The sequence below is a fragment of the Achromobacter dolens genome (genome assembly GCF_902859745.1).
GTDB lineage: Bacteria > Pseudomonadota > Gammaproteobacteria > Burkholderiales > Burkholderiaceae_B > Achromobacter > Achromobacter dolens.
In genome coordinates this window covers 1-48,305 of the sequence record NZ_CADIJW010000046.1, presented here as the reverse complement: position 1 = coordinate 48,305, position 48,305 = coordinate 1, and the positions used below count along the sequence as shown (strand labels likewise).

The 48,305-nt window shown below is 70.6% G+C and carries 40 protein-coding genes; 26 read left to right on the top strand and 14 right to left on the bottom strand.

From position 1 onward, the window contains the following. The 4 genes from HV783_RS23690 to HV783_RS23675 all read left to right on the top strand — a co-directional run. Window positions 1-1,152 (top strand): hypothetical protein (locus tag HV783_RS23690; RefSeq protein ID WP_175189987.1); only part of this gene is annotated, 1,152 nt, incomplete at its 5' end. A gap of 119 nt (window positions 1,153-1,271) precedes the next feature. Beyond that, the gene (tssM, locus tag HV783_RS23685; protein ID WP_054502409.1) at window positions 1,272-4,976 is read left to right on the top strand and encodes a type VI secretion system membrane subunit TssM; all 3,705 of its coding nucleotides are present in this window, start codon (window positions 1,272-1,274) and stop codon (window positions 4,974-4,976) included. Continuing rightward, window positions 4,973-5,956 carry a type VI secretion system-associated protein TagF gene (gene tagF / locus HV783_RS23680; RefSeq protein WP_144657689.1) on the top strand — a complete coding sequence of 328 codons (984 nt, stop codon included), beginning with the start codon at window positions 4,973-4,975 and terminating at the stop codon, window positions 5,954-5,956. Before tssM ends, tagF begins: the two co-directional genes overlap by 4 nt. Before the next feature lie 2 nt (window positions 5,957-5,958). Continuing rightward, a complete protein-coding gene (locus HV783_RS23675; protein WP_064522811.1) occupies window positions 5,959-6,753 on the top strand; it encodes an OmpA family protein in 795 nt (264 codons plus the stop codon). Window positions 6,754-6,788: 35 nt separating this feature from the next. Here HV783_RS23675 and tssA read toward each other — a convergent pair whose 3' ends face one another. Further along, complete coding sequence (tssA, locus tag HV783_RS23670; protein WP_175189986.1) at window positions 6,789-7,901, bottom strand: type VI secretion system protein TssA; 1,113 nt, start codon at window positions 7,899-7,901, stop codon at window positions 6,789-6,791. Window positions 7,902-8,047: 146 nt separating this feature from the next. Here tssA and HV783_RS23665 point away from each other — a divergent pair, with 146 nt between their 5' ends. From HV783_RS23665 to HV783_RS23640, 6 genes are all read left to right on the top strand, one after another. Continuing rightward, on the top strand, window positions 8,048-8,329 hold the full coding sequence (locus tag HV783_RS23665; protein WP_231132841.1) for a hypothetical protein: 282 nt from the start codon (window positions 8,048-8,050) through the stop codon (window positions 8,327-8,329). Window positions 8,330-8,365: 36 nt separating this feature from the next. Next, the gene (locus tag HV783_RS29530; protein WP_244976835.1) at window positions 8,366-9,526 is read left to right on the top strand and encodes a PAAR domain-containing protein; all 1,161 of its coding nucleotides are present in this window, start codon (window positions 8,366-8,368) and stop codon (window positions 9,524-9,526) included. A gap of 89 nt (window positions 9,527-9,615) precedes the next feature. Beyond that, window positions 9,616-9,861, top strand: a complete 246-nt coding sequence (locus tag HV783_RS23655; protein ID WP_054415514.1) for a ParD-like family protein — start codon at window positions 9,616-9,618, stop codon at window positions 9,859-9,861. Then, entirely contained in the window at window positions 9,862-10,653 is a 792-nt protein-coding gene (gene map, locus HV783_RS23650; RefSeq protein WP_054502405.1) for a type I methionyl aminopeptidase, read from the top strand. It abuts the gene before it with no gap. A gap of 101 nt (window positions 10,654-10,754) precedes the next feature. Continuing rightward, window positions 10,755-11,975, top strand: a complete 1,221-nt coding sequence (locus HV783_RS23645) for an MFS transporter (protein WP_175189985.1) — start codon at window positions 10,755-10,757, stop codon at window positions 11,973-11,975. Between the two features lie 149 nt (window positions 11,976-12,124). Next, complete coding sequence (locus HV783_RS23640; RefSeq protein ID WP_054502403.1) at window positions 12,125-12,766, top strand: glutathione S-transferase family protein; 642 nt, start codon at window positions 12,125-12,127, stop codon at window positions 12,764-12,766. A gap of 16 nt (window positions 12,767-12,782) precedes the next feature. Here the strand turns inward: HV783_RS23640 and sodC are convergent, their stop codons facing one another. From sodC to HV783_RS23625, 3 genes are all read right to left on the bottom strand, one after another. Further along, entirely contained in the window at window positions 12,783-13,310 is a 528-nt protein-coding gene (gene sodC / locus HV783_RS23635; RefSeq protein WP_054502402.1) for a superoxide dismutase family protein, read from the bottom strand. 206 nt (window positions 13,311-13,516) lie between these two features. Then, window positions 13,517-14,761, bottom strand: coding sequence for a DUF445 domain-containing protein (locus HV783_RS23630; protein WP_144658017.1), 1,245 nt, complete (start codon window positions 14,759-14,761; stop codon window positions 13,517-13,519). A 157-nt stretch (window positions 14,762-14,918) separates the two neighbouring features. After that, window positions 14,919-15,788, bottom strand: a complete 870-nt coding sequence (locus HV783_RS23625) for a LysR substrate-binding domain-containing protein (RefSeq protein WP_054502400.1) — start codon at window positions 15,786-15,788, stop codon at window positions 14,919-14,921. A 206-nt stretch (window positions 15,789-15,994) separates the two neighbouring features. Here HV783_RS23625 and eno point away from each other — a divergent pair, with 206 nt between their 5' ends. Then, complete coding sequence (gene eno / locus HV783_RS23620) at window positions 15,995-17,275, top strand: phosphopyruvate hydratase (protein ID WP_175189984.1); 1,281 nt, start codon at window positions 15,995-15,997, stop codon at window positions 17,273-17,275. Between the two features lie 149 nt (window positions 17,276-17,424). Continuing rightward, the gene (locus HV783_RS23615) at window positions 17,425-17,880 is read left to right on the top strand and encodes a DUF2000 domain-containing protein (RefSeq protein WP_253184340.1); all 456 of its coding nucleotides are present in this window, start codon (window positions 17,425-17,427) and stop codon (window positions 17,878-17,880) included. Between the two features lie 24 nt (window positions 17,881-17,904). Here the strand turns inward: HV783_RS23615 and HV783_RS23610 are convergent, their stop codons facing one another. The 4 genes from HV783_RS23610 to HV783_RS23595 all read right to left on the bottom strand — a co-directional run bounded on the left by HV783_RS23610 (window position 17,905) and on the right by HV783_RS23595 (window position 21,784). Further along, window positions 17,905-18,636: a hypothetical protein gene (locus HV783_RS23610; protein WP_063570146.1), complete on the bottom strand. Its 732-nt coding sequence runs from the start codon at window positions 18,634-18,636 to the stop codon at window positions 17,905-17,907. A gap of 94 nt (window positions 18,637-18,730) precedes the next feature. Continuing rightward, window positions 18,731-19,330, bottom strand: coding sequence for a hypothetical protein (locus HV783_RS23605; RefSeq protein WP_059271021.1), 600 nt, complete (start codon window positions 19,328-19,330; stop codon window positions 18,731-18,733). Then, a complete protein-coding gene (locus HV783_RS23600; RefSeq protein ID WP_175189983.1) occupies window positions 19,312-20,610 on the bottom strand; it encodes a hypothetical protein in 1,299 nt (432 codons plus the stop codon). The genes HV783_RS23605 and HV783_RS23600 overlap by 19 nt, the downstream gene beginning before the upstream one ends. Before the next feature lie 247 nt (window positions 20,611-20,857). Continuing rightward, window positions 20,858-21,784, bottom strand: a complete 927-nt coding sequence (locus HV783_RS23595) for a LysR family transcriptional regulator (RefSeq protein WP_116792390.1) — start codon at window positions 21,782-21,784, stop codon at window positions 20,858-20,860. Between the two features lie 283 nt (window positions 21,785-22,067). On the opposite strand from HV783_RS23595, the gene HV783_RS23590 reads away from it, so the two are divergent. From HV783_RS23590 to HV783_RS23565, 6 genes are read left to right on the top strand one after another with little or no spacing between them, the layout of a single operon-like run. Further along, window positions 22,068-24,188 (top strand): 3-hydroxyacyl-CoA dehydrogenase NAD-binding domain-containing protein, encoded by a 2,121-nt coding sequence (locus HV783_RS23590; protein WP_175189982.1) that lies wholly within the window; start codon window positions 22,068-22,070, stop codon window positions 24,186-24,188. Window positions 24,189-24,213: 25 nt separating this feature from the next. Next, on the top strand, window positions 24,214-25,395 hold the full coding sequence (locus tag HV783_RS23585) for an acetyl-CoA C-acyltransferase (RefSeq protein ID WP_175189981.1): 1,182 nt from the start codon (window positions 24,214-24,216) through the stop codon (window positions 25,393-25,395). Between the two features lie 11 nt (window positions 25,396-25,406). Next, window positions 25,407-26,603: an acyl-CoA dehydrogenase family protein gene (locus HV783_RS23580; protein ID WP_175189980.1), complete on the top strand. Its 1,197-nt coding sequence runs from the start codon at window positions 25,407-25,409 to the stop codon at window positions 26,601-26,603. Between the two features lie 9 nt (window positions 26,604-26,612). After that, a complete protein-coding gene (locus HV783_RS23575; protein ID WP_175189979.1) occupies window positions 26,613-27,746 on the top strand; it encodes an acyl-CoA dehydrogenase family protein in 1,134 nt (377 codons plus the stop codon). Window positions 27,747-27,763: 17 nt separating this feature from the next. Then, on the top strand, window positions 27,764-29,707 hold the full coding sequence (locus HV783_RS23570; RefSeq protein WP_175189978.1) for an acyl-CoA synthetase: 1,944 nt from the start codon (window positions 27,764-27,766) through the stop codon (window positions 29,705-29,707). 60 nt (window positions 29,708-29,767) lie between these two features. Beyond that, window positions 29,768-30,754: a tripartite tricarboxylate transporter substrate binding protein gene (locus HV783_RS23565; RefSeq protein ID WP_054415546.1), complete on the top strand. Its 987-nt coding sequence runs from the start codon at window positions 29,768-29,770 to the stop codon at window positions 30,752-30,754. Between the two features lie 60 nt (window positions 30,755-30,814). Here HV783_RS23565 and HV783_RS23560 read toward each other — a convergent pair whose 3' ends face one another. Together HV783_RS23560 and HV783_RS23555 are read right to left on the bottom strand one after the other, a co-directional pair. After that, window positions 30,815-31,858 (bottom strand): D-cysteine desulfhydrase family protein, encoded by a 1,044-nt coding sequence (locus tag HV783_RS23560; RefSeq protein WP_175142710.1) that lies wholly within the window; start codon window positions 31,856-31,858, stop codon window positions 30,815-30,817. Between the two features lie 212 nt (window positions 31,859-32,070). Further along, window positions 32,071-32,985: a LysR family transcriptional regulator gene (locus HV783_RS23555; protein WP_175189977.1), complete on the bottom strand. Its 915-nt coding sequence runs from the start codon at window positions 32,983-32,985 to the stop codon at window positions 32,071-32,073. A 133-nt stretch (window positions 32,986-33,118) separates the two neighbouring features. Between HV783_RS23555 and HV783_RS23550 the strand changes: the two genes are divergently transcribed. The 4 genes from HV783_RS23550 (at window position 33,119) to HV783_RS23535 (ending at window position 36,901) form a co-directional block, all read left to right on the top strand. Next, window positions 33,119-34,090 carry a tripartite tricarboxylate transporter substrate binding protein gene (locus HV783_RS23550; protein ID WP_175189976.1) on the top strand — a complete coding sequence of 324 codons (972 nt, stop codon included), beginning with the start codon at window positions 33,119-33,121 and terminating at the stop codon, window positions 34,088-34,090. A gap of 32 nt (window positions 34,091-34,122) precedes the next feature. Next, the gene (locus HV783_RS23545; protein WP_175189975.1) at window positions 34,123-35,526 is read left to right on the top strand and encodes a dipeptidase; all 1,404 of its coding nucleotides are present in this window, start codon (window positions 34,123-34,125) and stop codon (window positions 35,524-35,526) included. A 108-nt stretch (window positions 35,527-35,634) separates the two neighbouring features. After that, window positions 35,635-36,321 carry a GntR family transcriptional regulator gene (locus tag HV783_RS23540; RefSeq protein ID WP_054502386.1) on the top strand — a complete coding sequence of 229 codons (687 nt, stop codon included), beginning with the start codon at window positions 35,635-35,637 and terminating at the stop codon, window positions 36,319-36,321. 133 nt (window positions 36,322-36,454) lie between these two features. Then, window positions 36,455-36,901 (top strand): universal stress protein, encoded by a 447-nt coding sequence (locus HV783_RS23535; protein WP_175189974.1) that lies wholly within the window; start codon window positions 36,455-36,457, stop codon window positions 36,899-36,901. Between the two features lie 77 nt (window positions 36,902-36,978). On the opposite strand, the gene HV783_RS23530 is transcribed toward HV783_RS23535, so the two are convergent. Continuing rightward, window positions 36,979-37,854, bottom strand: coding sequence for a LysR family transcriptional regulator (locus HV783_RS23530; protein WP_144657715.1), 876 nt, complete (start codon window positions 37,852-37,854; stop codon window positions 36,979-36,981). Window positions 37,855-38,009: 155 nt separating this feature from the next. On the opposite strand from HV783_RS23530, the gene HV783_RS23525 reads away from it, so the two are divergent. Further along, on the top strand, window positions 38,010-39,554 hold the full coding sequence (locus tag HV783_RS23525) for an MFS transporter (protein ID WP_054502384.1): 1,545 nt from the start codon (window positions 38,010-38,012) through the stop codon (window positions 39,552-39,554). Window positions 39,555-39,656: 102 nt separating this feature from the next. Here the strand turns inward: HV783_RS23525 and HV783_RS23520 are convergent, their stop codons facing one another. After that, window positions 39,657-40,277, bottom strand: a complete 621-nt coding sequence (locus HV783_RS23520; protein ID WP_054415957.1) for a TetR/AcrR family transcriptional regulator — start codon at window positions 40,275-40,277, stop codon at window positions 39,657-39,659. 126 nt (window positions 40,278-40,403) lie between these two features. On the opposite strand from HV783_RS23520, the gene HV783_RS23515 reads away from it, so the two are divergent. The 3 genes from HV783_RS23515 to HV783_RS23505 all read left to right on the top strand — a co-directional run bounded on the left by HV783_RS23515 (window position 40,404) and on the right by HV783_RS23505 (window position 44,403). Continuing rightward, window positions 40,404-42,650, top strand: coding sequence for a TonB-dependent receptor (locus HV783_RS23515; RefSeq protein WP_175189973.1), 2,247 nt, complete (start codon window positions 40,404-40,406; stop codon window positions 42,648-42,650). Window position 42,651: 1 nt separating this feature from the next. After that, window positions 42,652-43,842, top strand: a complete 1,191-nt coding sequence (locus HV783_RS23510; RefSeq protein ID WP_175189972.1) for an MFS transporter — start codon at window positions 42,652-42,654, stop codon at window positions 43,840-43,842. Between the two features lie 93 nt (window positions 43,843-43,935). Continuing rightward, complete coding sequence (locus HV783_RS23505) at window positions 43,936-44,403, top strand: MarR family winged helix-turn-helix transcriptional regulator (RefSeq protein ID WP_026384857.1); 468 nt, start codon at window positions 43,936-43,938, stop codon at window positions 44,401-44,403. A 96-nt stretch (window positions 44,404-44,499) separates the two neighbouring features. Here the strand turns inward: HV783_RS23505 and HV783_RS23500 are convergent, their stop codons facing one another. Together HV783_RS23500 and HV783_RS23495 are read right to left on the bottom strand one after the other, a co-directional pair. Next, complete coding sequence (locus tag HV783_RS23500; protein ID WP_006385090.1) at window positions 44,500-45,816, bottom strand: MFS transporter; 1,317 nt, start codon at window positions 45,814-45,816, stop codon at window positions 44,500-44,502. Between the two features lie 209 nt (window positions 45,817-46,025). After that, the coding region (locus tag HV783_RS23495) for a c-type cytochrome (RefSeq protein ID WP_175189971.1) at window positions 46,026-48,305 on the bottom strand (2,280 nt) is incomplete at its 5' end.

The window sequence follows — 48,305 nt, the reverse complement described above, 5'->3', positions numbered from 1 at the left end:
CAGGCGCCCCAGGCGGCGCCGGCCGCCACGCGGCTGGCGGTGTTGGCAAGCGCCGCGCGCGCCGCGCCCGGCAGCGATGCGGCCGCGATCCACGAGGCATTGGCGAAACAGCAGCGGCCCGACCTGGACGACACGCTCAAGAACGCCCGCGGCTTTCCCATCTTCAGCGCGCGCGCCGCGCACCTGGACAACCACATGCTGCGCGAGGCCGCGGAAACCCAAGCCGCGCCCGCCGCCGCGCAGGCCGAGAACTGCCTGCGCGCCACCGCCCTGCTGTGCGAAGTGGTCGAGAGCCTGGCGCGCGAGGCCCGCGCCCACGTGCTGGATCACGGCACGCCGGAGCGCGACGACGATTGGCCGCTGCTGCAGGTCGAACTGCTGCTGCCAGCCCAATGGCCGCCGGCGGCGCGCGAGCACGCGCTGGCCCAGGCCCGCCTCATCGCGGCCTGGCCCGCCGCCCGCCTGACGCTGCGGCCACACGAGGCGCGCGACGCCCTGGCCAGCGACGGCCTGCTGCGGCAACTGGCGCTGGAGCCCGTCACGCCAGCGCGCGCGCCGCTGCGCATCGTGGCCTCGGCCGATTCCTATATCGACGCCGCGGTGGTGCAGGACTGGGACGCGGACGGCATGCTGGTCGACAGCGCCAATCCGCAGGGACGCGTGCCCGGCGAAGCGGCCGCCGGCCTGCTGCTCGACCTGAACCAGGCCGGGGCCGGTGACAACGCCGGCGCCGCGCCGCCGGACGGCGCCTTCGAGCTGGCCCTGTCGCCCATGGCGCACCGCGCCACCGGCGCCGACGCCCGTGGCGCCGCCAGCGAACCGATGCTGGCCGAGTTGGCCAGCCACTTCCTGCAGCAGCAGGACCGGCGCGCGGACGACATCCGAGCGCTGGTCAGCGACGCCGACCATCGTGGCAGCCGTCCGCTCGAAACCGCGGGACTGGCCAGCACGCTGTTCACCACACTCGATCCGAATGAGGATTGCCTGGCCGTGGGCGGCGCCTGCGGCTACACCGGCGCGGCCGCGCACCTGCTGACGCTGGCGGTCGCCGGCGAGGCCTGCGCGCAGGCCGAAGCCCCCGTCATCGCCGTCATGACCCAGGACCCCGCTTTGCGCACACTCGCCCTGCTGTCTCCGTCCCTCTCCGCCTGACCCACATAAAAATAGCCAGAATCATGCGTAGCCCTTCAGGTTTCTTCTCCGGTATCTCCAGCGCCCTGAGCGAAGGCCGACATTGGACATCGCGCGCCCTCGGCAACCCGCGCCTGTTCATGGCGATCGGCCTGATCGCCCTGGTCGTGTTCCTGTTCCTGTTCGCCGACACGGTCGAGATCGGCCTGGTCTGGGCCGCCATCGCGCTGGGGATCTTCCTGTTCATCTGGCTGTGCGCCTACCTGTGGCGCCGGCGCCGCGCGCGGCGCGCCAACAAGAACCTGGGCGACATGCTCGAGCAGCAGGTGCAGGCCGGCGCGGCCGCCGCCAACCGCGGCGACGTGGACGCGCTGCGCACCCGGCTGGTGCAGGCCGTGCGCACCATCAAGACCTCCAAGATCGGCCAGGTCTCGGGCAACGAAGCCCTGTACGAACTGCCCTGGTACATCGTGATCGGCAACCCGGCCGCGGGCAAGAGCAGCGCGGTAATCAACTCGGGCCTGCAGTTTCCCTTCGCCGACAAGAACGGGGCGGCGGTGCGCGGCGTGGGCGGCACCCGCAACTGCGACTGGTTCTTCACCACCGAGGGCATCCTGCTGGACACGGCCGGCCGCTACTCGGTGCACGAGGAAGACCGCAACGAATGGATGGGCTTTCTCGACCTGCTCAAGCGCCATCGCCCCAAGGCGCCGATCAACGGCATCATCGTGGCCGCCAGTATCGACGAGCTGACCGGCGCCGGCCCCGAGTTCGCCATCAACCTGGCCAAGAACCTGCGCCAGCGGGTGCAGGAACTGACCGACCGGCTGGAAGTGTTCGCGCCGGTCTACATCATCTTCACGAAGGCCGACCTGATTTCCGGCTTCAACGAGTTCTTCTCCGACAGCGACCAGCGCGAACGCGACCGCGTCTGGGGCGCCACCCTGCCCTACGGCGCGGAAGAGAACCGCGACGTGCTGGCCCTGTTCGATGAACGCTTCGACGAACTGTACGAAGGCCTCAAGGAAATGGGCACGGCGCAGATCTCGCTGCGCAACAACCGCGACCTGCCGCCGGGACTGCTGACGTTCCCGCTGGAATTCGCCGGCATCAAGCCCGCCCTGCGCACCTTCCTGTCGACGCTGTTCGAGACCAACCCGTTCCAGTACAAGCCCGTGTTCCGCGGCTTTTACTTCACCAGCGCGCTGCAGGAAGGCGTGTCGCAAAGCACCTCGACCGAACGGCTGGCCGAGCGCTTCGACCTGCGCCCGGCCCCGCGCGGCCAGGCGCGCAGCGTGTCCTCGCACAACGGCTTCTTCCTGCGCGACCTGTTCTCCAGCGTGATCTTCGCCGACAAGAAGCTGGTGCGCCAGCACGCCAGCCCGGCCAAGACCCGCGTGCGCTACCTGACCTTCTTCGGCCTGGTGCTGGCGCTGGGCCTGGTGCTGGGCGGCTGGAGCTGGTCGTACCTGGGCAACCGCCAACTGGCGCAGAACGTGCAGGCCGACCTGGACAAGGTGGTGCGCCTGCAAAGCGAGCGCACCGACCTGCAGAGCCGCCTGGAGGCCATGGAGATCCTGCAGGACCGCATCGAACAACTGGACCGCTATTCGTCCAGCCGCCCGTGGTCGCTGGGCCTGGGGCTGTACCAGGGCGACGTGCTCAAGGAACGCCTGCTGGCCGAGTACTACAACGGCGCACGCCAGTTCATGCTGAGCCCGGTCAAGGTGAGCCTGGAGGACTTCCTGGCCAAGGTCGACATGTCCGGCAACGCGGCGGCCGCCGGCGGCGCGCCGAAGCCTGCGCCGCAGGCGCTGCGCGGCGCGAATGCCGCGGGCGGCGACACGCTGTTCCAGGACGCCTCGCCGACCAATGCCGACGACGCCTACAACGCGCTCAAGACGTACCTGATGATGGCCAATCGCCAGCACGTCGACCCGACCCACCTGTCCGACCAGATCACGCGTTTCTGGCGCGGCTGGCTGGAGACCAACCGCGGCGCCATGCCGCGCGACCAGTTGATCCGCAGCGCCGAGCGCCTGATCTCGTTCTACGTCAGCCGCGCCCCCGACGCCGGCTGGCCGCAGATCGACACCAACCTGGCGCTGGTGGAAAAGACCCGCGCCAGCCTGCGCGCCGTGATGCAGGGCATGCCGGCGCGCGAACGCGCCTACGCCACGCTCAAGGCGCGCGCCGCCACGCGCTTCCAGACCATGACGGTGGCGCGCATCGTCGGCGAGAACGACGCCGGCGTGGTGGCCGGCAGCTACGCCATCCCCGGCACCTTCACCCGCGAGGCCTGGGAACAATACATCCAGCCCGCCATCAACGAGGCCGCCAAGAAGGAAGTGCAGACCAGCGACTGGGTGCTGGGCGTGAACGCGCGCGACGACCTGACGCTGGACGGCAGCCCCGAGCAGATCCAGAAGAGCCTGGCGACGATGTACAAGACGGAGTACGCCCAGGAATGGCAGAAGTTCCTGCGCGGCGTGACCATCAAGCCCTTCACCAGCTTCGAGCAGTCGGTGGGCGCGATGAACCGCCTGGGCGACCCGCAGACCTCGCCCATCGCCAAGCTGATCAACACCGCCTATGAGCAGACCTCGTGGGACAACCCGTCGCTGGTCAACGCCGGCCTGCAGCAGGCGCAAAGCGGCGTGGTCGGCTGGTTCAAGCGCGTGATCCTGCGGCAGACGCCGCCGGCGCCCGCCACTGCCGCCAACGGCGAGGCCATCCCGATGGGTCCGGTGGGCCGCGAGTTCTCGGACGTGGCGCGCCTGGTGGTGACGCGTGAGAACCAGTCGCTGCTGGGCAACTACATGGGCGCGCTGTCCAAGATCCGCACGCGCTTCAACCTGCTCAACAACCAGGGCGACCCCGGCCCCGGCTCGCTGGTGCTGCTGCGCCAGACGCTGGAAGGCAAGGACTCGGAGCTGGCCGACGCGCTCAAGCTGGTCGACGAGCAGATGCTGGCCGGCCTGTCGGCGACGCAGCGCGAGACGCTGCGCCCGCTGCTGGTGCGGCCGCTGATCCAGGCCTACGCCGTGGCCATGCAACCGGCCGAGCGCGAACTGAACAAGGTCTGGAACGCGCAGGTCTATCAGCCGTTCAACCAGACCCTGGCCGAGAAGTATCCGTTCGCCTCGCGCGCCAGCGTCGAGGCCAGCAGCGACGAGATCGGCCAGGTGTTCGGCCCGCAGGGCAGCATCGCCAAATACGTCAACGACACCCTCGGCCCGCTGACCGTGCGCCGCGGCGACATCCTGACGGCGCGCACCTGGGGCGACATGGGCATCAGCCTGCAGCCGACCTTCACCGCCAACTTCGCGCAGTGGGTGGCGCCGCTGTCCGGCGGCGCGGGCGCCGGTTCGGCCAGCCAGCCGCAGACGCTGTTCCAGATCCAGCCCAAGCCCGCCGCCGGGGTGACCGAATACACCATCGAGATCGACGGCCAGCAACTTCGCTACCGCAACACGCCGCCGCAATGGGTCAACTTCGTCTGGCCCAATGCGCAGGGCGCGCCCGGCGCGCGCATCACCGCCACCACCTTCGACGGCAGCGTGGTCGAGATCGTCAACGAACCCGGCCGCTTCGGCCTGGAACGCCTGATCGCGACCGCCCAGCGCACCTCCAACGCCGACGGCAGCTTCAACATGAGCTGGGGCAAGTCGAACGTGACGGTGCCGGTCAAGCTTCGCATCATCAGCAACGCCCAGGCGCCCGGCGCCGGCGGCAGCGAGCCCGGCGGCAGCCAGGGCCTGCGCAACCTGCGCCTGCCCTCCTCCGTGGTGGGCGCCACTTCCGAATCCTCCTCCGCCCAGACGCGACCCGGAGCGCCGCAATGAGCAACCTGCAGTCCCCCCTGTTCCGCACGGCCTACTTTGGCAAGATCCCGGCCCGCGGCGACTTCGTCAAGAACACCTCGCATCCACAACTGATGAGCACGCTGGACGGCTGGGTCGCCAACACCATGGAGCTGCTGGCCCAGGACCCGCACTGGAAGACGCTGTACGACGAGGCCGAGCCGATGCCGTTCGCCATCCTCGGCTCGCGCGGCAAGCTGGCCATCGCCGGGCACCTCCAGCCCAGCCGCGACCAGTCGGGCCGTCGCTTTCCGTTCCTGTCGGCGACTTCGGTCGAGGTGCAGCGGCCGCTGGCCTTCATCGCCCGCAGCCCGATGGCCTTCAGCCGGCTGTGGAACCGCATGAGCGGCGCCGCCGCGCTGCTGATGACCGACGCCGACCCCGGCCCGGCGCTGCAGAGCCTGAACGAACTCGAGGGCGAAATCCGCACCGAGGCCGACGACGGCTTCGATGCCTTCGTCGACCTGCAGACCGTCGAGCGCCTGCAGGCCATGCTGCGCGGCAACGGCCACGCGGCCAACGTGCACGACATCGTCCTGGCGCTGGGCATCCTGCTCGAACCGGTCATGTCCAGCGGTTCCTCGCAGCTCGACCGCGGGCTGGCGCTGCCGCTGCCGGACGATCCGCTCTACATCAATCTGGTGGCCTCGTACTGGATGACGCTGATCGCGCCGTTCCTGGCGCGCGCGGATTTCGAGATCGCGGTGTTCATCGGCCGCATCGGCGGCAAGCACCGGCTGGTGGCGGGTTTTCGCGGCGCTTCGCCGCAGACGCTGGCCAGCCTGCTGTCCACGCCGCAGGCCTTCGCCGAGCATTACATCGTGCTGGAAGACGCGCCCTGGGTGCGCAACCACGTGTCGGCCAGCCACGGCCTGGCCAAGCTCTCCAGCTATCTGGACCAACCCAGGCTGTCGCTGCGCATGGCGCTCGACACCTATCTCGAAGTCTTCACCGGAGCCTGACCATGCGCGTCTCTCTCCTGATCCTGGCGGCGCTGTTCTCGTGCGCCGCGGCGGCGCAGGACGCCGCCACCGTCGTCCCCGCCAACGTGATTCCGCAGCCCGGCCAGGTGGTGGCCAGCGGCGCCGTGCCCGACGAGGCCACCAAGGCCGACGTGCTGGCTCGGCTGCAACAGGTCTATGGCGTGGGCAACGTCATCGACCAGATCGAGGTCGGCGGCGTGGTCGCGCCCCCCAACTGGTCGGAGCACGTCGGCAAGCTGATCGGCCAGCCGCTCAAGCAAATCAACCGCGGCCAACTGGAAGTGGACGGCACCCAGATCCGCCTGCAGGGCGAAGTGCAGAACGAGGCCTCGCGCCAGCAGATCGCCAGCGCCTTCGCCACCTCGCTCAACCCGACCTACAAGATCGTCAACGGCCTTCGCGTGGCGGCCGGCAAGGACGAACAGGGATTGCTGGACAAGGTGCTCACCAACCGCGTGGTGGAATTCGAGACTGGCAGCGCCACGCTGACGGCGCGCGGGCGCGAACTGCTCGACCAGGTGGCCGACGTGATCCCGAAGCTGCACAGCGACAAGGTGCAGATCATTGGCCACACCGACAGCTCCGGCAGCCGCAGCACCAACCTGGCCTTGAGCCAGGCCCGCGCCGACGCGGTCAGGGCCTATCTGGTCGACAAGGGGCTGCCGCCCGGCCGCTTCGAGACGCTGGGCGCGGGGCCGGACCAGCCGGTGGCGACCAATGCCACCGCCGAGGGCCGCGCCAAGAACCGCCGCATCGAATTCCGCGCCAGCCGCTGAGCGGCGGCCACGCGGCCAGCGCCACGGGCGGGATTTCAGCCGTTGTTCTCGGGCGGCTTGGGCACGCCCAGCAGCTCTTCCAGGCCCGAGAGCGCCTCGCCGTTCTTGACCACGGTGCGCAGCCACAGGTGCAGCGACATCTCGCCCCAGCTTGCGGCCTTGTCGGCCAGATAGGCCACGGGACTGTGCGGCTCGGTGCGGCGGAAGAACTCGGCCACTTCGCGCAGTTGCGCCAGGGCCTGGTCGCGCGTTTGCAGCGGGCCGCGCGTGGCCGTGGAGGCCGTGGGCGGAAGGTCGGCAGCGGTCAAGGTGGGCTCCATGCGGGTAATGGGCGCGCCGGTGGACGGCGCGGCCTGAGCGGACGGCGCCGGCGCCAGGTCGGCGCGCACCAGCAGGCCGGCCTCGCGGGCGAAACGATGCACCAGCTCGGTCACGTCCTTCAGCGCGGTGCGCACCGGCGTGAAGGCCGGGCCTTCGTCGCCCAGACGCTCGGTCAACGTCGATTCCAGCACGTCGACCGCGCCGAAGCAGCTCTGCAATTGGCTTTCCAGCTCGGCGTAGAACGCCGGCGGCGTGTCGCGGCGCGCGGCGTCGAACTGCTCCAGGGTGACTTTGCCACGCGACATGTCGGCGGCGTTCTGCGGCGAACGCTTGATGGCGTTGGCCAGTTGCGAGGCGCTGTCCCACAGCACCGCGCCGAAGCGCCCTCCCTCGGACTGCGTCAAGGGAAGTTCGCGCACCAGTTGCTGCGAACGCGACAACAACCACGCCAGGTTGCCCACGCGCTGCTGCACGTCGCCCTCGTCCGGCACCGGATGCAGGCCATCCCAATAGCGCCGGCACAGCCCGTCCACCAGCAGGAAGCCGTCGCGCAGGCCGGCGAAGCCGCGCGTCTTGGCCCAGGCCTCGGCCAGCCAGGCGGCCACCCGCACATCCTTGCTGCGCTGGGTCAGCACCTCGGTGCAGATGCGGATCACCTGCGGCCAGTCGGCTTCTTTGATGTCGATGACCCAGTCGCCCTGGTCCAGGTGCGGGTCATCCTGGCGGCGGGCCTCGCGGATGGCGTCGAATTCGGCGGAAAAGACCATGTCGGCGCCACAAGGCGCCTCGCCCGGAATGGGCTGCAGCAGTGCGTCGATATCGCTCATAGTGTCTTGTGTCGTTGCGGGTGGCGAGCCATGCGCAAGCGGCGCATGGCCCGGCGGCGAAAGCAGCGATGATCCCATATCTGTAACCGCGTTACGTTGGAACATGACACGCCCTATTACAAAACGCATCAGGGACCATCGCTATCATGCAAGCTCTCCAAACCCAGGAAGTCGCGATGAACAAGTCATTCCACATGATGCCCAACGGCCGCTTCATCAACGGCACGCCGCGACGCTGCCCCGATGGCACTTACGTCGGCGACGGTGGGCCCATCACCCGCGCGCCGGACGGCACGTACGTCGCGGGCACGCCCCAGCGCGCGCCCGATGGCCGCTACCTTGGCGGCGGCGGCCCGGTGCGCATGGCGCCCGACGGCACCTTCGTCGTGGGCACCCCGCGCATGGCGCCGGACGGCACCTATCTGTAAGCAGACTTAACCTTCTTTCGGGAGCAACGGGCGGCCATGGCGCAGCGATCCGTAATACGCAAGGGTGACCGCACCTCGCACGGCGGCGTGGTGGTGACGGGGGATGAATCCGTACAGATCTTCGGCCGGCCCATGGCCCGCGTCGGCGACCGCGTCACCTGCCCCAAGTGCCCCGGCCAGCACACCATCGTCGAGGGCGTGCAGAGCGTCAGTTCCGACCGCCGCACCGCGCTGGAGGGCATGAAGACCTCCTGCGGCGCCACCCTGATCGCCAGCCAGCAGTTCTACCAGCTCGAACATGGCGGCGGTGATGGCGGCGGCGCGGGCGTGAACGACGCGCCCCAGGCTCTGCAGGCCGGCGCGCCGGCGGCGCTGGCCGCGATCGAACCCATCGCGGCGCAGGACGCGCCGGTGAAATGCGCCCAGGTGCAGGACACGCTCAAGCTCACCGAGGCCATGTTCGACGCCAAACGGGTTCCGGTGAAGCTGACCGGGCCGTCGGCCTACCAGCCACCCGCCAACCTGGCGCGCGCGGGGGACGACAAGTGCGTCATGTACGAAGCCTGGCCCGCCGGACAGCGCGTGCCGGTGGTGCTGGAACCGCGCGATCCCCTCTGGACCGGCGACCTGATGCAGCGCCGGCCGCAGGAATTCACCGAGCGCCTGACCGAGGAACCGCAGCCGCAACCGGAACAGGTCGCCAAGAGCCTGGGCATCGCCCCCAAGGCGATGCTGCAAGGGCGCGATCTGCAGATCCGCCTGGCCAAGGGGATGGCGCTGGAAGACCGCATCACGCGCCTCAACGCGCAAGTGGTGAAGGGCCCGCCCTGGGCCGACCCGACACGCGAGACGCACACGGTGGGCGAGACCATGTTTTCGCGCATCACGCTCTACAGCATGTCGGGCGAACAGGCCATGATCGATCACGCCGTGCTGCACGAACTGGCCCACAGCTACGCCAACAACGCCCGCGTCGACATGAAGGCCTGGGGCGCCGCCGCCCGATCCGACGGCAATTTCCCGTCGGACTACGCCAAGGCCGGTCCGCCCGAGGACTTTGCCGAATTCGTGGTGATGGCCATCGCCACCCAGGGCACGCCGTGCGAGGACTACGCGCGCTCGATCTATCCGGCGCGCTACCGTCAATTGGACGCCATGGACCTGCTGGAAAAGGCCCCCGCCCAGGGGCGCGCCTGACGCCGGGTGCGCCCCGCGGCGGTTTGCGTCCGGTCCCGACGGTGGGATAACATACGTTCCATATACAAACCATATATGGAACACTCACCATGGGCATCGTCAAGATTTCCGAGCAGATGCACGAGAATCTGCGCGTGGCCAGCAGCGCGCTGAGCCGCTCGATCAACTCGCAGGCCGAACACTGGATGCGCATCGGCATGCTGTCCGAGCTCTACCCCGAGCTGCGCCACGCCGACATCTGCCAGTTGCTGATCCGCATCGAGCAGGCCGAGGGCTTCAGCATCGCCGCCCTGTCCCACGGACAGGCAACCGCCGGCCAGCAGGAGGCCGCGTAAATGGCGCGCAAGGTCTCCATCAAATCCGCCGCCGACATCGCCATGGCCCGGCGCGCCGGCGCCCTGGCGGCGGAAGTGCTGCACATGATCGCCGAGCACGTGCGGCCCGGCGTCACCACCGACGAGCTCGACCGCATCTGCCACGACTACATCGTCAACGTGCAGAAGGCCATCCCGGCCAACGTCGGCTACCACGGCTTTCCCAAGACCATCTGCGCGTCGGCCAACCACGTAATCTGCCACGGCATCCCGTCGGCCAAGGTGCTCAAGAACGGCGACATCCTCAACATCGACGTGGCCGTCATCAAGGACGGCTGGTTCGGCGACACCAGCCGCATGTACTTTGTCGGCCAGCCGAGCCCGCTGGCGCGCCGCCTGGTGAACACGACCTACGAGGCCATGCGCGCCGGCATCATGGCAGTCAAGCCGGGCGCCACGCTGGGCGACATCGGCCACGCCATCCAGACCGTCGCGCACCGCGAGCACTTCAGCATCGTGCGCGAATACTGTGGCCACGGCATCGGCCAGATCTACCACGACGAACCGCAGGTGCTGCACTATGGCCGCCCCGGCGAGGGCCTGGTGCTGCAGCCCGGCATGATGTTCACCATCGAACCCATGATCAACGCCGGCAAGCCGCAGACCAAGCAGTTGCCTGACGGCTGGACCGTGGTCACCAAGGACCGCTCGCTGTCGGCCCAGTGGGAACACATGGTGGTCGTCACCGACACCGGCTACGAGGTGCTGACGTCCTGGCCGGACGGCTTCGGCGACTACCCGCCGATTCCCTGACGCCGCCGGCCGGCGACGGCAATTAACGGAGTGCGACGCCCACGGGGCCCGGTCATGATCGGGCCCTCGTCGTTTTCGCGGCCGCGCCGGCCGTCGCCTCCATGCCCGCCCTGCCCACGGCATTCCGCCGCCTGGCCGCCTCCAACCTGGCCGCCCAATGTTCCGAACAGATCGCCCTGGCGGCGGCGCCGCTGGTGGCGGTGCTGGCGTTGGGCGCCAACGCCGCCCAGACCGGCTATCTGCAGACCGCCCAGACCCTCCCTTTCCTGCTGCTGTCATTGCCCGCCGGGGTGCTGGCCGACCGGATCGCGCGCCGCACCCTGATGACCGCCGCCGAGTGCGCGCGCGCCGCCAGCCTGCTGGGCCTGCTGGCGCTGCTGGCGGCGGACGGCCTGAGCCTGGCCGCGCTGGCGGTGCTGGGCTTCCTGGGCGCGGTCGGCACGGTGGCCTATAACGTGGCCGCGCCCGCGCTGGTGCCGACGCTGTTGCCGGCAACCCAACTGGCGCAGGCCAACCGCTGGCTGGAACTGGCGCGCAGCGCGGCGTTCTCGGCCGGGCCGGCGCTGGGCGGCGCGCTGGTCGGCGGCATCGGCGCCGCCGTCGCCTACGGCCTGGCCACCCTGCTGTCGCTGCTGGCGGCGGGGCTGCTGGCGGGCCTGCCGCCCGAGCCGCCACGCACGGCGACGCGACGCCACCTGTGGCGCGAGTTGCGCGAAGGCGCCGCGTTCGTGGCGGCGCATCCCCTGCTGCGGCCGGTGCTGGTCACGGCGGTGTGCTTCAACACCGCCTGGTTCGTGCTGCAGGCCGTCTACGTGGTCTACGCGGTGGAGCGCCTGGGCCTGACCGCCGCCGGCGTGGGCATGACGCTGGGCATCTACGGCGCCGGCATGCTGGCCGGGGCCCTGGCCGCGCCGTGGCTGGCGGCGCGCCTGTCGTTCGGCGCGCTGATCGCGGCCGGCCCCACCTGCGCGCTGGCCGCCAGCCTGATCCTGCTGTCGACGCTGGCGTGGCCGGCGGGCGCCTGGGCCGGGGTCGGCCTGTTCCTGTTCGGCGCCGGACCGATTCTATGGACCATCGCCACCACCACGCTGCGCCAGGCGGTCACGCCCAACGCGCTGCTGGGCCGCGTCTCGGCCGTGATCGTCACGGCGACGTTCGGCGCGCGGCCCGTGGGCGCCTTGATCGGCGCGACCCTGGCGGCGCGGCTGGGCATGGAAGCCTGCCTGTGGTTGTCCAGCGTCGGCTTTGCCGCCCAGTTCGCGGCGCTGCTGGCCTCGCCCGTGGCGCGGCTGCGCCGCCAGCCGCAAGCCGTGGCGGACTGAACGGCGCCCAGCCGCCCCGGCGGGCTTTCTGTTGTGGTCCCGCCCGGCCCGATCTGTATCTGGCGGCGGCCGGCGGCGGCCGCTAGACTGGCCTGCCATCGAGGCCGCCGCGCGCGGCGCCTCGCCAAACACCCCGCCCCGCCGCGATCATGCTGAACATCCTGGGAAAAGCCTCTTCCATCAACGTCCGCAAGGTCCTCTGGACCTGCGTCGAACTCGACCTGCCGTTCACGCGCGAGGACTGGGGCTCGGGCTTTCGTCCGACGACCGACGCGGCCTTCCTGGCCCTCAACCCGAACGCCATGGTGCCGGTGCTGCGCGACGGCGACTTCGTGCTGTGGGAATCGAACAGCATCATCCGCTATCTGGCCAACCAATATGGCGGCGACGCGGCGAATCCGCTCTATCCGGCCAATGCCAGGCTGCGCGCCCGGGTCGACCAGTGGATGGACTGGCAGGCGACCGACCTGAACCGGTCGTGGAGCTATGCCTTCATGGCGCTGGCGCGGCAGTCGCCGGCGCACCGGGATGCCGCCGCCATCGAGGCTTCGAGCCGCGACTGGGCGCACTTCATGGGAATCCTGGAACGGCGCCTGCGGGACACCGGCGCCTACGTGGCCGGCGAGGCCTTCACGCTGGCCGACATTGCCATCGGCCTGTCGGTCAACCGCTGGTTCGCCACGCCGCTGGACAGCGCCCTGCGGCCGGCGCTGCCGGCGGTGGCCGCCTACTACGACCGGCTGGCCGAGCGGCCGGGCTACCGCGCCCACGGCCGCAACGGCACCGCCTAGCAGGCGGCCCGGGGCGTCACTTCACCACGCCGCAGACCATGCGGCCGCCCCCGCCGCCCAGCGGCTTGGGCGTGTCGCTGTAGTTGTCGCCGCCGACGTGGATCATCAGCGCGTGCTGCTTGACGTCGGCCAGCTTCAGGCGCGGCGCCACCACGGCCGTCTTGGCGTTGCCATCGGCGCCCACGGTGATGAACGGCAGGTCGCCCAGGTGGCCGTCGGTGGCCAGCGGCCCCTTGTGCGCCTTGGTGCCCTGCGGATCCAGGTGGCCGCCGGCGGCGCCGCCCGGCATCACCTTGCCATCGACCGTGGTCGACGCGCACGAACCGTTTTCATGGACGTGGAAGCCATGCTCGCCCGGCGGCAGGCCGGTGAGCTTGGGCGTGAATTTCAGGCCTTCCTTGGTCTGTTCGAGCGTGATGGTGCCCGCGCTCTTGCCCACGCTGCCGTCGTCGTTCAGGACCGACATCGTGACGCTCTCGGCCTGGGCGGCGGCCGAGGCGCCGGCCAGCGCCAGCGTTGCAACGAGAATCGAGAATTTCTTCATGGGACTTGCCTCCTGGGGAGAGATGCGCGTGATACGGGCCGCCCGGCCGGGCGGCGGTCGTCCCGGGGATCTGACGGCAGGCCCGGCGACTGGCAGAGACAATAGCACCGCGCCCTGGCGCTTCGCCAGCAATCTTCCTTCCTGATACATCGGACATGTCCGCAAATCCGCGATGGTTGACCGGCGCCCTCCCCGCGGGCGCCGCACTAGCCCGTCGCCAGCAGCACCGCCGCATGCAACAGCACGCCGATCAGGCCGCCCACCAGGGTGCCATTGAAGCGGATGTACTGCAGGTCGCGCCCCACGCTCAGCTCCAGTTCATCGACCAGGTGGCGCTCGTCCCACAACTTGACGGTGCGCGCGATGTGCTCGGTCACGCCGATGCGCAACCGCCCGGTCAGCCGCCGCGCCGCGCCCAGCACGTGGCCGTTGATGGCCTCGCGCAGGTCCGGGTCCTCGCCCAGCTTGCGCGCCAGCGCCAGCAAGGCGCTTTCCAGATGCGCGGCCAGGGCCGAATGCTCGTCGCTCAGGTCGCGCCGCAACGCGGCATGGATGTCGTCCCACAGGCCCTGCACGTACTCCTGCACCTTGGGGTGGTCGATGGCGCGCTGCTTCATGGCCTCGACCTGCGCGGCAAGCGCCGGATCGCTGCCCAGGCGCGCGATGTAGTCCAGCACCCAGGCCTCGTAGTCGCGCCGCACCGGGTGATCCGGTTCCGACAGCACATCGCGCAGTTCCTGCACCAGCGCCCGCGCCAGCCTGTCCGCGAGGTTGTCGGCGATGCCCTCGACCGACGCGATCACGTCCACCGCCTTGATGATGCGCGGCCATTCCTTGCGCGCGAATTTCACCAGCAGCGCCGAGGCGCGTTCCTTGACGTCCTCGTCGCCCAGGTAGCCGCCCAGCCGCTCCATGGCGGCGTCCAGCAGCTCCTGGTGGCGGCCGTCGCGGGTCAGCAGGCCCAGCACCTCGCCGGCGCTGCCGGCCGCGTCCCAGCGCCGCAGGGTCTTGACCACGAACGCCTGGATCACGCCGCGCACCGCGCGGTCGTCCAGCAGGTCCAGCGTCTGCAGCGCGACCCGCCGCGCGCCGTCGCTGAGCGCGTGCGCCTGCTTTGGCCGCGCCAGCCAGCGCGACAGGCGCGCGGCCGGGTCGAAGCCGCGCAGCTTCGCCATCAGCGTATCCGGGTCGAGGAAGTGGTCGCGCACGAACACCGCCAGGTTGTCGCCGATGCGGTCCTTGTTGCTGGGGATGATGGCGGTGTGCGGAATCGGCAGGCCCATCGGCCGGCGGAACAGCGCCACCACCGCGAACCAGTCGGCCAGCGCCCCCACGGTGGCGGCCTCGCAGAAGGCCCGCACCCATGCCCACACGCCCTGGCCGCCCATGACGTGGCTCGTGATGAAGCCGCTGATCATCGCCACCAGCAGGGCCAGCGCGGCGATCTTCATGCGCCGCAACTGGGCACGGCGCGCCTGCGACGCCAGCGCCGAACGGGTGGCGAAGGCTGGCGAGGACGGGCTGGCGGAAGGCGGCGTATCGGTCATGGAGTCTCCGGCGGGAATGCCCGTCCAGCATACCAAGCCAGCCGGCCCCACCGCGCGGCCATCAGTCCTCGGGCCCGGCCAGCGCACCGCGCAGCCAGGCGATGAAGGCATCGGCATGGGCGGTGCGGGCGCGGCCGGCGGCCGGCACCGCGCGCAGGCCGCCGTCGAACGGCACGAAGCCGTAGGGCGCCACCAGTTGCCCGTCCTGCAACTCGCGCGAGATCAGCCGCCGTTCGACCAGCGCCACCCCCAGGCCCGACAGCGCGGCCTCGATGCACAGGTGGGTGTGGGGAAACGCCAGCGTGTCGCCTTGCGCCGCCGGCTGCCCGGTGATGGCCTCCCACTGGTTCCAGGCGCTGGAGGTGTATTCATGGGCGATGCGCGCGCGCGTGGCCGGCTTCCTGCGCGCATAGGCCGGCGTGCAGACCGCGCCGAAACGCACCGGCGCCAGCGCCAGGGCCTGGCGCCGGTCGGTCTCGGCGTAGCCGGACAGGTCCCAGGCCAGGATCAGGTCGGCGCCCTCGTTGCGCATTTCACGCGCCGAGGTCATCGACAGGCGGATGCGGATCTCGGGATGCTTGCGATAGAACACGGCCAGGTTCGGCACCAGCCAGCGCATGGCGAAGGTGGCGCTGCAGGCCACGTGCAGCCCCGGCGCCTGGGATTCGCGCGCCAGGCGTTCGTAGGCGTTTTCAAGCTGGTCGAAGGCCGCCCGCACCGAGGCATAGAACGTGGCGCCACCCTGGGTCAGGCGCAGGCCGGTGCCGTCTTTCTCGAACAGCGCCACGCCGGCGTGCTCCTGCAGCAGGCGCAGATGGCGGCTGACGGCGCCATGGCTGCGGCACAGTTCCTCGGCCGCTCGGGTGACCGAACCACTGCGGGCGATGGCTTCGAAGGCGCGGACGGCGGACAGGGGCGGCAACTGGCGCATGGCGGATCATCTGTCAGGAAAACTGACGAAGAGGCAGAAAAACTGCATTGTCGGATTCAAGGTCCATTTTTAGCATGCCGGCATTGAAATGGCTGATTGCCCGATTCATCGCCGCACCGACGACCTGCCGGCGTGGCTGACTCGATTCCTGCTTGTTTGAATTAGCTGACGATTACCCTTTCCCCAAGTCCTTTCCGGAGCCCACCATGAACATCACCCACCTGGCCGCCCACGAAGCGCTGGACAGCCGCGGCAATCCCACCGTCGAAGTCGAGGTCCGCCTGGACGACGGCGCCCAGGGCCTGGCCCTGGTGCCGTCGGGCGCCTCGACCGGCAAGCGCGAGGCCCTGGAGCGGCGCGACGGCGACGCCGCCCGCTACCTGGGCAAGGGCGTGCTGGGCGCGGTCGGCGCGGTCAATACCGAGCTGCGCGCCGCCCTGCTGGGCCTGCCGGCCGATCAGCAGGCCCGGATCGACCAGATCATGATCGAACTGGACGGCACGCCCGACAAAAGCCGGCTGGGGGCCAACGCCCTGCTCGGCGTGTCGCTGGCGGTGGCGCACGCGGCCGCCCACAGCCAGCGGCTGCCGCTGTGGCGCCACATCGGCGGCGTGCAGGCGCAGACGCTGCCGGTGCCCATGATCAACATCATCAACGGCGGCGCGCACGCCGACAATCCGCTCGACTTCCAGGAGTTCATGATCCTGCCGGTGGGCGCGGACAGCTTCCGCGAAGCCCTGCGCATGGGCGCGGAGGTGTTCCACACCTTGCGGCTGGCGCTCAAGGCCGCCGGCCACAGCGTCAACGTGGGCGATGAAGGCGGCTTCGCGCCGATGCTGCGCAATGCCCCGCAAGCGCTGGATTTCATCATGGCCGCGATCGAGCGCGCCGGCCTGCGCCCCGGCGCCGACATCGCGCTGGCGCTGGACCCGGCCGCCAGTGAATTCCATGGCCCTGAGGGCTACCGCTACCACGGCGAGAACCTGCTGCGCGACGCCGAACAGCAGGTGCGGTACCTGGCCGGGCTGGTGCGCGACTACCCCATCGTCTCGATCGAGGACGGCATGGCCGAGGACGACATCATCGGCTGGAAGACACTGGGCGCGACGCTCGGCGGCGCCTGCCAGCTGGTGGGCGATGATGTGTTCTGCACCAACCCGCGGCTGTTCCAGGCCGGCATCGACCAGGGCATCGGCAACGCCATCCTGGTCAAGATCAACCAGATCGGCACGCTCAGCGAGACCGCGCAGGTGCTGGCGCTGGCGCGCCGCGCCGGCTATGGCGTGGTGATGTCGCACCGCTCCGGCGAAACCGAGGACACCAGCATCGCCGACCTGGCGGTGGCGGCCAACTGCGGCATGATCAAGACCGGCTCGCTGTCGCGCGCCGACCGCACCGCCAAGTACAACCGCCTGCTGCGCATCGAGCGCGAACTGGGCGCGGCCGCCGTCTATGCCGGCGCCGGCGCGCTGGCGCGGCGCGGCTGAAGGTCGAGCGCGGCGCCACGGTACTGCCGGACCTGACCGGCGCCGCGGCGGCGTTGGCGCGGCTGGCGGCGGCCTGACCCCGTTCACTGGCGTTCAAGACAGGGCAGCCGCCAACGCCGACGATGGCGGCTTTTGCCGAGGAACCGCGCATGTCCGTCCCCACCGCCCCTGTCGTCCCGTCCGCGCCCGCCGTGCCGGAGAAAATCGTGATCGTGCTGGCGGCAACGCTCGGCGTGGGCCAGGCCGCCAACGTCTCGGCCTGCCTGGCCGCGGGCCTCGCGGCCGCCCTGCCCGGCTGGGCCGGCGCGCCGCTGCGCGACCCCGATGGCATGGCCTCGTCGGCCATCTCGCACCTGCCCATCATCGTGCTGGCGGCCGATGCGGTGCGGATGGCGCAATTGCGTCAGCGGCTGACGCAGCCGCCGCCCGAGGACGCGCGGCTGGCCGTGTTTCCGGCCTATGCCCGCGAGATCCATGAGGCTGCCCACTATTGGGCGCGGCACCGCGAGACCTCGCACCGCGACCAGCCCCTGCTCGGCGTCGGCCTGGCCGGCGCCAAGCGCTGGATCAACGCGCTGACCGGCAGCCTGCCGATGCTGCGTTGAACGCCCGCGCGCCGGCGCCACCGCTCAGGCGCGCTCGCGGTACGCGGTGGCGCACAGGATCGACAGGAACAGCAGCAGCGCCAGCGTCAGCAACAGGCCGCCCGCCGCCGTGATGATGGCGTCGGCGCGCCACAACACCAGCGTCCGGCGCAACGCGGCGCCGGTCACCTCGGTCAGGCCCGTCAGCAACAGCAGCACGGCGGCGAACGGCCAGACCGCGCCGCGCAGCGCCTGGCGCGACCGCCGCCAGCCATAGCCATCCGTCAGGGCGGCCTGCGGCAGGGCCAGGGACCACGATCCCAGCAAGTGCGTCATGGGCAGCCACAGGATCATCAGCAACAGCAACGCAATGGCCAGGAACACCGTGCTGGGCGTGTTCGGCATCTGGAAATACAGGGAGAGCGTCAGGCTGCCGCTGATCGACTTCAGCGCGGCGATCGCAACGATCGCCGCGAACACCAGGGCCAGCACGCGGGCCTGGGCGCCATCCAGGCTGGGCGCCTGGCGCGGCACGCCCGCCAGTTGGCGCTGCCATGCCAGCGCCACGCGCGCCAGGGCCAGCAGATTGACCACCGCCGCCAGCAGGAACCAGGCTTCGCGCGGACCGCCCGCCTGGTTCAGCAGCAACGCGCCCGGCAGCGACAGCGCGAACAGCACGCAGGCCCACGGCGCGGCGGCGACCATGGCGGGCACCTGAGCGGTGAACTGGCGGGCCGTCAATGCCAGCAGGCGGCTCGCGGTGGGCGGATGTGGCAAGGTGTACCTCTCTCGGTCAGGTCCGGACCGTCGGCCTCGCGGCCGATGGCGACTCCAGGCCTTATACCAGAGACGCGCGCCCGCCGGGCCGCGTTCAATCGGCCAGCAGGCCCGGCGCCAGCGCCGCCAGCGTGGCGATGTGCGCGTCCATTTCCTGCGGGCGCGGATTGTCGATATTGCCGGCGCCCGCGGTGCGCAGCCGCAACGTCAGCAGCCCGCCGCCGTCGGCGCTGAACTGCAGGCCGAACACCCAGTCCACGCCTTGCGCGCGGGCGATCAGCGTCAGCCAGCCGGAGTCCGGCTCGATCAGGGTCCGGGCCCGCAACAGGCCGCGCGCCTCCAGCGCGGACGGCGCGGCGGCGGCGAACCGCTGCATGGCCGCCAGCACGGTCGGGGTCTCGGCGGAGAAAGCGATCTGCACCAGTTGCAGCGGCGGCGCCAGCAGTCGATGCGAGAACAACCGCGGCATCGGCGTCGCGGCGGGCCCCGCGCCGGCCGTCCACGAAGCCGGCACCGTGACCGGTCCGGGACCCGCGATGCCGGCCGGCGCCGGCGCCGTGAGCCGGGCCTGTCCGGCGGTCGACGCACAGCCGCCGAACAGCACCGCGGCCAGGGCCGGCAACAACAACCGGGGCAGCCAGCGCAGGAAGCCGCCGCCCTCGCCGGCGCGCGGCGCTAGGATGTGGTCTTGCATGCCTGGCCCTCTTGCGTGTCGTGATAGGTGCGGAATTCCTCCAGATCCGCCAGCGGCTTTTTCAACCGATAGCAGGCGTTCAGGCCGCGCAGCAGCAGAAAGGCTTCCTCGCTGCCGAGGGACTTGGAGAAATCATCGTCGGCCAGCTTGGTCGAAATCTCGTCCAGCGTCTTCTGGTCGCGATAGCGCGCCAGCCGTTCGCCCAGCGTGTAGGCGGTCAGCGCGGCCTGCAGCCGGCCCTGTGCGTCGCTGACCTGCTCGACCGAGGCGCTGGCGCCGACCTTGCTCAGCAGCGCCGTCAGCGCCACCGACTTTTCCAGCACCGACTTGGGCACGATGCTCTCGAAAGTGCCCACCGACACCAGCGCGGTCGGCACGTTCAGCGGCTCGGCGCCGTCCATCACCTGGTTGGTGCGGGTGTTGTAGGTGAGCGCCTTTTCCCAGAACGCGCGCGTGCCGGCCACCGGACGCCCCACCACCACATAGGTGCCCTGCTTGAGCAGGCCGAGGTTGGAGCCGGCCGACTGGCTCACCGCCGACTGCGAATAGAGCTGCACGCTGTAGTCCAGCACCATGCGGTTGCGCTGGTTCGCCAGCACCAGCTCGGCGGCGGTGAAGGCCACCCCCACCAGCGGCGAGACCAGCGGATTGTTGGCCAGGCTGGCCGCGCCGTTGGCCACGCCCTGCGCCCATTGCAGCGCGCGCAGGGTCTCGGCGTTGCGTTCGGTGGTGACGTCCATCACGCGCAGCCGGAACGACGGCGCCACGCGCTCGTCCCAGCGCTGCACGTAATACACCAGCAGATTGGAGAAGTTCAGGGATTGATCCGGCTGCACGCCGCGCTGGTACCAGACCACGATGGACTGGTTGCTGCCATCGTCCCTGGCGGCGACGTCGAGGATGACCGCGTAGTCCGCCGGGCCGTCGATGCCGGCGGTCTTGGCGCCGGCCGCGTCCTTCAGCGCCGGGATCTCGACCGACCGCATCATGATCGAGAGCGGCGCGTTGGCGGGCACCGCCAGTTGCCGTTCCGCGTCGGAAGAAGCCGGCGCGCCGGCCTGCTCCAGCACGCGCGCGCGCTCATCGCCGCCGGGCTTGAGATAGAAAATGCGGTTGTCGGCGTAGATCGGGGTGTGCACCGTGTAGGCGTCGCCGATGCGCGGCTCGCCGCCCGCGCATCCCGTCAACATCGCCGCCAGTCCCAACATGCCCCACCGCAACGCGGCGCCGTCCGGACGCCGCAGGCCGGACCATGCCCGGCGCATGAACACGAAAGCCATACTTGCTCCGCAAGAAAAGGCCCGCAATGGATCGGAACAACGCCTACGCCAGGCGCGATGGGCAAGAGACGGTCAAGGCCGCCCTGGCCGCGGCCGGGGACTCCCGGCGCCAGCCGGCGCGGGAATGGTCGGCATTTTTATCATTATGTTTCTTTTTGTCAAACTTTCGCGAGAATACCAAGCCCGGGCGCCGGACTCGCTTGGCCGCCCGCGTCTCGCGCCGAGCGGGCGCCGCCGAACGCCGGTCCTATGCCGCGCCCAGCAACCCGGGCCGTCCTTCGTGCGCGGCCTGGGCGCGCTGCTGGATGAACTCGATCATCATGGAAATGGCGCGTGGATGGTGGCGATTGGGCATGTACAGCATGTACATGGCGCGGCCGAAGATGCTCAAGCGCCACTGCGGCAAGGCGGGCAGCAGGTCGCCGCGCGCGATATCGTCGTGCACGACATAATCGGGCACCACGCCGATCCCCAGCCCGGCCAGCGTCGCCTCGCGCAGGAAGGCGTAGTTGCGCGAAATGACGGTGGGCTCCAGCACCACGTGCTGGCGCGGCTGGCCGCCGTAGTAGGCCGACAGCCGCAGCGGCCGGCCGATCACGGCGGCGCTGATGATGGGCAGGCGCGCCAGGTCGGCCGGCTTGTCCGGCAGGCCGCGCTCGCGCATGAAGGCGGGCGAAGCGCAGGCCACGTAGCGCACCTGGCCCAGTTCGCGCGCCACCAGATTGTGCGGCGGCTCGGACATGATGCGCACGGCGATGTCGACCTCGTCGCGCAGCAGATCATCGACGCTGTTCTCGAACAGCACGTCCAGCACGATGTCGGGATAGGCCTGCTTGAACTCGATCAGCCACGGCATCATCACGAACTGCCCGTAGCCGCTCGGCACGCTCAGGCGCACCTTGCCCTGCGGCGTCTTGCCCAGCGTTTCGACGGCCTCGCGCGCCGCCGCCAGTTCGTCCTGGATGCTGCGGCCGTGGTGGTACAGCTTGAGTCCGATTTCGGTGGGCTCGACGTGGCGCGTGGTGCGCCGCAATAGCTGCATGCCAACGGCGCGCTCCAACTGCGTCAGGTGATAGCTGACGTTGGCCCGTGTCATCTTCAGCCGACGCGCCGCTTCGCTCAGGTTGCCCGCATCCACGATCTCCACCAGCAACGTCAGCGCCTTTGTATCCATGTCGACTCTCCCGGACCGGTACTGGCTTTGCCCGTTGCAACGCGGCGGTCCGTGCCTATTGTCAAATTCCTTTATCGTCGTTGTCAATTATGGATGCCATTGTCAAGACTTCTTTGCTGGGAAAGAATAGACGGATACAAGACGGGCCGTTCCTGGCCCGCCAGGCGCCGCGACTGCGCCGCGTCCGCCCCGGGCGCGCCGGCCTCGCCAGAGCCCCGCTCTGCGATGCCGCCGTGCCGGCCAGGGCCGGCGCGGGCGGCGACCCTACCGGAGACACTGTCCCATGACAGCCAGCGCACCCGCCGGCGCCGTTCACACGCGCCGCGACGGCGACGTCCTCGTCGTCACCATCGATCATCCCCCCGTCAATGCCCTGAGCGCCGAGGTGCGCGCGGGCCTGGCGCGCGCCATCGATCAGGCCGGCGGCGACCCGCAGGTGCGGGCCGTGCTGCTCACCGGCGCCGGCAACAACTTCATCGCTGGCGCCGACATCCGCGAATTCGGCAAGCCGCCGCGTCCGCCCGCCCTGCCCGACGTGTGCAATCAGATCGAAGCCTGCGCCAAGCCGGTGGTGGCCGCGCTGCACGGCGCCGCGCTAGGCGGCGGCCTGGAGGTGGCGCTGGCGGCGCATTACCGCGTGGCCTTGCCGAACGCCAGGCTGGGCCTGCCCGAAGTGACGCTGGGGCTGCTGCCCGGCGCCGGCGGCACGCAGCGCACACCGCGCCTGATCGGCGCGGCCGCGGCCTTGGACCTGATGCTGTCGGGCAAGCCGATGACGGCGCAGGCCGCCGTCGCGGCCGGGCTGGCCGATGAACTGGCCAGCGGCGCCGACCCGCTGGCCGCCGGCCTGGACTACACCCGGCGCCTGCTGGCGCAGGGCGCCAAGCCGCGCCGCAGCCGCGACGGCCAGGCGCTGGCCGACAAGGCCGCGTCGCTGGCCGCGATCGACGCCGCCGGCCAGCGCATCGCGGCCGCCACGCGCGGCCTGTTCTCGCCCGCGAAGATCCTGGACGCCGTGCGCGCCGCCGTCGAACAACCTTTCGACGAGGGCCTGCGCGCCGAGCGCGCGCTGTTCCTGCAATGCCTGGACAGCCCGCAGCGCGCCGGCCTGATCCACGCCTTTTTCGCCGAACGCGAGACCGCCAAGATCCCTGAATTGAAGCAGGCCAAGCCGCGCCGGCTCGACAGCGTCGGCGTGATCGGCGGCGGCACCATGGGCGCGGGCATCGCCGTGGCGGTGCTGGACGCGGGCCTGCCGGTGGTCATGGTGGAACAGGACGAGGCCGCGCTGGCGCGTGGCCGCCAGCGGGTCGAACACGTCTACGACCTGCTGGTCGGCAAGGGCCGCATGAGCGCCGACGAGCGCGCCGCCCGGCTGGCGCGCTTCACCGGCGCCACCGACTATGCCGCGCTGGGCGAAGCCGACCTGATCATCGAGGCCGTGTTCGAGGACATGGACGTCAAGCGGGCGGTGTTCGCGCAGCTTGACCGCGTCGCCAAGCCGGGCGCGGTGCTGGCCACCAATACCTCTTACCTGGACGTGGACCGCATCGCCCAGGCCACGCGCGGCCCCGCCGATGTGCTGGGCCTGCACTTCTTCTCGCCCGCCAACATCATGAAGCTGCTGGAGGTGGTGGTGGGCCGCCAGACCGCCGCCGACACCGTCGCCACCGGCTTCGAGCTGGCGCGCCGCCTGCGCAAGATCCCGGTGCGCGCCGGCGTCTGCGACGGCTTCATCGGCAACCGCATCCTGGCGGTGCACCGCCAGGCGGCCGACATGATGATGGAGGACGGCGCCTCGCCCTACGAGATCGACGCGGCGGTGCGCGACTTCGGCTATCCCATGGGTCCGTACCAGATGGTGGACCTGGCCGGCGGTGACATCGGCTGGGCCACGCGCAAGCGCCGCGCCGCCACCCGCGACCCGGCGCTGCGCTACGTGCAGATTCCCGACCGCCTGTGCGAGCGCGGCTGGTTCGGCCAGAAGACCGGCCGCGGCTTCTACCTGTATCCGGATGGCGCCCGCCACGGCACGCCCGATCCGGAAGTGCTGGCGATCATCGACGCCGAGCGCCAGCGCGCCGGCATCACGCCGCGCCCGTTCAGCGCCGAGGACATCCAGCGCCGCTACCTGGCGGCCATGATCAACGAGGCCGCCAACGTGCTGCACCAGGGCATCGCGCTGCGGCCCTCGGACATCGACATGGTGTTCCTGTCGGGCTATGGCTTTCCGCGTTATCGCGGCGGGCCGATGCATTACGCCGACCGCGTCGGGCTGGCCAACGTGCTGGCCGACATCCGCGCCTTTGCCAAGGAAGACCCCGCGTTCTGGAAGCCGTCGCCGCTGCTGGTGGAACTGGCCGAATCCGGCCGCGATTTCGCCAGCCTGAACCAGGCCGCCTGACCCCACTCATTCAACGGAAACCGATATGCGCGAAGCCGTCATCGTCTCCACCGCCCGCACGCCTATCACCAAGGCGCAGCGCGGCGAATTCAACCTGATCGCCGGGCCGACCCTGGCCGCCCACGCGGTGCGCGCCGCGGTCGAGCGCAGCGGCATCGACGCCGCCCTGATCGAGGACGCCTTCATCGGCTGCGGCTACCCCGAAGGCGCCACCGGCCGCAACATCGGCCGCCAGGCGGTGATCCGCGCCGGCCTGCCGGTCAGCGTCGGGGGCGCCACCGTCAACCGCTATTGCGCCTCGGGCCTGCAGGCCATCGCCTCGGCCGCGGCGCGCATCGTCATGGACGGCGCGCCCGCCATGCTCGCCGGCGGCGTCGAGCTGGTGTCGCAGATCCGCACCCGCGACGACGGCGTCAGCGGCATGGACCCGTGGATCGTGGCCAACAAGCCCGAGCTGTACCTGCCCATGATCGAGACCGCCGACATCGTCGCCGCGCGCTACGGCATCAGCCGCGAGGCGCAGGACCGCTTCGCCGCGCAGAGCCAGGCGCGCACCGAGGCCGCCCAGGCCGCCGGCCGCTACCGCGAAGAGATCATCCCCGTCACCACCACCATGGCCGTCACCGACCGCGCCACCGGCGCCGTGTCGGAACGCGAGGTCACGGTGGACCACGACACCTGCAACCGCCCGGGCACCACCTACGAGGCGCTGGCCAAGCTGGCGCCGGTGCGCGGCCCGGACCAGTTCGTGACCGCCGGCAACGCCTCGCAGCTGTCGGACGGCGCCGCCGCCTGCGTGCTGATGGAAGCGGCCGAGGCGCAACGCGCCGGCATCCGCCCGCTGGGCGCGTTCCGCGGCCTGGCGATCGCCGGCTGCGAACCCGATGAAATGGGCATCGGCCCGGTCTACGCCGTGCCCAAGCTGCTGGCGCGCCACGGCCTGAAGGTCGACGACATCGATCTGTGGGAACTGAACGAAGCCTTCGCCTCGCAGGCGCTGTACTGCCAGGAACGCCTGGGCATCCCGATGGAGCGGCTGAACGTGAACGGCGGCTCGATCGCGCTGGGCCACCCGTTCGGCGTCACCGGCGCCCGCCTGGCCGGCCACGTGCTGCTGGAAGGCCGCCGCCGCGGCGCGCGCTACGCCGTCGTCACCATGTGCGTGGGCGGCGGCATGGGCGCGGCCGGCCTGTTCGAAATCTACTGAGGAATCGCCCGATGGATCTGGAATTCACCCCCGAAGAAAACGCCTTCCGCGACGAGGTCCGCGCCTTCCTGGCCGCCAACCTGCCGGCGCGGCTGTCGGCCAAGGTCACGCAGGGCAAGCTGCTGGCGCGCGCCGACATGGTCGAATGGCACGCCATCCTCAACCGCCAGGGCTGGCTGGCCAGCCACTGGCCGGTGGAATACGGCGGCACTGGCTGGAGCGCCACGCAGAAGTTCATCTTCGACAACGAGTGCGCGCTGGCCGGCGCGCCGCGCATCGTGCCGTTCGGCCTGAGCATGCTGGGGCCGGTGCTGATCAAGTACGGCAACGAGGCGCAGAAGCGCCACTGGCTGCCGCGCATCCTGGACGGCTCGGACTGGTGGTGCCAGGGCTATTCCGAACCCGGCGCCGGCTCGGACCTGGCCTCGGTCAAGACCACCGCCGTGCGCGACGGCGACCACTACGTCGTCAACGGCCAGAAGACCTGGACCACGCTGGGCCAGTACGCCAACATGATCTTCTGCCTGGTGCGCACCTCGAACGAGGGCCGGCGCCAGGAAGGCATCAGCTTCCTGCTGATCGACATGGCCAGCCCGGGCGTGCAGGTGCGCCCCATCATCACGCTGGACGGCGAGCATGAAGTCAACGAGGTGTTCTTCTCGGACGTGCGGGTGCCGGTCGAGAACCTGGTGGGCGAGGAAAACCGCGGCTGGACCTGCGCAAAATACCTGCTGACCTATGAGCGCACCAACATCGCGGGCGTCGGCCAGTCGACCGCCGCACTGGAACGCCTGAAGGCGGTGGCCGCCAGCCAGAAGAAGAACGGCCGCCCGCTGGCCGACGATCCCGACTTCGCCGCGCGCCTGGCGCGGGTCGAAATCGAGCTGGCCAACATGCGCACCACCAACCTGCGCGTGGTGGCGGCGGTGGCCGGCGGCGGCGCGCCCGGCGCCGAAAGCTCGATGCTGAAGATCCGCGGCACCCAGATCCGCCAGGAGATCACCGCGCTGAACCGCCGCGCCATGGGGCCCTACGCCCGCCCGTTCGTGGCCGAGGCCCTGCACGACGGCTACGGCGCCGCGCCCATCGGCCCGGAAGGCGCCGACAGCGCCGCGGCGCAGTACTTCAACAACCGCAAGCTGTCGATCTTCGGCGGCTCCAACGAAATCCAGAAGAACATCATCTCCAAGATGATCCTGGGACTGTAAAGGCCGGCCATGAACTTTGAACACACCGAAGACCGGCGCATGCTGTCCGACATGCTGCGCCGCTTTGTCGCCGAACAATACGACTTCGCCACGCGCGAACGCCACGCCAGGATGGCGCAGGGCTACAACCCCGAGTTCTGGCGCCGCTACGCCGAACTGGGCGCCATCGGCGCGCTGTTCGCCGAGGAACACGGCGGGCTGGGCGGCGCGGGCTTTGACATCAGCGTGGTGTTCGAGGCGCTGGGCCGCGGCCTGGTGCTGGAACCCTTCCTGGACGCGCTGATGGTCGGCAGCGCCATCGCCCGCGCCGGCAGCCCGGCGCAGCGCGAGGCGCTGGACGGCCTGATCGCGGGCGGCATCACCGCTGCGCTGGCCGCGGCCGAGCCCACCTCCGGCTACGCCCTGAACGACGTGCGCACCCGCGCCGAGCGCAGCGGCGACGGCTGGGCACTGAACGGCGCCAAGGCCGTGGTGACGGGCGGCGAGCATGCCGACCTGTTCCTGGTGTCGGCGCGCACCGGCGGCGCCGAGGACGACGAGTCCGGCATCAGCCTGTTCCTGGTCAGCGCCGGCACCCCGGGCGTGACGGCGCGCGGCTACGACCTGATCGACGGCGGCCGCGCCGCGGAACTGGCGTTCGAGAACGTGGTGCTGGGTGCCGACAGCCTGCTGGGCGAGGCCGGCGCCGGCCATGCGTTGCTCGAACACGCCACCGGCCGCGGCATCCTGGCGCTGTGCGCCGAGGCCGTGGGCGCGATGGACTGCGCCCGCGACGCCACGCTGGAATACCTGCGCACCCGGCGCCAGTTCGGCGTGCCGATCGGCAGCTTCCAGGCGCTGCAGCACCGCATGGCCGACGTGCTGCTGGAGATCGAGCAGGCGCGCTCGGCGGTCATCAACGCCGCCGCCGCGCTCGACCACCCCGACCGCGCCACGCGCGAACGGGCGCTGTCGGCCGCCAAGTACACCATCGGCCGCATCGGCACGCTGGTGGCCGAGGAAAGCATCCAACTGCACGGCGGCATCGGCATGACCTGGGAGCTGCCCCTGGCGCACTACGCCAAGCGGCTGGTCATGATCGACCACCAGCTCGGCGACGAGGACCACCACCTGCGGCGCTACATCGCGCTGGGGCGCGCGTAAGCGGCGAGGACGGCATCATGACGCAGGCCCCCATAGCCTCCCCCACCGCCCCTCCCGTCGCCCCGCCTTTCGCCGCGCCGTTCCCGGTGCGTTCCATCGACGACGTGCGCCGCCTGGCGGCCCGGCCGCTGGCCGAGACGCTGACGGTGCAAAGCACCTACGAGATCTTCCGCAACTCGGCCGCCGCCTTTGGCGACCGCACCGCGCTGACCTTCCTGCGCAACGCCGATCCCGACGAGCCGGCCATCAGTTGGCGCTACGACGAGCTGCTGGCCGGCATTCACCAGACCGCCAACCTGCTGCACAGCCTGGGACTCAGCCCGACTGACGCCGTCGGCGTGCTGCTGCCGGGCTGCCTTGAATACCATCTGGCGCTGTGGGGCGGCGAGGCCGCCGGCATCGTGCAGCCGCTCAACCCGCTGCTGACCGAGGACAAGCTGGCCTCGCTGCTGACCGCCGCCGGCGCCAAGGTGCTGATCGCCTACGGCTCGGACACCGAATGCGAGTCCTGGTCCAAGGCCCTGCGCCTGCGCGAGCGGGTGCCGACATTGCGCACGCTGCTGCGCGTCGCGCCGCACGACGAGCCGCCGTCGCAACGCCCGGCGCTGCCCGACTTCGCGCTCGACTTCAACAGCGCGCGCGCTGGCCAGCCCTCGGACCGGCTGGTCAGCGGCCGCGTGATCCGCGCCGACGACGTGGCCGCCTACTTCCACACCGGCGGCACCACGGGCGCGCCCAAGCTGGCCATCCACACCCACGCCAACCAGGTCTTCACGGCCTGGGCGGCGGTGCAGTTGCAGGGCGCGGGACCCGGCGACGTGGTCATCAACGGCTATCCGCTGTTCCACGTGGCGGGCGTGCTGCCGGCCTCGCTGGCGGCGCTGTCGGCCGGCGTGCAGACCGTGATCCCGACCACGCTGCTGCTGCGCAACCGCGACGTGCTGCGCAATTACTGGCGGCTGGTCGAGCGCCACCGCGCCACCTCGCTGCAGGGCGTGCCGACCATCCTGGCGGCGCTGGCCGAGATCCCGCTGGACGGCGCCGACATCTCGTCGCTGCGCTACTGCCGCACCGGCGCCGCGCCGTTGCCGGCGGAGCTGGCGGCGCGCTTCGAGCGCCTGTTCGGCCTGCACGTGAACGAAAGCCTGGGCATGACGGAGATGGCCGGCATCACCTCGATCACGCCGCCCGGCTCGCGCTTTCCGGTCAACTGCGTGGGCTTTCCGCTGCCCTATGTGCAGGTGCGCGTCGTCGGCCTGGATGCGCCCGCCGGGCAGCCGGCGCGCGACCTGCCGCCCGGGCAGGCCGGCATGCTGCTGTTCAAGTCGCCCAACGTGATCCCCGGCTTTCTCGACCCCGAGGACACGGCGCGCGCCTTCACCGAGGACGGCTGGCTCATCAGCGGGGATGTCGGTTTCCTGGACAGCGAGGGCCGCCTGCACCTGCAGGGCCGCGCCAAGGACCTGATCATCCGCGGCGGCCACAACATCGATCCCAAGACCATCGAGGATGCGCTGGCCTCGCACCCGGCGGTGCGCATCTGCGCCGCGGTCGGCGCGCCCGATCCGTACGCGGGCGAGCTGCCGATCGCCTTCGTGACCCTGGCCGACGATGCCGAGGTCTCCGAGGCCGAGCTGATCGCCTACGCCGCCGCCCACGTCGACGAGGCGCCGGCACGGCCCAAGCGCGTCATCGTGCTCGAGCAGATGCCCATGACCAACGTCGGCAAGATCTACAAGCCCGACCTGCGCCGCCTGGCCACGGCGGTCTCGGCGCGCGCCGTGGTCGAGCGCGTCCTCGAACAGGCCGGCCTGCCGCCGGACAGTCCCCTGCTGCGCGTGCTGTCCGACGCGCAGCCCGACGTCGCCGTAGAAGCCGACGCCGCCACCCCCGCGCCGCTGAAGGAGCAGTTGCGCGAGGCGCTGCAACGACTGCCGGTCAAGGTCGCCCTGCGCGGTTGACCGGCGCCTCGCAACACAGCCACGACACACAAAACCATAATCACATCGGAGACAAGCCCCATGGCCCACCAACCCCTGCGCCGCGCCTGCCTCGGCGCCCTGCTGCTGGCGCTGGCCGGCGGCGCGCTGGCGCCCGCGGCGTCGGCGCAAAACGCCTTTCCCACCAAGCCCATCACGCTGATCGTGCCGTTCCCGGCCGGCGGCTCCACCGACCGCCACCTGCGCATCGTGGCGCAGGACGCATCCAAGTACCTGGGCCAGCCCGTCATCGTCGAGAACCGCCCGGGCGCGGGCGGCACGCTGGGCACCGCGACCATGTCGCGCACCGCCAAGCCCGACGGCTACACCGTCGCGCTGTACACGCTGGCCATGCTGCGCATGCCATACATGCAGAAGACCTCGTGGGACCCGATCAACGACTTCACCTTCATCATCGGCCTGTCCGGCTACACCTTCGGCTTCACGGTGCGCGCCGACTCGCCCTACAAGACCTTCAATGAGTACATCGAGGCCGCGCGCCAGCATCCGGGCACCATCGACTACGGCTCGACCGGCGTGGGCTCGTCGCCGCACCTGCTGATCGAGGAAGTGGCCATCAACGCCAAGGTCAAGCTGAACCACGTGCCGTACAAGGGCAACGCCGACATGCAGCAGGCGTTGTTGGGCGGCCACGTAATGGCGCAAAGCGACGCCACCGGCTGGGACCAGTTCGTCGATTCGGGCAAGATGCGGCTGCTGGTGACGTTCGGCGAAAAGCGCACCACGCGCTGGCCCGACGTGCCGACCGCGCAGGAGCTGGGCTACAAGGTCGTATCGACCTCGCCCTACGGCCTGGCCGGTCCCAAGGGCATGGACCCGGCGGTGGTCAAGACGCTGCATGACGCCTTCAAGAAGGCGCTGTTCGACCCGGCCAGCATCGAGGTCATGAAACAGCTTAACCAGGAACCCGCCTACCGCGACAGCGCCGACTACAAGGCCTGGGCCCAGGCGACCTACGTCAAGGAAAAGGGGCTGATCGAGTACCTGGGGCTGATGGCCAAGGACTGACACCGCCCCCAGGCTCCGTCCTGGACGGGCCGGGCGCCTCGCGGCGGCCGGCCCGTTTTTTCATTGGAACGCGGACTTGTAGGCGTACAGGCCGGGCGCGCCGCCGGTCATCACGAACAGCACGTCGCTGCCCGGCGCGTGGCGGCCGGCGCGCACGTCGGCCAGGAGGCCGGCAAAGGCCTTGCCGGAATACACCGGATCGAGCAGCAGCCCTTCGCTGCGCGCCAGCAGGCCGACCGCCTCCAGCATGGCAGGCGTGGGCACCCCATAGGCCAGGCCGCGCTGGCTGCCATCGACCAGGATGTCATTGGGCGCCGGCGCCGCAACGTCGTCCGCCCGGCCCTGCGCCAGCAGCGCCAGCGTGGCGGCGGTCAGGTCTACCGTCTTGGCATGCGCGACCTCCGCGTCGGCCAGCGTGGTGAAAGACTGCACGCGGCTGGCGGGCAGGCCCGCCGCGACCACCCCGGCCGCCAGGCCGGCATGGGTGCCGGCGCTGCCGTTGGCCACCACGATGCGGGCGAAGTCCACCCCCAGTTCACGCGACTGCGCCAGGATCTCCAACGCGCAGGCGGCGTAACCGAGCGCGCCGACGGGCGTCGACCCGCCCAGCGGCGCCAGGTAGACGCGGCGCCCGGCCAACTCCAGCGCGCGCACCCGCTCCAGCGCCGCCGCCATGGCATCGGCGCCCACCGGCAGCGCATGCACCGTCGCCCCGAACAGGCGGTTCAGCAGCATGTTGCCGTTTTCCTCGTAATCGACGTCGTCGCGCGGCACCACCCGGCCCAGCACCAGCTCGCAGGCCATGCCCGCGCGGGCCGCGGCCGCCGCCGTCAGGCGCGCGTGGTTCGATTGCAGGCCGCCGACCGTCACCACGGTATCGGCGCCCTGCGCGCGCGCCTCGCCCAGCAGGAACTCCAGCTTGCGCAGCTTGTTGCCGCCGCCGCCCAGCGACATGTGGTCGTCGCGCTTGACGTACAGGCGCACGCCGTTGGCCGCGGCGCCCAGGGCCGCCTCCAGCCCGGCCAGGCGCTGGATCGGCGTGGGGCCGTCGAGCAAGGCATGACGGGGAAAGCGCTGCAACGCGGACGAAAGGCCAGTGGGCATGGGGAATTCCAGGGAGAAAGGCATGGCCGGCGGCGCGCGCCGCTGGCGCGAGGCGCCGACCGCAGCAGGATACGCCAAGACGGCCGCGCGATTGATCAGGGCTGGCGTGCCGATTGTGCACAAAGCGGCATGAATCCGTCGCGCCAGGGGTCGTCGACGCGGCGAGGCGCCTCCCCGGACCTGCGCGAGGCTGCTTGCCGTGTGAGCCGGCCCTAGCCCTCGGCGGCCGCCCCCTGCGCGGCCCGCCCCATCTGCTCGAAGCAGAACTCCCGCGCGATGCGGGTGGCCGGGCTTTCGCTGCGTCCGCGCAGCGTGACAAAGGCGAAATGCGCCGCGATGTCGAAATCCGGCGGCGGCGGCAGGCGCGCCAGGCGGCCCTCGGCAACCGGCCCGGCGGCCGACGCCAGCACGCCCAGATAGAGCGCGTCGGAGCGCGCGGCGATATCGAGCAGGCCGCCGATGTCCTCGCTTTCCATGTGCAGTTCGAAGCCGTCCGGCCGCGCCGCCGCGACGCGCCGCCGGATCTCCGGCGACAGGCCGGTGGACACCACGGGATACGCCAGCACCTGCGACAGCGACGGCGCGGGGCCCGCCAGCAGCGGATGGTCCGGGCGGCAGACAAAGCCCGACGCCAGGCTGGGCATGGCGGCCACGTCCAGGTCCGCGTCGTCGTCCAGCGTGCGCACGTGCACGACCAGCGCGTCCAGGGCGCGTTCACGCAGGCCGGCGAGCAGCGCGTCGGTCGGCCCGCGCGACAGGCGCACGCGCAGCCGCGGATAGGCGTCCATCACATGGCGCATCAGCGGCACGCTCAACAGCGCGCCGGGCGCGGCACCCAGGCCCAGCGCCACCGCGCCGGCCGCGCCCTGCGCCAGCAGCTCGGCCTCGCGCCGGATCTCGTGCACCTCGGCCAGCACCCGGCGGGCGCGCGCGGCCACCTGCCGACCCAGCGGCGTGGCCTCGTTGCGCTTGCCGATGCGATCCACCAGCGGCGCCCCCAGCTCGGCCTCCAGCAACTGGATGCTGCGGCTGAACGCGGGCTGCGACAGGTGCAGCGATTCCGCGGCGCGGGTGAACGAGCCGGTCTCCAGCAGCGCCACCAGATGAGCCAGTTGCGACAGATTCATGAAATCTCCGGGACGCGGCCGCGCCGCGAAAAATCATGCATAAAACGCATTGTAATCAGCCAATCAATCGATTGGACAGATGAAAACAGCGCTTCTAGCATTCCGGAAAACACACAACATCCAAGGGACTCCGATGAAGACACTGCTGTTATCCACCGTCGCCGCGCTCGCCCTGCTGGCCACGGGCGCCGCCGCCGAAGACTACCCCGCCCGGCCGGTATCGCTGATGGTGCCGTATCCGGCCGGCGGCGCCAGCGACATCACGGCGCGCGCGCTGCAGGGGCCGATGACCCAGGCGCTGGGCGGCCAGGTCATCGTCGAGAACCTGGGCGGGGCCAACGGCGTGCTCGGCGCCAATCGCGTGCTGGGCGCCAAGGCCGACGGCTACTACGTGTTCCAGGGCTCGCCCAACGAACTGATCCTGGCCGGCCTGACCAACAAATCGGTCCACTACCGGCCCGAGGCCTTCCGCATGATCGCGCCGGTCGCCACCTCGCCCTACGTGGTGATGACGCGCGCCGGGCTGGGCGTGGCCAACGTCGATGAACTGGTGGCGCTGGCCCGGCGGGGCGGCGCGCCGCTGACGTACGGCTCGGGCGGCGCGGGTTCGATGATCCACCTCATCACCGAGGCGCTTTCCAAGCGCGCCGGCCTGACGCTGACGCACATCCCCTATCGCGGCGCCTCGCCGATGCTGACCGACATGGCGGGCGGCCAGATCGACTTCGCCATCGTGCCCTATCAGGCCAATTACGAGGACCTGCGGCGCGAAGGCCGCATCCGCATCATCGGCACCCTCAACCGCGACCGCCTGCCGATGCTGCCCGACGTGCCGAGCGTGCAGGAAAGCGCCAGCCTGAAGGACTTCAACTACACCATCTGGACCGCCTACATGGTCAAGCAAGGCACGCCCGATGCGGTGGCGCAGAAGCTGCACGCGGCGGTCGAGGCGGCGCTGGCCGACCCCGCCGCGCGCAAGACGCTGCTGGCCCAGGGCAAGATCCTGTTCGAGCCGCAGACCCTGGGCGCCAGCGAAGCCTTCTATGCCGAACAGACCGCGCGCCTGACCGAACTGGTGCGCAGCAGCGGTTTCCAGGCCGAATGAGCGGCCGCCCTCTTCCTTCCCACGGAGTCTGCATGTCCGACACTCTCATCCAGCCGGTGCTGGCGCACCTCGACGCGCGCCAGCCGCTGATCGCGCATTGGCTCAAGGCATTCCTGCGCATCCCCAGCGTCAGCGCCGACCCGGCCTTTGCCCCGCACATGGCGCGGGCGCGCGACTTCCTGTGCGAGCGGCTGCGCCGCGACGGGCTGCACAACGTGCAATTGCTGGAGGGCGGCGGCGAGCCGGCCGTCTACGGCGAGTGGCTGGGCGCGCCCGGCAAGCCCACGCTGCTGATCTACGGCCACTACGATGTGCAGCCGACCGACCCGCTGGAACTGTGGCGCACCCCGCCTTTCGAGCCGACCCAGGTCGGGGACCGGCTCTATGCGCGCGGCGCCTCCGACGTCAAGGGTTCGACCACGGTGGCGCTGGAGGTGGTGTTCGCCTTCCTGGCCACGCTGCGCAGTTGCCCGGTCAACATCAAGGTGTTCATCGAGGGCGAAGAGGAAACCGGCAGCCCCACGCTGCGCGCGCTGATCCAGCGCCACGGCGCCCTGCTGGCCGCCGACGCGGTGCTGTCGGCCGACGGCGGCCGCGCCAGCGCCCAGGTGCCGACCATCAACACCGGCGCGCGCGGCAACGCGGCGCTGGAGGTGCGGTTGCGCACGGCCGCCAAGGATCTGCATTCGGGGCGCTATGGCGGCGGCGTGCGCAATGCGCTGCACGACATGGCCGCGCTGCTGGCCACGCTGCATGCGGCCGATGGCCGCGTCGCGGTGGCCGGCTTCGACGACGACGCCGCGCCGCCCACGCCGCGCCAGCGCCAGGACACCGCCGCCTTTCCTTATGACGAGGCGGCGTTCTTCGACGACGTGGGCGCGACCAGCCATGGCGAGCCCGGCTACAGCCCGCGCGAGCGCATCACGCTGCGCCCGGCCCTGGACGTGAACGGCATGTGGGGCGGCTATACCGGCGCCGGCACCAAGACCATCATCGCCTGCGAGGCCTCGGCCAAGCTGACCGTGCGCGTGGTCGAAGGCCAGGACCCGGCGCGGGTGATCCGCGCGGTCCTGGCGCACCTGCGGGCGCACTGCCCGCCCGGCGCCGCGCTGGAGGTGGTGGCGATGCACGACGGCTCGCCGGCCTCGACGCTGGCGCCGGACCATCCGCTGGTGCGCGCGGCCCAGGCGGTGCTGCGGACCGAAGACGGCCGCGATCCGATCCATGTGCGGCTGGGGGCCTCCGTGCCGATCACGTCGGTGTTCAAGGAAACCCTCGGCATCGACACGCTGATGTTCGGCTTCAACCTGCCCGACGAGGACGTGCACGCGCCCAACGAGTTCTTCCGCATCGGCTCGATCCGCGAGGGCGTGCAGGCCTGGACGCGGCTGCTCGACGCGCTCGGCCAGTACCAGCCGGCGGCGTTCCGCGCCTGAGTGCGGCGGACGAGGCAGCGGCTCCAACAATTTTCGTATGCAATAAATGTTGCCAGCCCGGGATTTTGATAGACTGGCTGCCCATACAGTCTTTCCGCCCCGCGCTTCATGACCCAGGAAGTTCCCGCCGATCCCAGCGCCGACGATATCGCCAAGGCCATCGCCGCCGCCATCGTGGCGCACCGGCTGCCGCCCGGCACCCGCCTGCGCGAAGAGGCGCTGGCGCGCGTCTACAAGGTCAGCCGCACCAAGATCCGCGCGGCCCTGCTGATGCTGTCCAAGGACAAGCTCATCAACATCGTGCCCGACAAGGGCGCCTTCGTCAGCAAGCCCGACGCCAACGAGGCGCGCGAGGTCTACGCGGTGCGCCGCATCCTCGAGGCCGCGCTGGCGCGCGAGTTCGTCGCCCGCGCCACGGCGGCCGACTACCGCCGCATCGACGCCCACCTGGCCCAGGAGCGCGCCGCGGTCGAAAGCGGCGACGTGCAGGCCCGCAACCGCCTGCTGGGCGACTTCCACATCCTGCTGGCCGAGGCCGTCGGCAATTCGGTGCTGACCGGCATGCTGCGCGAGCTGTCGGCGCGCAGCGCCGTGATCACCGTGCTGTACCAGAGCTCGCACGATGCCAGTTGCTCATCGCGCGAGCATCACGCCTTCATCGAAGCGGCCCGCGCCGGCGACGTCGACCGCGCCTGCGCGCTGATGGACGAGCACCTGGAACACGTGCAGACGGCGCTCGATTTCAGCGAAAGCGACCGCGCGGGCGGCGACCTGGTCGCGGCGCTGTTGAGCTGACGCGGGGCCGCGCGGGGCGGTTTGACCCTGCGCAAGGTTTGATTCCGCTCAAGTAGCCGCCCTCTCCCGACCGATACAGTGTTACGTAACCGTCGCAAGTCGCGACGGCCGCTGCACAAACACGGGAGACACCATGTACAAGCACATTCTCATTCCCACGGACGGCTCGCAATTGTCCTCGGAAGCGCTGGTCGAAAGCCTTGATCTGGCCAAGTCGCTGGGCGCCAAGGCCACCATCCTCACCGTCGAGGAGCCCTTCCACGTCTTCGCCATGGGCGCGGCGCAAGTGGCCCACAGCCTGAGCGACTACCAGGGCCAGATCCGCGCCCAGGCCGAACGCCTCTTGAGCGCCGCCGCCACCCAGGCGCGCGAGGCCGGCGTGCCCTGCGAAACGCTGCGCGCCACCCACGAGGATCCCTACCAGGCCATCATCGACACCGCCCGCGAACGCCATTGCGACCTGATCGCCATGGCCTCGCACGGCCGGCGCGGCATGGCCGCCGTGGTGCTGGGCAGCCAGACGCAGAAGGTGCTGGCGCACTCCACCACGCCGGTGCTGGTGTATCGCAAGAAGGCCTGACACGTCCGGGCTCGGGCCGCCGCGGCGGTCGCCTTCCGCAGGCCGCCAGCGCCGGCCGCCCGGCCGCTCCGGCCCGCTCAGGCCGCCGGATGCAGCAGTTGCTCCATGCGATCCTGGATCCAGCGCTCGGTGGCCGTCGGCGTCCGGCCCTGCAGCCAGAGCGTGCGCACCGACAGCGGCGGCAGCGACAGGCCGACGCACGGCACATTGGCCAGGTCCTCGCGGTAGCCCTCGTACTCGGCGATGTTCAGCGGCAGAATGGCCCAGCCCAAGCCATCCACGGCCATGGCGGCGATGCTGTAGAAACTGTCTGAACGCCACGCCGACGGACTCATCACCACATCCTCCACCCCCTCCATCCGCATCACCAGTTGACGATGGCGCGCCAGGTCGTTGCGCGTGACTTCGGGCAACGCGGCCAGCGGATGGTCGCGCGCCACGAAGATGCCCTGTCCCACGTCGCCCAGGTAGCGATGGGCGAAGGCCGCGCCCGGATCGCCGCGATCGTAATGGAACGCCACGCTGGCGCGCCCCTGCGAGACATAGTCCGCCACTTCGGTGGCCGTGCCGTTCAACTGGGTCAGTTCCAGCGCGGGAAAGCGCGCCGAGACCTCCTTCACCAGCGCGCCCAGCACCCGATCGGGCAAGGCCTCGTCCAGCGCCAGGCTGAGGTGCGCGTCCTGCCCGGCCGCGAATGACCGCGCCCGCTGCTCCAGTCCCGCCGCCTGGCGCAACAGCTCGCGCGCCTCCTGCAACAGCACTTCACCGGCCCGGGTCAGCGTGGCATTGCGGCGCGAGCGGTCGAACAGCTCCACCCCCAGGTCCGCTTCCAGCAATCCCAGCGAGGTGCTGACGGCCGATTGCGCCCGGCCCACCTGGCGCGCCGCCGCCGAAAACGAGCCGGCGTCCGCCGCCGCCACGAAGTGCCGCAGTTGTTCCAGGGTCCAGTGCATGGTTGTCTCCGGTCGTGGCCAGGCAAGCCTTCAAAACGGTTGCCGGCCGCACGGGGCGACGGAGCCGCCACCGATACATCTATTTTATAGATGGATTCCAACTTCTTATCCATGCTTCATAGATTGAAAATATCCGGCGTTATAGGAGTCAATGCATGACGCAGCGCAATCCCTCCCCCGCTGTCGCCGCGCCCGCGCCGGGTCGCTGGCTGGTGCTGGCCATCGTTTCCAGCGCCCTATTGCTGATCGTGGTCGACATGACCGTGCTGTACACCGCCCTGCCTCGGCTCACGCACGAACTGGGCGTGACGGCCTCGTCCAAGCTCTGGATCGTCAACATCTACGCGCTGGTGGTGTCCGGCCTGCTGCTGGGCATGGGCACGCTGGGCGACCGCCTGGGCCACAAGCGCCTGTTCATGATGGGCCTGGCCGTGTTCGGCGCGGCCTCGCTGGCGGCGGCCTATTCGCCCAACCCCGCGGCGCTGATCGCGGCGCGCGCGGTGCTGGCGGTGGGTGCGGCCATGATGATGCCGGCGACGCTGTCGATCCTGCGCCTGACCTTCGCAGACGAGCGCGAGCGAGCCATCGCCATCGGCGTCTGGGCCTCGGTGGCCTCGGGCGGCGCGGCGCTCGGTCCGGTCATCGGCGGCATCCTGCTGGAGCACTTCTGGTGGGGCTCGGTGTTCCTGATCAACCTGCCGATCGTGCTGCTGGCGCTGCCGCTGGCGCGCCGCTACATCCCGGCCGGCCGGCCGGACCGCCAGCGCCCCTGGGACCTGGTCGGCTCGCTGCAGGTGATGGTCGGCCTGATCCTGACCGCCTATGCGCTCAAGGAGCTGGGCCGCGCCCAGCCGTCCTGGCTGGACGCCGCGCTGGCCTGCGCCGGCGGCGCCGCGATGCTGTTCATCTTCGCCCGGCGCCAGCGCGCGCGGCCCCATCCGCTGATCGACTTCGCCATCTTCCGCAACCGCAGCTTCAGTTCGGCGGTGGCCTCGGCGCTGTTCGCGGCGGCGGCGCTGCTCGGCATGGAGCTGGTGTTCAGCCAGCGCCTGCAACTGGTGCTGGGCATGTCGCCGATCCAGGCCGCGCTCTACATCCTGCCGCTGCCGCTGGCCGCGTTCATCGCCGGCCCGCTGGCCGGCTGGCTGCTGCCGAAGGTGGGCAGCGCGCGCCTGCTGTTCGTCTCGCTGCTGGTGTCCGGCCTGGGCATGGGCGGCTACCTGTTCAGCTACGACGGCGCGCTGGCGGCGCAGATCGCCAGCCTGTGCGTGCTGGGCGTGGGCATCGGCGCCACCATGACCGCCGCGTCCAGCACCATCATGCAGAGCGCCACGCCCGAGCGCGCCGGCATGGCCGCGTCGATCGAGGAAGTGTCGTATGAACTGGGCGGCGCGCTGGGCGTGACGCTGATGGGCTCGATCCTGTCGGGCGTCTACGCGCACACGCTGGACGTGCCCGCCGGCCTGCCGGCAGCCGGGGCCGGTGCGGCGCGCGACAGCCTGGACGAAGCGCTGGTGGTGGCCGAGGGCCTGTCCAGCGACACAGGCGCCGCGCTGGCGCGGCTGGCCCGCGACGCGTTCGACGCGGGCTACGCGGCGGTCATCGCCACCGCCACCGTGCTGCTGCTGGCCACCGCGTTGCTGGTGCTGGTGAACCGCTGGCGTGGCGGCGCCAAGGTGTCCGCCCCCGCGCCGCGCTGAGCCGCCGTTGCAGGCCCGGCCTGCGGGCGGTCATGCACCAGTGCGAAACGCGTTGGAAGGTCGCTGCACCCCGGGCCTGTCAATCACGAAAAGAAACGGCCACTAGGCCGCATCGCCCGGGCGCCGCGCCCCCACCAGGCTCAACACGTACTCCAGGAACGCGGCCTCGTCCGGCATGGCGCCGCCGCCCGCCGCGATGGCGTCGGCCACTTCCAGGTGGCTGTGCAGCCAGTACTGGATCAGCGCGCCGGTGGTGATCATGGCCTGCCCAGCCGGAATGTCGGCGCGCACGAAGCCGGCTTTCTGGGCCTGCGCGAAGACCGGCACGAACAGCCGGTTCAGGCGTTCGGAGCGCGCCCGGCGCTCGGCTTCCTGCGCCCCCATCACGCGCCAAAGCTGGAAGCGCAAAGCGGCCGGGTGCGTCTTCCAGTAGCGCAGATAGCTGCCCACCATGTCAGGCACCGTGCGCGCCGTGACGGGCTGGCGCGTGATCGGCTCGATCGCGGCCAGGAAATCCTCGGTGATGCATTCCCCCACCTTGGACCAGAGGCTTTCCTTGTCCTTGAAATGATGGTGGATCAGCCCGGGCGAGACCTTGGCTTCCTGCGCGATCAGCCGCATGGTCGAACCGTCGAAACCCAGGCGGGCGAACAGCGTCAGCGCCGATTCCAGGATCACGTCGCGGGCGTCGGGCGTCGTGTATTGCGAGCGCAGCTCTGTCATGCCGAGGGTCTCCATCGTTGCGGCAACCGGCATGTTACGGGCGCGAAACGCATTGATCAATTGACTGACCAAACGTTTAGTCAATAGAATTGCGACAAATTCTCATTAACCACCCTGGAGTTTGTCTTGCCCCCGTCACCCGCGCTCCCGCGCTGCCGCCTGTGCCGCCCCCTGCTGCTGGCGTTGTCGCTGACCCTGCCCCCGTTCTCAACGCGGGCGCAAACGCCTCCCGCAGCCGCCTCCGACGCTGCGTGGGCGTCGACGACGGCGTCGGAGGCCGCTTCCAACCCGCCCCGGGCCGGCGCCACCGAACTGCCCGCCGTCACCGTGACCGCGCGCCGGCGCGAGGAAAGCGCGCAGGACGTGCCCATCGGCATGACCGTGCTGAACGGCGAGCAATTGAGCGCCGACGCCGCGCCGCAGGCCGGCAACGCCGGCCTGGCGCGCTCGGCGCCCAACCTGGCGTTCACCGACACGGGCGGCCAGAATTCCAACGTCTTCACCATCCGGGGCGTGGGCTCGTTCGCGCCGCTGTCGCCGGACGACACCTCGGTGGTGATGTACGCCAACGACGTGCCGCGCTCGGTCTACGGCGCGCCGCCGACGCTGCTGGACGTGAACCGGGTCGAGGTGCTGCGCGGGCCGCAAGGCACGCTGTTCGGCCGCAACACGCAGGGCGGCGCCATCAACGTGATCGCCAACCAGCCGGTGTTCGACCGCGAATACACCATACGCGGCGAGATCGGCTCGCACGGTCACCGGCTGGGCGAACTGATCGCCAACGAGGCCCTGTCGGACACCGTGGCCGCGCGCCTGGCGCTGCGCTACACCACGGTGGACGGGACCACCCCCAACCTGGCTTCGGGCGGCAAGGACGGCTGGGCCGACGTGGGCGCGGCGCGCGCCACGGTGCTGTGGACGCCCGGCGCCAGCACCGTGGTGACGGTCACCGGATCGTACGACCAGCAGAAGGCCGCCGCGCCGCGCTTCGTGTGGCTGCAGAACCCGCGCTTTCCGCAGACCGCCTCGGATCCCGAGAACAAGATCGACTGGAAGGACAGCAGCGGCAGCGTCAAGGTCGAGCACGAGTTCGAGCACTTCACCCTGACCTCGCTGACCAGCTACCTGGATTCGCGCTCGCGCCAGGCCTTCGACCTGACCGACGGCCTGATCTATTCGGCGATGACCGGCCGGCCCGCGTCCGTGTACAACGTGCCCTACGCCGACTACGCCGACATCCGCTTCCAGGAACAGAGCTGGCAACAGGAATTGCGCCTGAGTTCGCCGGAAACCAGCGCACTGGGCTGGACCGTGGGCGCCAACTACTTCCACTCCAGCTTCCGCAACGACACCACCGCCAAGGCCTCGCCGGCGGCGTTCAACTTCCAGACCCAGAACGGCACCCAGGCCAACCGCATCAAGACCGACAGCGCCTCGCTGTTCGGCGAGGCCAGCGTGCCGCTGACGCCGAAACTGAAAGCCCTGGCCGGCCTGCGCTACACGCACGAGGCCAAGGACGCGCGCTACCGCTACACCGGCAACGGCAACCCCGCGGTGGTGGCCAACTTCCGCCAGCACGACACGCTGTCCGACAATTTCGTCACCGGCCGCACCGGCCTGTCGTATGACTGGAGCGACGCGCTGATGACTTACGCCACCGTGTCGCGCGGCTATGTCTCGGGCGGCTTTGCCGGCGTGTCCGTCAACACGCCGACCGGCAAGCCGGAAACGCCGTTCGAGGCCTCGACCAGTTGGACCTACGAACTGGGCTTCAAGTCGCAATGGTTCGACCGCCGCCTGGACCTGAACGGCTCGGTATTCCTGAACGAGGTCAAGCGCGGCCACCTGATCGTGTTCAACCCGTCCGCCCTGCTGTTCACGCCCGCCTCGCTCGATTACCGCAGCAAGGGCGCCGAACTGGACTTCGCGGCGCGCGTGCATCCCAACGTCAAGCTGATCGGCGGCGCCGGCTACACCCATGCCGAACTGGTCTCGGTGCCCGCCGGCAGCGCCACCGGCGCCCAGTCGGGCAACCGTGTGCCCAATGTGCCGCGCCTGACCGCCAATCTGGGCGTGGAAGTCGAGGCGCCGGCGCGACCGCTCGGCCTGCCCGGCCAGCTCAACGGCCAGATCGTCTGGCAGCACGTCGGCGCGCGCGCGGCCGACGTCAAGGAAAGCTTCGCCCTGCCCGCCTACGACGTGGTCAACCTGCGCGCCGGCTGGCGCGACGGGCCGCTGGAAATCTATGGCTTCGTCTACAACCTGTTCGACAAGCGATATCTGGTGGCGGGCCAGAGCTGGGGACCCACGGTCAGTTCTGTGCGGTTGGGACAGGAACGACTGGCGGGCGTCGGCATGAGCTGGAAGTTCTGACATGCGGACCAGCCAACCCGCCGCGCCCTGGGCGCGCCTGGCCGCCATCGCGGCCCTGTACGTGTCGCTTGGCGCGGTGCTCGGCTTCGTGCAGGGCGGCGTCGGCCCGATCATGCGCGGCAAGGGCCATGCGCTGACCTCGATGGCGCCGGTATTCGCGCTGTACCTGCCGTTCGGCGTGACCTTCCTGTGGGCCCCGCTGGTGGATCGCTGGCGCCTGCCCTGGCTGGGCCGGCGCAGCGGCTGGATCGTGGCGGCGCAGGGCCTGGCGGTGCTGCTGGTGGCCGCGATCGCGCTGGGCGGCGCGTTGCCGCTGGCGGCGCTGTTCGGGCTGGGCCTGGCCGCGACGCTGGCGGTGGCGACCATGGACGTGGCGCTGGACGCCTGGACGGTCGAGCATATTGCCGACGCCCATCGCGGCGCGGCATCGGCGGCCAAGGTCGGCGGCCTGTCGCTGGGCGCGGTGCTGGGCGGCGGCGTGCTGGTCGGCCTGTTTCCCCGACTGGGTTGGGAAGGCGCGCTGCTGTTGCTGGCCGCCCTGATGGCGTTCGCGACGCTGCCGGCCTGGCGCCTGCCCGACCACGCCGCGCCAGCGGCGGCGCGGCAGGCAAGGCCGGGCCTGCGGGCCGCCCTGCGGCAACCGGCCATGGCCGGGCGCCTGCTGCGCATCAGCCTGGTCACCTGCGCGCTGATGGCGCTGTTCAACCTGAACCGGCTGATGCTGGTGGACCTGGGCGTGCCGCTGGCCCGCATCGGCTGGGTGTTGGGCGTGGCCGCGCCGCTGGCCAACCTGGCGATGGCCCTGGCGCTGCCGGCGGCGCTGCGGCGCTGCGCCCCGCGGCCCTTGCTGTGGGCCTTGCTGGCGGCCACCGTGGCCGGCGCGCTGGCCATCGTCATGGCCTTGTACATCGGCCACGCCGACCTGGCCATCGCGGCCTCGATCGCGATCAGCGCCTGCGTCAGCGGCCTGTACATCGTCATGGGCGGCCTGATCCTGGGCTGGGCGGCGGGCGGCCAGGCCGCCACCGACTACGCGCTGCTGTACGGCCTGGGCCGCTTCGTCGGCACGCTGGCGCTGCTGGGCATGCCGGCATTGATCGCCCTCGTCGGCTGGCCTGCGTTCTATGCGCTGGCGGCCGCCTGCGCGGTGCTGGCCGTGGCCTGCTTCATGGCGGCGCTGCGAAAAACCTGATCCCTGTCGGCACAAAGGCGGCAAGCCCCGTAAACTTCCGGACATCCCATTGAGATAGATCATCGTACCCAGGGTATGGCTTCGGATAGGCTTATGCGAAATGTGAAAAACAAGTCCGCCCCCGACAAGGACAGCTATTTGTTCTCCGACCAGATTGGACACCTGCTGCGGCGCGTGTACCAACGGCATACCGCCCTGTTCCAGCAGTACATCCCCGACTCGCAGTTGACCGCGGCGCAGTTCGTCGTGCTGTGCTCGGTGCGCGACAACCAGGGCAGTTCGCTGGCGGATATCGTCAAGGCCACGGTCATCGACCAGGCCACGGTGCGCGGCGTGGTGGACCGGCTCAAGCAGCGCGAGCTGGTGCGGGTCGACCACGACCCGCACGACCGCCGCAAGGTGGTGATCAACCTGACCCCGGTGGGCCAGGAGCTGGTGCGAAAAATGGAACCCTTCGCCCTGCAGATCACCGAAAGCACCTATGGCACGCTCAATCCCGCCGAGCGCGTGGCGCTGGAATTCCTGCTGCGCAAGATGATCGAGGGCGACGCCGGGGAATGAGGCGTCCGGGCTTCCGGCGTCCGGGCGTCCGGCGTCCGGGCTTCCGGCGTGCGAGCGGCACGCGTCCTCCCGGATGCGCGCCGCCCTTCTGACGGATCAGTCCAGCGCGCGGTTGCGCGACTCGACGTCGACCGCCCGGATCGACAGCGCCGCGGCCAGCAGCATGGCCGCCAGCACCGCAAGCGCCAGCGTGAAGTGGGTGGCCATGATGGGCGCGATGATGGCCGGCGCGAACAGCCCGCCGAAACGCGCCACCGCGCCCGCCAGCCCCATGCCGCTGGCGCGCAGGTCGGTCGGATAGACCTCGGGCGTGAACGCATACAGCGCGCCCCAGGTGCCCAGCAGCGCGAAGCTCATGAGCAGCGTCGAGCCGACCACCAGGAAGCTGGAGGTGCCCAGGCTGTACAGCATGCAGCCCACCGCGCTCAGGATCAGGAAGCCGACCAGCGTGGGCTTGCGGCCCCAGCGCTCCACCCCGTAGGCCGACAGCGCGAAGCCCGGCAACTGCACCAGCGCCAGCAGCACCAGGAATTCCTGGCCGCGCATGAAGGCGAAGCCCTGGCTGCTGAGCTTGATCGGCAGGTAGACGAACACGCCGTAGTAGGCGATGGAGATCAGCGCCCAGGCCAGGCACAGCGCGATGCTGCGGCGGCGCAGCGCGTTCGAGAACAGCGCTGACAGCGGCTTGCGCTCATGCAGTTCCGGCTTGAGCTCGGGGATGTCGGTCGGACGTCCGTTGACGCGGGCCACGCGTTCGAGCACCTTGCGCGCCTGCCCCGACTTGCCGTTGCGGTTCAGGTACATCGGCGACTCGGGGATGTAGAAGCGCAGCACCACGCCGATCAGCGCCGGCAGGCCGGTGACGAAGAAGATCACGCGCCAGGCATCGTCGCCCCACGACAGCGCGGCCAGGGCCAGCAGCGCCAGGCAGATGGTGCCCAGGGCCCAGAACGATTCCAGCAGCACCAGCCAGCGGCCGCGGCGTTCGCTCGGCAGGAACTCGGCCATCATGGTGTAGTCCACCGGCAGCGTGCCGCCGACACCGATGCCGGTGACAAAGCGCAGCAACAGCAGCCAGGCGAAGTCCGGCGCGAAGGCCGAGGCCACGCCGGCGCAGGCGTCGATGACCACGGCCATCATCAGCACCGGGCGGCGGCCGATGCGGTCGGCCAGCCGGCCAAACGCGAAGGCGCCGATCAGCATGCCGACGAAGAACGCGGTGCCGGTCTGCAAGGCCTCGGGCACCGGAATGCCGAAGGTGCGGGCGATCGAAGGCGCGCTGAAGCCGATCGACAGCACCTGCATGGCGTCGGCCAGCCAGACCAGCCCGAAAATCATGAACAGCCGGTACTGGAACTTGCCGACGCCGGCGGTCTTGATGCCTTGTTCCACCGTGATGAATGAAGCTGACATATGCGTGATTCCCTTTGTGTGCCGCGCGCGGGATCCGCGCCTGGAAAGGCGTCGGGCCCCGGTTCGGTGCATGGCCGGCTTCGCGGATGCGAAGGTCGACCGCGCCCCTCGGCGCCGGACAGGCGTCGATGGAAAACCGATGCGCGCGATGTTGTGTCGCGAGGCGCGGCCGGACCCGCCATGGGCCGATCCGCTGCCCCGTCTTCCCCTTACTGCTGCTGCGCGTGCTGGCGCAGCCTGCCTATGGTCGTCGTGTCAACTGGCCAAGCCTCTTCCTCCGGCGCGAACCGCGCGCGCAAATAGTCGATCAAATCGCCGATCTGCCTGTCATCCAGGCTGTTGCCGAACGCCGGCATGTAGCCCAGGGCATCGTCGGCCGGGGCCTGGATGCCGTGGAGGATCACCTGGATCAGGTTGTCCGGCGATGCGGCGTGCAGATTGGTGTTCTGGCCCAGCAGGGGCTTGACCCCGAACAGGGTCGGCCCGCTGCCGGCTTCATGGCAGACGGCGCAGGCGTTCTGGTAGATGCGTTCGCCGCTGGCGCGGCGCAGCGTGATGGCCTCGCTGACGGCCGCGGGCGCGGGGACCGCGTTGATGGTGGCGGCGGCGGTTGCGGTCGTGACCGCCGGGGCGGCAACGACGCTGGCCGACGTGGCGGCGCTTGCCGTGGCCGTGGTCGTAGCCGTGGCCGTGGCCGTGGCCGTCGCGCGCGCCGCCGACGGCGTCCGCCCTGGCACCGCCATCAGATAGGTGACGATGGCCTTCAGGTCGCTGGCCGGCAGTTCGGCCAGCCCATGGATCACGGGCGCCATGGGGCCCGCGGCCACGCCATGGCGCGGCGAATAGCCGGTGCGCAGATACTGGAACAGTTCCTCGCCCGACCAGGCCCGCTCGCCCGTGGCCAGACGGTTCAGCGCAGGCGCGTTCCAGCCCTCGGCCTGGCCGCCGGCCAGGTAGGCCAGGCCGCCCTTCTCCGCGCCCAGCGCGTTGCGCGGCGAATGGCAGGCGGCGCAATGGCCCACGCCTTCCACCAGATACGCGCCGCGATTCCATTCGGCGTCCTGCGAGGGATCCGGCGTGAATGGCTTGGGATCGTGGAACAGCAGGTTCCAGCCGGCCAGCAGCGGCCGCAGGTTGAACGGAAAGCCCAGCTCGGTGCGCGGCGGCGTCGCGGCCACCGCGGGCTGCGACATCAGGTAGCCGTACAGCGCCTGCAGGTCGGCGTCGCTGAGCTTGGCATAGGCCGTGTACGGAAACGCCGGATACAACTGGCGGCCGTCCTGGTGGATGCCCTGGCGCATGGCGCGTTCAAAGGCCGCGTATGACCAGCGGCCGATGCCGGTCTGCGCATCCGGGGTGATATTGGTGGAATAGATGACGCCGAACGGCGTCTCCAGCGCCAGGCCGCCGGCGTTGCGCGCGCCGCCCGGCGCGGTGTGGCAGGCCACGCAGTCGCCGGCCGCCGCCACCAGCCGGCCGCGCTCGATTGCCTGCGCCGAATACAGGGAGGCGTCGGGTCCCGCGGTCAGCGGCAGCGCCGACTTCAGCGGCCACAACGCGGTGGCCATGGCCGCCAGTCCGGCCGCGCCGGCCGCCAGCCAGCCCCAGCCCCGGCGCAATGCGCCCTTCCCGCCGGCCGCGCGCCGGTCCGCCAGCGCCAGCCGTAGTTGGCCGGCGTCGAACGGCGCCTGCCGCAGGCGCACGCCGGTGGCGTCCTGGATGGCGTTGGCGATGGCGGCGGCGGCGGGCAGCGTCAGCACGCCATCCACGTCCAGCCGTCCTTCGCGCAACGGGCCGGGCACGTCCGGCGCCGCGATGGCGACCGCATCCAGGCCCGCGGCCGACGGCATCGGTTCGGCGCCGCGCCAATCGTCGAACGCCGCCGGGCCGGCAATGAGACGGCGGGCATCGGCCAGCCGCTCGGGTTGCTGGCGCGTGATGGCCAGCCGCGTGGTCGCGCCTTGCGCCGCGCGCAGGTCCTGGCTGTCGTGGCCGGCGACGACGCGCGTCACCTCGATGCGCCCGGTGGCGGGCTGGATCGCCACGTCGGCCACCCAGGCGCTCCAGACCATCTGCGCCGAACCATCCTCGGCCTCGCAGCGGACCTGCGCCGTGGCCAGGCCGGTGCCGCGCAGCAGGCCGTCTGCGGCCGACGTGGCCTCCTGCGCCGTGGCCGCCTGCGCCTGTTCCACCACCTGGCGCGCCAGTTCGCGGCCGCGATCATCGACCATGTGCCGCAGCCGCCAGCCCACCGGATCCTCGCCCGCCGCCAGCGCCCGCTCGTGCCACAGGCTTTCGCCGGCGAACACCTGGGCCGCGTTCAATTCGTCGATGCTGGCGTGCGGCAGATCCCGCGATGCCGCAGGCGCCAGCACCGGGCTGTCGCCCTGCACCGTGGCCTGGCCGCAGGCCTGGGCGTGACCGGGCCGCGCCAGCAGGCGCGCCAGGCTGGGGCGCACGGCCCAGGGGTGGCGCGAACGCAGCGCCGG

Coding starts and splice junctions, on each gene's coding strand:
- HV783_RS23530 (WP_144657715.1), bottom strand. CDS start 37,854: ATGCACTGGACCCTGGAACAACTGCGGCACTTCGTGGCGGCGGCGGAC.
- HV783_RS23535 (WP_175189974.1), top strand. CDS start 36,455: ATGTACAAGCACATTCTCATTCCCACGGACGGCTCGCAATTGTCCTCG.
- HV783_RS23630 (WP_144658017.1), bottom strand. CDS start 14,761: ATGAAGATCGCCGCGCTGGCCCTGCTGGTGGCGATGATCAGCGGCTTC.
- HV783_RS23510 (WP_175189972.1), top strand. CDS start 42,652: ATGCGGACCAGCCAACCCGCCGCGCCCTGGGCGCGCCTGGCCGCCATC.
- HV783_RS23520 (WP_054415957.1), bottom strand. CDS start 40,277: ATGACAGAGCTGCGCTCGCAATACACGACGCCCGACGCCCGCGACGTG.
- HV783_RS23605 (WP_059271021.1), bottom strand. CDS start 19,330: ATGCAAGACCACATCCTAGCGCCGCGCGCCGGCGAGGGCGGCGGCTTC.
- HV783_RS23645 (WP_175189985.1), top strand. CDS start 10,755: ATGCCCGCCCTGCCCACGGCATTCCGCCGCCTGGCCGCCTCCAACCTG.
- tagF (WP_144657689.1), top strand. CDS start 4,973: ATGAGCAACCTGCAGTCCCCCCTGTTCCGCACGGCCTACTTTGGCAAG.
- tssA (WP_175189986.1), bottom strand. CDS start 7,901: ATGAGCGATATCGACGCACTGCTGCAGCCCATTCCGGGCGAGGCGCCT.
- HV783_RS23675 (WP_064522811.1), top strand. CDS start 5,959: ATGCGCGTCTCTCTCCTGATCCTGGCGGCGCTGTTCTCGTGCGCCGCG.
- HV783_RS23565 (WP_054415546.1), top strand. CDS start 29,768: ATGGCCCACCAACCCCTGCGCCGCGCCTGCCTCGGCGCCCTGCTGCTG.
- HV783_RS23525 (WP_054502384.1), top strand. CDS start 38,010: ATGACGCAGCGCAATCCCTCCCCCGCTGTCGCCGCGCCCGCGCCGGGT.
- HV783_RS23665 (WP_231132841.1), top strand. CDS start 8,048: ATGCAAGCTCTCCAAACCCAGGAAGTCGCGATGAACAAGTCATTCCAC.
- HV783_RS23550 (WP_175189976.1), top strand. CDS start 33,119: ATGAAGACACTGCTGTTATCCACCGTCGCCGCGCTCGCCCTGCTGGCC.
- HV783_RS23540 (WP_054502386.1), top strand. CDS start 35,635: ATGACCCAGGAAGTTCCCGCCGATCCCAGCGCCGACGATATCGCCAAG.
- HV783_RS23560 (WP_175142710.1), bottom strand. CDS start 31,858: ATGCCCACTGGCCTTTCGTCCGCGTTGCAGCGCTTTCCCCGTCATGCC.
- HV783_RS23595 (WP_116792390.1), bottom strand. CDS start 21,784: ATGGATACAAAGGCGCTGACGTTGCTGGTGGAGATCGTGGATGCGGGC.
- HV783_RS23505 (WP_026384857.1), top strand. CDS start 43,936: ATGCGAAATGTGAAAAACAAGTCCGCCCCCGACAAGGACAGCTATTTG.
- HV783_RS23625 (WP_054502400.1), bottom strand. CDS start 15,788: ATGCGCCAGTTGCCGCCCCTGTCCGCCGTCCGCGCCTTCGAAGCCATC.
- HV783_RS23640 (WP_054502403.1), top strand. CDS start 12,125: ATGCTGAACATCCTGGGAAAAGCCTCTTCCATCAACGTCCGCAAGGTC.
- HV783_RS23545 (WP_175189975.1), top strand. CDS start 34,123: ATGTCCGACACTCTCATCCAGCCGGTGCTGGCGCACCTCGACGCGCGC.
- tssM (WP_054502409.1), top strand. CDS start 1,272: ATGGCGATCGGCCTGATCGCCCTGGTCGTGTTCCTGTTCCTGTTCGCC.
- HV783_RS23655 (WP_054415514.1), top strand. CDS start 9,616: ATGGGCATCGTCAAGATTTCCGAGCAGATGCACGAGAATCTGCGCGTG.
- HV783_RS29530 (WP_244976835.1), top strand. CDS start 8,366: ATGGCGCAGCGATCCGTAATACGCAAGGGTGACCGCACCTCGCACGGC.
- HV783_RS23575 (WP_175189979.1), top strand. CDS start 26,613: ATGAACTTTGAACACACCGAAGACCGGCGCATGCTGTCCGACATGCTG.
- HV783_RS23570 (WP_175189978.1), top strand. CDS start 27,764: ATGACGCAGGCCCCCATAGCCTCCCCCACCGCCCCTCCCGTCGCCCCG.
- HV783_RS23615 (WP_253184340.1), top strand. CDS start 17,425: ATGTCCGTCCCCACCGCCCCTGTCGTCCCGTCCGCGCCCGCCGTGCCG.
- eno (WP_175189984.1), top strand. CDS start 15,995: ATGAACATCACCCACCTGGCCGCCCACGAAGCGCTGGACAGCCGCGGC.
- HV783_RS23585 (WP_175189981.1), top strand. CDS start 24,214: ATGCGCGAAGCCGTCATCGTCTCCACCGCCCGCACGCCTATCACCAAG.
- sodC (WP_054502402.1), bottom strand. CDS start 13,310: ATGAAGAAATTCTCGATTCTCGTTGCAACGCTGGCGCTGGCCGGCGCC.
- HV783_RS23500 (WP_006385090.1), bottom strand. CDS start 45,816: ATGTCAGCTTCATTCATCACGGTGGAACAAGGCATCAAGACCGCCGGC.
- HV783_RS23555 (WP_175189977.1), bottom strand. CDS start 32,985: ATGAATCTGTCGCAACTGGCTCATCTGGTGGCGCTGCTGGAGACCGGC.
- HV783_RS23580 (WP_175189980.1), top strand. CDS start 25,407: ATGGATCTGGAATTCACCCCCGAAGAAAACGCCTTCCGCGACGAGGTC.
- HV783_RS23600 (WP_175189983.1), bottom strand. CDS start 20,610: ATGGCTTTCGTGTTCATGCGCCGGGCATGGTCCGGCCTGCGGCGTCCG.
- map (WP_054502405.1), top strand. CDS start 9,862: ATGGCGCGCAAGGTCTCCATCAAATCCGCCGCCGACATCGCCATGGCC.
- HV783_RS23590 (WP_175189982.1), top strand. CDS start 22,068: ATGACAGCCAGCGCACCCGCCGGCGCCGTTCACACGCGCCGCGACGGC.